Annotated in this window: 48 protein-coding genes (1 of these 48 cut by a window edge); 24 read left to right on the top strand and 24 right to left on the bottom strand. The window is 68.4% G+C overall.

All coding sequences use genetic code 11. The features are described 5' to 3' along the window. The first annotated feature begins 233 nt into the window (after positions 1-233). From SSKA14_RS01510 to SSKA14_RS01550, 9 genes are read left to right on the top strand one after another with little or no spacing between them, the layout of a single operon-like run. Positions 234-1865 (top strand): TldD/PmbA family protein, encoded by a 1632-nt coding sequence (locus tag SSKA14_RS01510; protein WP_008268759.1) that lies wholly within the window; start codon positions 234-236, stop codon positions 1863-1865. A gap of 30 nt (positions 1866-1895) precedes the next feature. Beyond that, a complete protein-coding gene (locus SSKA14_RS01515) occupies positions 1896-3530 on the top strand; it encodes a TldD/PmbA family protein (protein ID WP_008268687.1) in 1635 nt (544 codons plus the stop codon). Positions 3531-3551: 21 nt separating this feature from the next. Further along, a complete protein-coding gene (locus SSKA14_RS01520; protein ID WP_008268415.1) occupies positions 3552-4886 on the top strand; it encodes a TldD/PmbA family protein in 1335 nt (444 codons plus the stop codon). After that, on the top strand, positions 4886-5593 hold the full coding sequence (locus SSKA14_RS01525; protein ID WP_005421001.1) for a DUF4159 domain-containing protein: 708 nt from the start codon (positions 4886-4888) through the stop codon (positions 5591-5593). Before SSKA14_RS01520 ends, SSKA14_RS01525 begins: the two co-directional genes overlap by 1 nt. A 16-nt stretch (positions 5594-5609) precedes the next feature. Continuing rightward, positions 5610-6593 (top strand): MoxR family ATPase, encoded by a 984-nt coding sequence (locus SSKA14_RS01530; protein WP_008264657.1) that lies wholly within the window; start codon positions 5610-5612, stop codon positions 6591-6593. A 7-nt stretch (positions 6594-6600) separates the two neighbouring features. Beyond that, complete coding sequence (locus tag SSKA14_RS01535; protein ID WP_008268168.1) at positions 6601-7497, top strand: DUF58 domain-containing protein; 897 nt, start codon at positions 6601-6603, stop codon at positions 7495-7497. Continuing rightward, entirely contained in the window at positions 7494-8615 is a 1122-nt protein-coding gene (locus SSKA14_RS01540; RefSeq protein WP_040006744.1) for a BatA domain-containing protein, read from the top strand. The genes SSKA14_RS01535 and SSKA14_RS01540 overlap by 4 nt, the downstream gene beginning before the upstream one ends. Next, complete coding sequence (locus tag SSKA14_RS01545) at positions 8612-10786, top strand: hypothetical protein (protein ID WP_008268589.1); 2175 nt, start codon at positions 8612-8614, stop codon at positions 10784-10786. The genes SSKA14_RS01540 and SSKA14_RS01545 overlap by 4 nt, the downstream gene beginning before the upstream one ends. Then, entirely contained in the window at positions 10783-12591 is a 1809-nt protein-coding gene (locus tag SSKA14_RS01550) for a hypothetical protein (protein WP_008265208.1), read from the top strand. Before SSKA14_RS01545 ends, SSKA14_RS01550 begins: the two co-directional genes overlap by 4 nt. 70 nt (positions 12592-12661) lie before the next feature. Here SSKA14_RS01550 and SSKA14_RS01555 read toward each other — a convergent pair whose 3' ends face one another. Further along, on the bottom strand, positions 12662-13336 hold the full coding sequence (locus SSKA14_RS01555) for a hypothetical protein (protein WP_008267518.1): 675 nt from the start codon (positions 13334-13336) through the stop codon (positions 12662-12664). A 40-nt stretch (positions 13337-13376) separates the two neighbouring features. Next, positions 13377-13895: a hypothetical protein gene (locus SSKA14_RS01560; RefSeq protein WP_008267486.1), complete on the bottom strand. Its 519-nt coding sequence runs from the start codon at positions 13893-13895 to the stop codon at positions 13377-13379. Positions 13896-14134: 239 nt separating this feature from the next. On the opposite strand from SSKA14_RS01560, the gene SSKA14_RS01565 reads away from it, so the two are divergent. The 4 genes from SSKA14_RS01565 (at position 14135) to SSKA14_RS01580 (ending at position 19230) form a co-directional block, all read left to right on the top strand. Continuing rightward, positions 14135-15238 (top strand): hypothetical protein, encoded by a 1104-nt coding sequence (locus SSKA14_RS01565; protein WP_008265829.1) that lies wholly within the window; start codon positions 14135-14137, stop codon positions 15236-15238. Between the two features lie 93 nt (positions 15239-15331). Then, complete coding sequence (locus tag SSKA14_RS01570; RefSeq protein ID WP_008268026.1) at positions 15332-17821, top strand: DEAD/DEAH box helicase; 2490 nt, start codon at positions 15332-15334, stop codon at positions 17819-17821. Then, positions 17818-18840, top strand: coding sequence for a ribonuclease H-like domain-containing protein (locus tag SSKA14_RS01575; protein ID WP_008268224.1), 1023 nt, complete (start codon positions 17818-17820; stop codon positions 18838-18840). The genes SSKA14_RS01570 and SSKA14_RS01575 overlap by 4 nt, the downstream gene beginning before the upstream one ends. Positions 18841-18915: 75 nt before the next feature. Then, positions 18916-19230 (top strand): I78 family peptidase inhibitor, encoded by a 315-nt coding sequence (locus SSKA14_RS01580; protein WP_008267994.1) that lies wholly within the window; start codon positions 18916-18918, stop codon positions 19228-19230. 44 nt (positions 19231-19274) lie between these two features. Here the strand turns inward: SSKA14_RS01580 and SSKA14_RS01585 are convergent, their stop codons facing one another. Beyond that, on the bottom strand, positions 19275-21275 hold the full coding sequence (locus SSKA14_RS01585; RefSeq protein ID WP_008265160.1) for a M56 family metallopeptidase: 2001 nt from the start codon (positions 21273-21275) through the stop codon (positions 19275-19277). Between the two features lie 3 nt (positions 21276-21278). Beyond that, entirely contained in the window at positions 21279-21665 is a 387-nt protein-coding gene (locus SSKA14_RS01590) for a BlaI/MecI/CopY family transcriptional regulator (protein WP_008268120.1), read from the bottom strand. Between the two features lie 206 nt (positions 21666-21871). Here SSKA14_RS01590 and SSKA14_RS01595 point away from each other — a divergent pair, with 206 nt between their 5' ends. After that, positions 21872-22939 (top strand): serine hydrolase domain-containing protein, encoded by a 1068-nt coding sequence (locus tag SSKA14_RS01595; protein WP_040009241.1) that lies wholly within the window; start codon positions 21872-21874, stop codon positions 22937-22939. Positions 22940-22972: 33 nt separating this feature from the next. On the opposite strand, the gene SSKA14_RS01600 is transcribed toward SSKA14_RS01595, so the two are convergent. Next, a complete protein-coding gene (locus SSKA14_RS01600; RefSeq protein ID WP_008265619.1) occupies positions 22973-24079 on the bottom strand; it encodes an SDR family oxidoreductase in 1107 nt (368 codons plus the stop codon). 195 nt (positions 24080-24274) lie between these two features. Here SSKA14_RS01600 and SSKA14_RS01605 point away from each other — a divergent pair, with 195 nt between their 5' ends. Beyond that, positions 24275-24583 carry a hypothetical protein gene (locus SSKA14_RS01605; protein WP_008264675.1) on the top strand — a complete coding sequence of 103 codons (309 nt, stop codon included), beginning with the start codon at positions 24275-24277 and terminating at the stop codon, positions 24581-24583. Positions 24584-24616: 33 nt separating this feature from the next. On the opposite strand, the gene SSKA14_RS01610 is transcribed toward SSKA14_RS01605, so the two are convergent. Continuing rightward, complete coding sequence (locus tag SSKA14_RS01610; RefSeq protein WP_008265259.1) at positions 24617-25669, bottom strand: DNA topoisomerase IB; 1053 nt, start codon at positions 25667-25669, stop codon at positions 24617-24619. Between the two features lie 111 nt (positions 25670-25780). Between SSKA14_RS01610 and SSKA14_RS01615 the strand changes: the two genes are divergently transcribed. The 3 genes from SSKA14_RS01615 to SSKA14_RS01625 all read left to right on the top strand — a co-directional run bounded on the left by SSKA14_RS01615 (position 25781) and on the right by SSKA14_RS01625 (position 32338). After that, complete coding sequence (locus tag SSKA14_RS01615) at positions 25781-26170, top strand: I78 family peptidase inhibitor (RefSeq protein WP_040009243.1); 390 nt, start codon at positions 25781-25783, stop codon at positions 26168-26170. Between the two features lie 175 nt (positions 26171-26345). Beyond that, entirely contained in the window at positions 26346-30800 is a 4455-nt protein-coding gene (gltB, locus tag SSKA14_RS01620) for a glutamate synthase large subunit (protein ID WP_008265282.1), read from the top strand. Positions 30801-30892: 92 nt separating this feature from the next. Next, the gene (locus SSKA14_RS01625; RefSeq protein WP_040006747.1) at positions 30893-32338 is read left to right on the top strand and encodes an FAD-dependent oxidoreductase; all 1446 of its coding nucleotides are present in this window, start codon (positions 30893-30895) and stop codon (positions 32336-32338) included. On the opposite strand, the gene SSKA14_RS01630 is transcribed toward SSKA14_RS01625, so the two are convergent. Then, positions 32324-34735, bottom strand: a complete 2412-nt coding sequence (locus SSKA14_RS01630) for an ATP-binding protein (protein WP_008267301.1) — start codon at positions 34733-34735, stop codon at positions 32324-32326. The two genes, SSKA14_RS01625 and SSKA14_RS01630, sit on opposite strands and share 15 nt — an antisense overlap. Positions 34736-34892: 157 nt before the next feature. On the opposite strand from SSKA14_RS01630, the gene SSKA14_RS01635 reads away from it, so the two are divergent. After that, a complete protein-coding gene (locus SSKA14_RS01635; RefSeq protein WP_008264700.1) occupies positions 34893-35759 on the top strand; it encodes a methylglyoxal synthase in 867 nt (288 codons plus the stop codon). Positions 35760-35859: 100 nt separating this feature from the next. Here the strand turns inward: SSKA14_RS01635 and SSKA14_RS01640 are convergent, their stop codons facing one another. The 4 genes from SSKA14_RS01640 to ttcA form a co-directional block, all read right to left on the bottom strand. Next, positions 35860-36156, bottom strand: a complete 297-nt coding sequence (locus SSKA14_RS01640; protein WP_040006749.1) for a hypothetical protein — start codon at positions 36154-36156, stop codon at positions 35860-35862. 135 nt (positions 36157-36291) lie between these two features. Beyond that, positions 36292-37071 carry a SprT family zinc-dependent metalloprotease gene (locus SSKA14_RS01645; protein WP_040006751.1) on the bottom strand — a complete coding sequence of 260 codons (780 nt, stop codon included), beginning with the start codon at positions 37069-37071 and terminating at the stop codon, positions 36292-36294. Between the two features lie 59 nt (positions 37072-37130). Next, positions 37131-38036 carry a recombination-associated protein RdgC gene (locus tag SSKA14_RS01650; RefSeq protein WP_005411825.1) on the bottom strand — a complete coding sequence of 302 codons (906 nt, stop codon included), beginning with the start codon at positions 38034-38036 and terminating at the stop codon, positions 37131-37133. A gap of 36 nt (positions 38037-38072) precedes the next feature. After that, positions 38073-38993: a tRNA 2-thiocytidine(32) synthetase TtcA gene (gene ttcA, locus SSKA14_RS01655; protein ID WP_040006755.1), complete on the bottom strand. Its 921-nt coding sequence runs from the start codon at positions 38991-38993 to the stop codon at positions 38073-38075. Positions 38994-39084: 91 nt separating this feature from the next. On the opposite strand from ttcA, the gene SSKA14_RS01660 reads away from it, so the two are divergent. Continuing rightward, complete coding sequence (locus SSKA14_RS01660; protein WP_004153435.1) at positions 39085-39288, top strand: YdcH family protein; 204 nt, start codon at positions 39085-39087, stop codon at positions 39286-39288. A 118-nt stretch (positions 39289-39406) separates the two neighbouring features. On the opposite strand, the gene plsB is transcribed toward SSKA14_RS01660, so the two are convergent. The 5 genes from plsB to SSKA14_RS01685 all read right to left on the bottom strand — a co-directional run bounded on the left by plsB (position 39407) and on the right by SSKA14_RS01685 (position 45959). Next, positions 39407-42043: a glycerol-3-phosphate 1-O-acyltransferase PlsB gene (plsB, locus tag SSKA14_RS01665; RefSeq protein WP_008266566.1), complete on the bottom strand. Its 2637-nt coding sequence runs from the start codon at positions 42041-42043 to the stop codon at positions 39407-39409. After that, complete coding sequence (locus SSKA14_RS01670; RefSeq protein ID WP_040006758.1) at positions 42043-42996, bottom strand: hypothetical protein; 954 nt, start codon at positions 42994-42996, stop codon at positions 42043-42045. The genes plsB and SSKA14_RS01670 overlap by 1 nt, the downstream gene beginning before the upstream one ends. A gap of 280 nt (positions 42997-43276) precedes the next feature. Beyond that, complete coding sequence (locus SSKA14_RS01675; protein ID WP_008268514.1) at positions 43277-44098, bottom strand: serine protease; 822 nt, start codon at positions 44096-44098, stop codon at positions 43277-43279. Positions 44099-44316: 218 nt separating this feature from the next. Beyond that, entirely contained in the window at positions 44317-45042 is a 726-nt protein-coding gene (gene pyrF / locus SSKA14_RS01680) for an orotidine-5'-phosphate decarboxylase (RefSeq protein WP_004153432.1), read from the bottom strand. After that, positions 45039-45959, bottom strand: coding sequence for a 5'-nucleotidase, lipoprotein e(P4) family (locus tag SSKA14_RS01685; RefSeq protein WP_008266943.1), 921 nt, complete (start codon positions 45957-45959; stop codon positions 45039-45041). The genes pyrF and SSKA14_RS01685 overlap by 4 nt, the downstream gene beginning before the upstream one ends. A 101-nt stretch (positions 45960-46060) precedes the next feature. Between SSKA14_RS01685 and SSKA14_RS01690 the strand changes: the two genes are divergently transcribed. Next, on the top strand, positions 46061-46711 hold the full coding sequence (locus SSKA14_RS01690; protein WP_008265089.1) for a DUF480 domain-containing protein: 651 nt from the start codon (positions 46061-46063) through the stop codon (positions 46709-46711). A gap of 125 nt (positions 46712-46836) precedes the next feature. Here the strand turns inward: SSKA14_RS01690 and SSKA14_RS01695 are convergent, their stop codons facing one another. Next, on the bottom strand, positions 46837-47361 hold the full coding sequence (locus SSKA14_RS01695; RefSeq protein ID WP_008265927.1) for a GNAT family N-acetyltransferase: 525 nt from the start codon (positions 47359-47361) through the stop codon (positions 46837-46839). A 286-nt stretch (positions 47362-47647) separates the two neighbouring features. After that, positions 47648-49624 (bottom strand): UvrD-helicase domain-containing protein, encoded by a 1977-nt coding sequence (locus SSKA14_RS01700; protein WP_008266845.1) that lies wholly within the window; start codon positions 49622-49624, stop codon positions 47648-47650. A 101-nt stretch (positions 49625-49725) separates the two neighbouring features. Here SSKA14_RS01700 and SSKA14_RS01705 point away from each other — a divergent pair, with 101 nt between their 5' ends. Further along, positions 49726-50346 carry a thymidine kinase gene (locus SSKA14_RS01705; protein WP_008264720.1) on the top strand — a complete coding sequence of 207 codons (621 nt, stop codon included), beginning with the start codon at positions 49726-49728 and terminating at the stop codon, positions 50344-50346. A gap of 101 nt (positions 50347-50447) precedes the next feature. Continuing rightward, positions 50448-51152 carry a sel1 repeat family protein gene (locus SSKA14_RS01710; RefSeq protein WP_008265679.1) on the top strand — a complete coding sequence of 235 codons (705 nt, stop codon included), beginning with the start codon at positions 50448-50450 and terminating at the stop codon, positions 51150-51152. A 36-nt stretch (positions 51153-51188) separates the two neighbouring features. Here SSKA14_RS01710 and SSKA14_RS01715 read toward each other — a convergent pair whose 3' ends face one another. From SSKA14_RS01715 to SSKA14_RS01735, 5 genes are all read right to left on the bottom strand, one after another. Beyond that, positions 51189-52793, bottom strand: coding sequence for a glucan biosynthesis protein D (locus tag SSKA14_RS01715; protein ID WP_008265736.1), 1605 nt, complete (start codon positions 52791-52793; stop codon positions 51189-51191). A gap of 105 nt (positions 52794-52898) precedes the next feature. Further along, positions 52899-53711 carry a bifunctional DNA-formamidopyrimidine glycosylase/DNA-(apurinic or apyrimidinic site) lyase gene (gene mutM, locus SSKA14_RS01720; RefSeq protein WP_008266279.1) on the bottom strand — a complete coding sequence of 271 codons (813 nt, stop codon included), beginning with the start codon at positions 53709-53711 and terminating at the stop codon, positions 52899-52901. Positions 53712-53764: 53 nt separating this feature from the next. Next, positions 53765-54403: a hypothetical protein gene (locus SSKA14_RS01725; protein WP_008267330.1), complete on the bottom strand. Its 639-nt coding sequence runs from the start codon at positions 54401-54403 to the stop codon at positions 53765-53767. Between the two features lie 14 nt (positions 54404-54417). Then, a complete protein-coding gene (locus SSKA14_RS01730) occupies positions 54418-54750 on the bottom strand; it encodes an EF-hand domain-containing protein (protein ID WP_008265898.1) in 333 nt (110 codons plus the stop codon). Next, a complete protein-coding gene (locus SSKA14_RS01735; RefSeq protein WP_008268188.1) occupies positions 54747-55949 on the bottom strand; it encodes a fatty acid desaturase in 1203 nt (400 codons plus the stop codon). Before SSKA14_RS01735 ends, SSKA14_RS01730 begins: the two co-directional genes overlap by 4 nt. Before the next feature lie 151 nt (positions 55950-56100). Here SSKA14_RS01735 and SSKA14_RS01740 point away from each other — a divergent pair, with 151 nt between their 5' ends. Further along, positions 56101-56922, top strand: coding sequence for an ATP-binding cassette domain-containing protein (locus tag SSKA14_RS01740; RefSeq protein WP_050413408.1), 822 nt, complete (start codon positions 56101-56103; stop codon positions 56920-56922). A gap of 143 nt (positions 56923-57065) precedes the next feature. On the opposite strand, the gene SSKA14_RS01745 is transcribed toward SSKA14_RS01740, so the two are convergent. Continuing rightward, positions 57066-57671, bottom strand: partial view of a DUF4785 domain-containing protein gene (locus tag SSKA14_RS01745; protein ID WP_008268209.1) — the 3' portion only. 603 nt of this gene lie beyond the right edge of the window; 606 of the gene's 1209 nt are visible here — the last part of the coding sequence; the start codon falls outside the window, past its right edge — the gene reads right to left on this strand; the stop codon is at positions 57066-57068.

Raw genomic sequence — 57671 nt, forward strand, 5'->3', positions numbered from 1 at the left:
AGGGACGTACTTGCGGCGTCCCCGCACTCCGACACCGCCCCGCCACCCCTCGGAACGCCCGCTTTTGACGTTGACGTTGATTCGGCGGGTGCAGGGCTGCAAGCCCTGCCGAAACCCTCCCCAACCATGACTGCAGTCACTTGCCCGCAGCCGCTGCGCTGGCGAAAGTCGAGGGGTTGACGTGATCGGCTTGGCCCATTGCCAACCGCACGCAAGCGAGAGAGAGAAACGCTGTGCAACGACGTGAGTTCCTGGCTGTTTCCGGTCTGGGCCTGGCCGGCCTGCTGCTGCCGCATTCCCGAGCCATCGCTGCCGAGCAGCTGCTGGCCCCGGTCGATACCGCCCAGCGCCGGCGCCTGGCCGAGGTCGCCCTGGCCACCGCGCGCAGCGCCAAGGCCAGCTACTGCGACGTCCGCATCGGGCGCTACCTCAACCAGTCGGTCATCACCCGCGAGCACCAGGTCGGCAATGTGACCAACCGCGAGTCGTCCGGCGTGGGCGTGCGGGTGATCGTCAACGGTGCCTGGGGCTTTGCCGCCACCCATCAGCAGACCGAGGCGGCGGTACGCGCCGCGGTCGAGCAGGCCGCTGCAATCGCCCGCGCCAACGCCAGCATCCAGACCCGTCCGGTGCAGCTGGCACCGACGCCGTCGGTGGGTGAGGTGCGCTGGCAGACGCCGGTACGCCGCAATGCGATGGCGGTGCCGATCCAGGACAAGGTCGAGCTGCTGCTGGCGCTCAACGCCGCCGCGCTGAATGCGGGCGCCGACTACATCAATTCCACGTTGTTCCTGGTCAACGAACAGAAGTACTTCGCCTCCAGCGATGGCTCGTTCATCGACCAGGACATCCATCGCATCTGGCTGCCGTTCACCGCCACCGCCATCGACAAGGCCAGCGGCAAGTTCCGCACCCGCGCCGGCCTGTCTTCGCCGATGGGCATGGGCTACGAGTTCCTCGATGGTGATGCGCGCGGCAAGGTGCAGCTGCCCGGTGGCATCACCGCCTACCGCGATTCCTACGACCCGGTCGAGGACGCCATCGCCGCCGCCCGCCATGCGCGCGAAAAGCTGAAGGCGCCGTCGGTGAAGCCGGGCAAGTACGACCTGGTGCTGGACCCGTCCAACCTGTTCCTGACCATCCACGAGAACGTCGGCCATCCGCTGGAGCTGGACCGCGTTCTCGGCTACGAAGCCAACTACGCCGGCACCAGCTTCGCCACGCTGGACAAGCGCGATGCCGGCTTCCGCTGGGGCAGCGACATCGTCACCTTCTTCGCCGACAAGACCCAGCCGGGCAGCCTCGGTGCGGTCGGCTACGACGACGAAGGGGTGAAGACCCAGCGCTGGGATCTGGTGCGCGATGGCATCCTGGTCGACTACCAGGCCACCCGCGATGAAGCCCACATCCTCGGCCGCGATGCGTCGCATGGCTGCAGCTATGCCGATTCCTGGGCCAGCGTGCAGTTCCAGCGCATGGCCAATGTCTCGCTGGCGCCGGGCAAGCAGCCGCTCAGCGTCGAGGACATGATCAAGGACGTGGAGAACGGCATCTGGATCCACGGCCGCGGTTCGTACTCGATCGACCAGCAGCGCTACAACGCGCAGTTCGGCGGCCAACTGTACTACCAGATCAAGGATGGAAAGATCGCCGGCATGGTCGAGGATGCGGCCTACCAGATCCGCACGCCGGAGTTCTGGAATGCCTGCACCGCCATCTGCGATGAGCGCGACTTCCGCCTGGGCGGTTCGTTCTTCGACGGCAAGGGCCAGCCCGGGCAGGTCTCGGCGGTTTCGCACGGTTCGTCCACCACCCGCTTCAACGGCATCAACATCATCAACACCGCGCGCAGTCTCGGCGCTTGAGCCACCCATCCTTCGACATGGAGAGCAGCCTTGCAAAGACGTGACTTCCTGGCCCTGACCGGGCTTACCGCGGGCGGGCTGATCGTGCCCTCCTTCTTCGGCAAGGTGATCGCCGCCGAACAACTGCAGAGCACGCTGGACCTGGGGCTGAAAAAGCGCTTGGCCGACGCCGCCCTGCAGGCCGCGCGCAGTGCCGGTGCCACCTACTGCGACGTGCGCATCGGCCGCTACCTGCGGCAGTTCGTGATCACCCGCGAGGACAAGGTGCAGAACGTGGTGAACACCGAGTCCACCGGCGTGGGCATCCGCGTGATCGTCAACGGTGCCTGGGGCTTCGCCGCCACCAATGCGCTGGGCACCGCCGACGTGGCCAGGGCCGCGCAGCAGGCCGCGGCAATCGCCAAGGCCAATGCCGGCGTGCAGACCGCACCGGTGCAGTTGGCCAAGGCGCCGGGCGTCGGTGAGGTGAGCTGGCGTACGCCGATCCGCAAGAACGCCATGGAGGTGCCGATCAAGGACAAGGTTGACCTGCTGCTGGATGTCAACGCTGCGGCGATGGGCGCCGGTGCCAGCTTCGTCAATTCGATGCTGTTCCTGGTCAACGAGCAGAAGTACTTCGCCTCCACCGACGGCTCCTACATCGACCAGGACGTGCACCGCATCTGGGCACCGATGACGATCACCGCCATCGACAAGGCCAGCGGCAAGTTCCGTACCCGCGAGGGCCTGTCCTCGCCGATGGGCCTGGGCTACGAGTACCTCGATGGCGCTGCCGCCGGCAAGGTGGTCAGCCCGAACGGCGTGGTCAACTACAGCACCTCCTACGACATGAAGGAGGACGCCATCGCCGCCGCCAGGCAGGCGCAGGAGAAGCTGAAGGCACCGTCGGTGAAGCCGGGCAAGTACGACCTGGTGCTCGACCCGTCGCACACCTGGCTGACCATCCACGAGTCGATCGGCCACCCGCTGGAACTGGACCGCGTGCTCGGCTACGAAGCCAACTATGCCGGCACCAGCTTCGCCACCCTGGACAAGCGCGAACAGCACTTCCAGTACGGCAGCGAGCACGTCAACATCTTCGCCGACAAGACCCAGCCGGGCAGCCTCGGCGCGGTGGCGTACGACGACGAAGGCGTGAAGTGCAAGCGCTGGGACCTGATCAGCAACGGCAAGCTGGTGGACTACCAGACCATCCGCGACCAGGCCCACATCCTCGGCAAGACCGAGTCCGACGGCTGCTGCTATGCCGACTCGTGGTCCAGCGTGCAGTTCCAGCGCATGGCCAACGTGTCGATGGCGCCGGGCAAGCAGCCACTGAGCGTGCCGGACCTGATCAAGGACGTGGAGAACGGCATCTACATCATCGGTGACGGCTCGTTCTCGATCGACCAGCAGCGCTACAACGCGCAGTTCGGCGGCCAGCTGTTCTACGAGATCAAGAACGGCCAGATCACCCGCATGCTGGAGGACGTGGCCTACCAGATCCGCACGCCGGAGTTCTGGAATGCCTGCACCGCCGTGGCCGACGAGCGCGACTACCGCCTGGGCGGTTCGTTCTTCGACGGCAAGGGCCAGCCGGGCCAGGTCTCGGCGGTCTCGCACGGTTCGTCGACCGCGCGCTTCAACGGCATCAACGTCATCAACACCGCACGCAGCCTCGGCTGACCGGTCAGGAGCCCTTACACCATGAGTATCTTCACCGAAGCCCAGGCCAAGGCCATCCTCGACAAGGTCATCGCCCTGTCCAAGGCCGATGAGTGCACTGCCGTGCTGGCCGGCGCGATCAGCGGCAACATCCGTTTCGCGCTGAACAATGTCTCCACCAGCGGCATCGTCGACAACACCGAGCTGGCGGTCACCGTTGCCTTCGGCAAGCGCGTCGGCACCGCCTCGATCAACGAGTTCGACGACGCCGCGCTGGAACGCGTGGTGCGCCGTGCCGAAGACCTGGCGCGCCTGGCCCCGGAGAACCCGGAGTTCATGCCGGCCATCGGCAAGCAGAGCTACCGCGCCAGCCCGACCTTCAGCGAATCCACTGCCGCGATCGATCCGGCGTTCCGTGCCAAGGTTGCCGCCGATTCGATCGCGCCGTGCCGCGGGCATGGCCTGATTGCCGCCGGCTTCCTCGAGGACGGCCAGGGCTTCCAGGCCACCGCCAACAGCAACGGCAACTTCGCCTACCAGCGCACCACCAACTTCGACTACACCTGCACGGTGCGCACCGAAGACGGCCGCGGTTCGGGCTGGGTCGGCCGCAACCTGAAGGACGCGGCGGACTTCAAGGCCGACCAGGACATCCGCATCGCCATGCGCAAGGCCACCGAATCGGCCGAAGCCAAGGCACTGGAGCCGGGCAAGTACACAGTGATCCTGGAACCGGCGGCGGCCGCGGGCCTTATCAGCTTCATGATGAACTTCTTCAGTGCACGCTCGGCCGATGAAGGCCGCAGTTTCCTGTCGAAGAAGGGCGGTGGCAACAAGCTGGGCGAGCAGGTCTACGACCCGCGCGTGACCATGATCGCCGACCCGTGGCATCCGGACGCACCGGTGCTGCCGTGGGACAACGAAGGCATGCCGCGCGAGCGCATGGCGATCATCGAGAACGGCAAGGTCGCCAACCTGGACTACTCGCGCTTCTGGGCCCAGAAGCAGGGCAAGACCGCCAAGGCGTCGCCGGGCAACCTGCTGATGAGTGGTGGCGACAAGAGCACCGCCGAGCTGGTGCGTGGTACCCAGAAGGGCATCCTGGTCACCCGTACCTGGTACATCCGCATGGTCGATCCGCAGACCGTGCTGCTGACCGGCCTGACCCGCGACGGCACCTTCTACATCGAGAACGGCCAGATCAAGCACCCGGTGAAGAACTTCCGCTTCAACGAGTCGCCGGTGATCATGCTCAACAACATCGAAGAGCTGGGCAAGCCGGTGCGCGTGGCCGGTGATGAATCCAGCTACGTGATGATGATCCCGCCGATGAAGCTGCGCGATTTCACCTTCACTTCGCTGTCCGACGCTGTCTGATGGATCGCCGGGCCTGCCTGCGCTGGTTGGCCGCTGCCGCTTCGGCGGCGGCGCTGCCAGCCTGGGCGCAGGCAGGCCCGCGCAGTTCGCGCTACGACTTCTGGTTCACCCGCCTGCAGTACGACTCCGGTGACTGGGACGTGGATGCGCGCATGCCATCCAACCTGATCACCTCGCTGATCGACTACACCTCGCTGCGCGTGGACCCGCAGGAACACGTGGTGGCACTGGCCGACCCGCGCATGCTGGAAGCGCCGTTCTGCTACCTGGCCGGGCACACGCTGGTCGAGTTCAACGCGGCCGAGCGACAGAACTTCGTGCGTTACGTGCGCAATGGCGGCTTCGTGTTCGTCGACGACTGCAATCACGACATCGACGGCCTGTTCGCCACCTCGTTCGAAGCGCAGATGGGCCGACTGTTCGGCCCGAAGGCGTTGCAGAAGCTGCCCAACAGCCACGCGCTGTACCGCAGCTTCTTCCGTTTCCCGGACGGCCCGCCCGCCACCAGCTTCGAACTCAACGGCTGGGGCGACGACCTGGTGCACGACTACCTGAAAGGCATCGAGGTCGATGGCCGCCTGGGCCTGCTCTACAGCAACAAGGACTACGGCTGCGAGTGGGACTACGACTGGCGCAACAAGCGTTTCCTGGCCGAAGACAACACCCGCTTCGGCGTCAACATCGTGATGTACGCGCTGAACAATTGATAGGACCTGCACGCCCATGACCACCCCCGACCTCGATTCCCTGTTGCCGCGCCTGGATGAGCTGCGCAGCGCCCTGGCCCGTGCCGTGGTCGGCCAGCATACGGTGGTCGAGCAGCTGCTGATCGGCCTGCTGGCCGGTGGCCATTGCCTGCTGGAAGGTGCGCCCGGGCTCGGCAAGACCCTGCTGGTGCGCTCGCTCGGGCAGGCACTGGAGCTGCAGTTCCGGCGCGTGCAGTTCACCCCCGACCTGATGCCCAGCGACATCCTCGGCACCGAACTGCTGGAAGAAGACCACGGCACCGGCCATCGCCATTTCCGCTTCCAGCAGGGCCCGATCTTCACCCACCTGCTGCTGGCCGACGAACTCAACCGCACCCCGCCCAAGACCCAGGCCGCGCTGCTGGAGGCGATGCAGGAACGCACGGTCAGCTACGCAGGCACCACCTACGCATTGCCTGCGCCGTTCTTCGTGCTGGCCACGCAGAACCCGATCGAACAGGCCGGCACCTACCCGCTGCCGGAAGCGCAGCTGGACCGCTTCCTGCTGCACGTGCTGGTCGATTACCCCAGCGAGGACGAGGAACGGCAGATCCTGGAACAGACCACCGGCGGCGCCACCGACGCAGTACCGAAGGTGATGGACGCCGAGGCGGTGATCGCTTTGCAGGCCGCTGTGCGCCAGGTGCATGTCAGCCCCGACGTGCTGGCCTGGATCACCCGCCTGGTGCGCGCCAGCCGGCCCGGCGATGGCGCGCCGGCCACGATCAACCAGTGGGTGAAGTGGGGCGCCGGCCCGCGCGCCGGGCAGTCGCTGGTGCTGGCGGCGAAAGCACGCGCACTGCTGCAGGGCCGCTTCGCTGCCACCCGCGAGGATGTGCAGGCGCTGGCCGCGCCGGTGATGCGCCACCGCCTGCTGCTGTCGTTCGCCGCCGAGGCCGAGCAGAAGCGTGCCGACGACGTGGTCGCCGCCCTGCTGCAGGCCGTGCCGTTCCCGGCTTGATCCAGGCGTGAATGCAGGCATGCCGCTGACGTTGCCACCAGAACTGCGTGCGCGCCTGCGCATGCTGCGGTTGCGGCCGCGCCTGGCCAGTGGTGCCAGCGGTATCGGCCAGCATGCCAGCCGCAGCCGCGGTGCCGGCCTGGAATTCGCCCAGTACCGTGCCTACGAGCCGGGTGACGAACTGCGTCAGATCGATTGGAAGCTGTACGCGCGTTCGGATCGATTCTTCGTTCGTGAATCGGAACGCGAGAGCCCGATCACGCTGTGGGTGCTGCTCGATGCCACCGCCTCGGCCGGCCAGGCCGATCGCGCAGCAGCGCAGCGCACGCGCCTGGACCATATGCGCGGCGTGGCCGCCTGCCTGGTCGAACTGGCCCTGCAGCAGGGCGACCGATTTGGCCTGCTGGCGATCAATGGCGACGGCCTGCAACTGGTGCCCGCCGCCAGCGGTGCACGCCAGCGCGACCGGGTGCATCTGCAACTGCATGCGCTGCAGGCGCGCGGCAGCTGGCCCGCCGCCGAGCGACTGCGCCCCCTGTGGGAGCGCGTGCGGCCGGGCGACCTGCTGCTGGCGATCGGCGATGGTTTCGATGAGGCGGGCATCGTCCTGCTGGAACAACTGGCCAGCGCCCGCCGCGAGGTGGGGCTGCTGCAGATCCTGACGGCTGACGAGCGCGACTTCCCGTTCGACAGCGGGCATCGTTTCCGCGATCCCGAGACCGGCGAAGAACTGCTGGGCGATGGCGCGGCGATCCGCGCCGACTACCTGCAGCGCTTTGCCGCTGCACGCTCTGCCTTGCAGTTGCGACTGCAGGCCAGCGGCATCGCGCATGCGACCGGTTGGCTTGACCGACCGCTGGATCAACCGCTGCAGGCGCTGTTCGGCCGTGGGGGCGGTGCATGACCTTACTGTTTCCGTTGGGCCTGGCCGCGCTGGCCACGTGGCTGCTGCCGCTGCTGATCCACCTGGCCCGGCGCCATCCGTATACCCCTCTGGATTTCGCTGCGCTGCGCTGGTTGCGCGCGCAGATCCGGCCGCGCCAGCGCATCCGTTTCGATGACTGGCCACTGCTGCTGGTGCGCCTGCTGTTGCTGGCCGCGCTGGCCCTGTTGCTGGCGCGGCCGGCGTTGATCGGCCCTGCGCCGCTCCCCAAGGCGTGGACGGTAGTGGCACCGGGGTTGGACGCGACCGCACTGCGCGGCACCGCCGAAGAGGGCAACTGGCACTGGCTGGCACCCGGCTTCCCCGCCATCGATCACGCGCCACCGGTATCCAGCGCATCGCTGCCCAGCCTGTTGCGTGAACTGGACGCACAGCTGCCCGCGGGCACCGCGTTGACCGTGCACGTTCCCGATCCCTTGCCTGGCCTGGATGGTGCCCGCCTGAAGCTGTCGCGCGACGTGCAATGGCACACGCAGCCGATGCCGGTCACATCACCGCAGACGGCAGTGGCCCTGCCTCGACTACGCGTGCACGGCGAGGCATCCGCCACTGCCCAGCACTGGTTGAACGCACTGCAGCGCGCGTGGGGCGTGCAGGCACTGCCCTCGCCCTTGGCGGAGGATGCTGTGCCCGAACGCGGCGAGATGGGCGTGTGGAGCCGCAACGATGCACTGCCGGCGAACTGGCAGGCGTGGCTGCGCGACGGCGGTCTTGTCATGCGTGCCGGCAAGCCTGCTGCCAGCGCCCGAATCCTGTTGCGCGACGCCGAGGGCGTACCGCTGCTATGGCAGCAACGCATCGGCCAGGGCCAACTGCTGACGTTGCCCGGCGACTGGAATGCCGCCAGCAACGCTGCGCTGCGCGATCCGCAGTTGCCACGTGCCCTGCTGCTGGCGCTGCAGCCGCCCACGGCTCCGCGGCTGGGCGATGGACGTGACCAGGCGCCGCACCGGGCCGCATTGCCTGCTGTAACACCACCGCCGCGTGAGCCGACGCCTTGGCTGTTGCTGGCCATCGTGCTGCTGTTCGCGCTGGAACGCTGGATGGCCAGCAGCGCCCGGCGCAGGGTGGCGGCATGAACATGTTGCAGCGTGCCTGGCAGCGTGCGCGTCGCCGAAGCGCCCTGATCAGCCTGCTGCTGGGTCTGCCGTGGGCGCTGGCCGCAACGGTACTGGCGCTGCGCCTGGCCGGCTTCGATGTCGCCTGCGTGGTTGGCACGGTCAGTCTGCTCGCCTGCGCGGCCTTCGCCACCGCACGTGCCCGCCAGCTGGACCGGCAATGGCTGCAGCGCCAGCTCGATGGCAGCGGTGCCAGCGAAGACAGCGCGGACCTGCTGTTCGCCGAGGCCGCCACGCTCAATCCACTGCAGCAGCGCCAGCGTGCGCATGTGCTGGCCACGCTGCAACGCGCGATGCCGGAGCTACGTCCACGCCCGCCGCGAGGGACATTGGCGCTGTGCTGGATCGCAGGCCTGGCCATCGTTGCACTGGCAGTCGGCTGGCCACGTTCCAGCCCCGGCTCCGCGCCTGCCCGTACGGCGGCACCTGGCAGCACGGCTGCCGCGGGCCCACTGCACCTACAGTCCACCCGCCTGCGCATCGACGCGCCGGCCTATACCGGCCAGGCCACGCTTACCCAGAATGCCTTGGACGCCAAGGTGGCCGCCGACAGCCGGCTGTCGTGGTCGCTGCGCTTCGACCGCGCGCCGGACAAGGCCTGGCTGCAGTTCCACGATGGCCGCCGGTTGCCGCTGAGCGAACACGATGGCCAGTGGCAGGCGCAGGATGTGGCACGCACGCCGGTGCTGTACCGCGTGGTGAGCGAACCGGCGATGGCAGAGACCCGCCTGCATCGGCTGGATGTGGTGGCCGACCGTGCACCCAGCGTGCGCGTACTGGAGCCCGCGGCCAGTCTGGTGTTGGGCACGCCCGGGCAACGCCAGTGGGCGCTGCGCTTCGAGGCCAGCGACGACTACGGTGTCGCGGCGCAGGCAGCGCTGTCGATCACCACCACCCAGGGCAGCGGCGAGAACATCACCTTCGTGAAGCGCAGCGTCACGCTTGCAGGCAGCGGCGAAGCCACCGCACGCCGTTTCGCGCACACCCTTGATCTTGCTGCGCTTGGCGCACAGCCCGGTAACGATGTGATCGCCCAGCTGGAAGTGCGCGACAACCATGCGCCCACCCCGCAGACCGGCCACAGCAGCAGCGTGATCCTGCGCCTGCCCAGCGCCGAGGTGGCACTCGGTGCCGAACTGGAAGGCCGCATCAAGAAGACCCTGCCGGCCTACTTCCGCAGCCAGCGGCAGATCATCATCGATGCCGAAGCGTTGATCCGGCAGCGCCGTGGCCTGGCCGCGGATGACTTCGTGAAACGCAGTGATGCGATCGGTGTCGACCAGCGCATCCTGCGCCTGCGCTATGGCCAGTTCCTGGGCGAGGAAAGCGAAGGCGCACCGAAGCCGCCGCCGACCAGCGACCTGCCCACCAGCGATACGCCGGCCGCAGACCACCACGATCACGACGACGATCACGATCACGACCATGGCGCCGAGGCCGGAGCGCACGATGAGCATGGCCACGATCACGGCGGCAAGGCGTCCAATGCCGATACGCCACCGGTGTTCGGCAGCGCCACCGATGTGCTCTCCGAATACGGCCACACCCATGACCATGCCGAGGCCGCGACCCTGCTCGACCCACAGACCCGCGCCACGCTGAAGGCCGCACTGGACCAGATGTGGTCGAGCGAAGGCGAGCTGCGCCAAGGGCGTCCGGAGCAGGCGCTGCCGTTCGCCTACAAGGCGCTCGGCTTCATCAAGCAGGTGCAGCAGGCCGAACGCATCTATCTGGCCCGGGTTGGACCGGAGCTGCCACCGATCGACGAAGGCCGCCGGCTGGGTGGTGATCGCGCCGGACTGGCCAGTCGGGAACTGCCGTTGGCCGCACGCGCGGCGCCGGACCCGGCGATCGTCGAAGCCTGGCAACGTCTCGGCGACGCCACCGGCACGCCCGATCTCGATGCGCTGGCCGGCTGGCAGCAGCGCAACGCGGCCTACCTGCCCGATGCATTGGATCTGGCTGCGGCCATCGAGCAGCTGCGCATCGAGCCCGACTGCGGCGACTGTCGCCAGCGCCTGCGCGCGCAGCTGTGGCGGGCGCTGCAACGTCCGCTGCCGCAGGCGATGCGGCGCAGTACCGCCGATGCGATGGGGCAGCGTTACCTTGATGCGCTGGAGGCGCAGCCATGAATGCCTCCGCTGTGAACCTGTGGATTGCACTGGCACTCGCCCTGATCGTGGTCATCGCCAGCGTGCGCCAGCTGCGTGGAAATACCGCGCACCCTGGCCGCACGTGGAAAGTGGTCGCGCTGCAGGTCATCGCCGCCACGCTGCTGTATTTCTGCTTGATGCCTCCCATCCGCCAGCAACCCGCCGCCGGCCTGGTCGTGCTCGGAATCGATGCCGACAAAGCTGGCGTACTGCCGGCCAGCGCAGGCCCACTGCTGCTGTTGCCCGAAGCCTCTGATGTGCCCGGTGCGCAGCGCGTGCCGGACCTGGCGACCGCGCTGCGCCAGCATCCGGCCGCCACGCTCAGCCTGGTCGGTACCGGCCTGGTCGCACGTGACCGCGACGCGCTGTTGCCGCCGGAGGTGCGTTGGCAGCAGGTCCCCGCGCCGCGTGGCTGGGTCGCACTGCAGCCACCGGCCGACGTCGCGCCGGGCGCGCGTTTCGAGGTACGCGCCCTGGCGAACGGCGTGGCGCACGCAAGGGCGGAACTACTCGACCCGGCCGACAGCGTGGTCGATCGCACCGATGTTGCCGACAACGGACGCGTGCAGCTCAGCGGTGTCGCGCGTGCCGAAGGCCGCAGCGTGTTCCAGCTACGCCTGCTCGACGCTGAAGGCCATGTGGTGGACAGCGTGCCGGTACCACAGCAGACCGTGCCGGCGTCGCCCGTGCGGCTGCTGATTCGTGCCAGCGCGCCCGGACCGGAACTGAAGTACCTGCGCCGCTGGGCCACGGACGCGGGTCTGCGCGTGCAGGTACAGGCCGATACCGGGGCAGGCCTCAGCGTGGGTGATGGCGTGGTTCCGCTTGATGCCGCATCGCTGGCGCGCAGCGACCTGCTGCTGCTGGACGAACGCAGCCTGGCAGCGTTGAGTGCAGGCCAGCTGGCCGCCGTGCGCCAGGCGCTGCGCGATGGACTGGGCGTGCTGGTACGCAGTGCGGGCGCACCTTCGCCCAGCGCGCGCCAGCGCCTGCGCGATCTGGGCCTGCCAGTGCAGGGCGATGGCAGCAGCCGCCTCCTTGAACTTCCCGGCGATGGCGAAAGCGCGATCCTCGCCGCACGACGCGGCCCGCTCGCCGCCGGCACGTTGCCGACCGGCTACGGTGAGGAGGCCGACCGCCGTTCGCACAGTGCCACCCTACCCTCGCTGGAAGCCCTGGCGCTGCAGGTGCCGGGCAGCAGCGCGCTGCTGCAGGATCGCGACGGCAATGCCGTCGGCGACTGGCGCGCTGCCGGCAAGGGCCGCATCGGCCAGCTGCCACTGACCGACAGCTGGCGCTGGGTGCTGGCCGGCCGCGACGACCGCCATGGTGAACTCTGGAGCGGTGTGGTCGCCACGCTGGCGCGCGCGCAGGGCGCTGGTGATGCGCTGTGGTCGCCGCAGCCGATCAGCTGGGCAGGCGAGCGGCAGGCATTGTGCGGCGTGCAGGCGCCGCTGCAGGTCTTCAACGAAGGTGGCGACGGAGTACCGCTGGTCGTCGATGGCGCGACCTCGACCCTGCGCTGCGCCGGCTGGTGGCCACGTGACGCAGGCTGGCAGCGCCTGCAGCATGGTGACAGCATCGTCTGGCGCTACGTGTTCGATCCGAAGGAGGCACCTGCACTGCATCGGCAGGCGATGATCGATGCGACCTCGCAGGCGCTGGCATCCAGCACGCCGATGAGCGCCCCGGTGATGCAGTCCGTTCCGGGCTCGCGCTGGCCCTGGTGGCTGGCCTTCGTGCTGTGCGCCTCACTGCTGTGGTGGCTGGAACGACGGCGCTGAACCCAGCGATGGGATCGCAGACAGCATCCACGCATGGCGTGGATCTACTGGTCCCCCCTTCATCTCTCTTTCAGAGCTTGCCGGCGCGCCGGTACACGCCATTGAAACGCACGTTCATGCCACCGCACTCGCTGTTGTCGGACACGATCAGCACGTCCCCCAGTGAATGCACGCGCACCCTGCAGGCGTCCTCGGCAAATTCCACATCCGCACCGCGTGGGATCGCGCGCGCTTCCACCTGGCCCAGGTTCGGCCCATACGGGCGCTGTTCCAGCGTGGGGTTGGCCGAGGGCCAGTAGGCATCGCCTTCCACCTGCAGCTGCCCACCCTGCACCGAAATGCGCAGGCCATTGTCGCCATCCTTCCAGTGACCCACCCAATCCTGCAGCGAGGGGGTCGCCACCGGCAGCGGCTGCAGCGTGCTGCGCTCCACCCAGCCCGCACTGCCGCCCACCTTGTTCGGGAAGAACGCGCAGCGGTAGCGGCCGAGGTCGCGCCCGGTCACCACGACATCGCCGTTCACTACGTAGCTGCGCTGCCGGCACGCCGGCTCGCCCTTGGCCGGGCAGCCGTCCATGTCACCGAGCAGGTACAGGCGTTGCGTGCCCACCACCCGCGCCAGTGCGAACCGGCTCTGTTCGGAGGGGAATGCGCCGTTGCGGCAGGCACCGTCGCCGGCGATGCCGGCAGCGAAGGCAGGGATCGGCAGCACGGCCGCCAGCAGGACGAACGAACGCAGCAACATGGCAACGCCCCCATGGAGAAGGCCGAAGGATATACCGTCGCTACTTCGCCGGAGGCGCGTCGCCGGCATCCTGCTGCTGCGAGAACCGCAGCGCGCGCTGCTGCTGCTCGGCGCTGAGCTCCGGCGGTGGCCGCGCCACCGCTGCCTGGATCTGCGAAGGCCCGCCGGTCAGCTTGTTGACCCCCTTGGCCGCCGCCATCACGCCCTTCACCACGCCCATCATGATGTAGCCGCCGCTCATGCTGACCTGTTCGGGCGACGGCGGCTCGCTCCAGTCGCGGCTGAAGCGGTTGTCACCGAACTTCACCGGGTTCTTGAAGCGATACAGGTCCAGCGGCTCGTCTTCGGGCTTGAGCGCCCGCACTTCGCCGAGGGTGGTGACGTTGTCCTGCGGCGGGGTGGTGGATACCGGCGCGGTGGTTGCCGCCGCAGCATCTGCAGGGGCAACGGGCACAGGATCGGGCACCGGCACGGCCTGCTGCGCTTGCGCGCGCGCAAGCCCAACCAGCAACAGGCCAGCCAGCAGTGCGCCCTGCGATCCACGTCCTGCCACCGCCATCCACCCTGTTGGTTGCGTCCTGTGAACAAGGATACGGATGCGGGCTTCAGATTTCGTTGGCATCCGCCGGGGCATTCAGGGTGTGTCACGCCTCGCCGATGCGCGGCCAGGGCCGCCGAAGTTTGCAACGAATTTCATTCCCCCCCGGGGGCGGGGCCTACATCCTGTGCCGTTCCCGCTACGGCAACCCCCATGTCAGCTCCCTCCACCGCCCCACCGCTGCAGCCGTTCGCCTGCTGATGTCGCGCGCGGCGGTACTGGTCGGCTTGGCAATCCTGCTGACGATGGTCGCGGCGGCCGTTGCCGAATGGACGGCACGCGCCCGCGCGGGTATGGCCGCGCTGCGCCGGAGCAGCACGTTGCGGACGTTGGGCGCCGACGAGCATGCGGCACTGGCACCGGTGCGCGCGCTGACCGGCCGTGGCCATGAAGACCAGGTAAAGCGACTGCGCGGGGCATTCACTGCCGGTGCATGCTGGAACACCTTTCCGGTCGGCGACGGCCTGCTGGGTGGCATTCCCGTGCTGGTGCCAAGACAGGCATGGCCCTACCTCTCGGAAGACAATGAAGCCGAGGTGGTGCTGGGCGAACGCGAGGCCGTCGTGGTGCGTCTCAATGGCTTCACCCTCGCTGCTGCGCGACCGGATGCCGCCACCAGCCGCGTCTGTGGCGAGCGCAGGGAGACGCCGGAAGAAGTCGCGCTGCGACGTGGTCCTGGCCTGCGCCCTTCCCCCCTGGTGATTGCCGCGCTGGCGCTATGGGCCGCCACCGGCGTTCCCGGCCTGCTCGCCATGCCGCTGCTCGTCATCGCCGGTCTTACCGTCTGGCTGGGCCTGCCTCGCCGCAACAGCCCTGCGACGGCACAGCGCGTGCTGCAGGTCCGCGAGCGCCTGCGCGCTTACCAGCGTACTGCCCAAACACCCCGGGTGTGGCTGCTGGGCAATGACCGGCGCGTGCAGCTTCCGGAGGAGTGGGAACACGTCGCAGGATTCTCCAGTGGGCGCTCGATGTTGCTGGAGGTGCGCGCCTGTGATGGCGGGGTGCTGGGTGCGGGTACGGCGTGGTGCCTGGCCAGCGACCGGCGGCGCTATCCGCCCACGGGCGGATTCTGGCATCTGGCCTGGCTGGGCCTGCTGCTGTGCGTGCTGGTGTTGGGCGCCACCGGAACGCCGCTGCCGCAGCGGCTGGACCCGGGCTGGGCGGTTGCCCATGGCTGGCAGTTGCTGGCAGTGCTGGCGTTGGTCTGGCACGCGGTACGCCTTGTGCTCTGCGTCGTGCAGTTCCTCCGCCGCCGTCATGCGCTTGACGCGGACATCGCGCACCGCCCCGAGCCGTGGCACTGAACGGTTCACACCCTTCGCGCGCGATGTCTCACATCCTGAGACGTGAATGTGGTGCCATGTGACCCCTCGAAAAACGTCCCGGCTCCACTTTCCATGGCCTACGAACTCGCCAAGCGCACCGCCGACGCCGAGCAGAAGCTTGCTACCCGCGACGGCCTGCCCGCCCGCGACGGTGCCCTGCTCAGTGAACGCCTGCAGCGCCGCTACCAGGACCGCATCACCGGCAGCTTCGCCATTCCCGGCCGCGAAGGCCGCTACGCGCCCATTCCCGATGCGGTACCGCCGGCGCTGGCCGCGGCGCTGAAGGCACGCGGCATCGAACAGCTCTACAGCCACCAGGCCGAGGCCTGGGAGGCCAGCCAGCGTGGCGAGCACGTGGCCATCGTCACCCCCACCGCCAGCGGCAAGTCGCTGTGCTACACCCTGCCGGTGGTCAGCGCGGCGATGCAGGACAAGGCCAAGGCGCTGTACCTGTTCCCGACCAAGGCGCTGGCCCAGGACCAGGTGGCCGAGCTGCTGGAGCTCAACCGCGCCGGCGATCTGGGGGTGAAGGCCTTCACCTTCGACGGCGACACCCCCGGCGACGCGCGCCAGGCGATCCGCCTGCACGGCGACATCGTGGTCTCCAACCCGGACATGCTGCACCAGGCGATCCTGCCGCATCACACCAAGTGGGCGCAGTTCTTCGAGAACCTGCGTTACATCGTCATCGACGAAGTGCATACCTACCGCGGCGTGTTCGGCAGCCACGTCACCAACGTGCTGCGCCGGCTCAAGCGCATCTGCGCGTTCTACGGCGTGCAACCGCAGTTCATCCTGTGCTCGGCCACCATCGGCAATCCACAGGCGCATGCCGAGGCACTCATCGAGGCGCCGGTCACCGCCATTACCGAGTCCGGCGCGCCCAGTGGGCCCAAGCAGGTATTGCTGTGGAACCCACCCGTGATCAATCCGGACCTGGGCCTGCGTGCCTCGGCGCGATCGCAGAGCAACCGCATCGCGCGCATCGCGATCAAGTCCGGGTTGAAGACCCTGGTGTTCGCGCAGACGCGGCTGATGGTCGAGGTGCTGACCAAGTACCTGAAGGACATCTTCGACCACGACCCGCGCAAGCCGCCGCGCATCCGCGCCTACCGCGGTGGCTACCTGCCCACCGAACGCCGCGAGACCGAGCGTGCGATGCGCGCCGGCAACATCGACGGCATCGTCAGTACCTCGGCGCTGGAGCTGGGCGTGGATATCGGCAGCCTGGACGTGGTGATCCTCAACGGCTACCCCGGCAGCGTGGCGGCCACCTGGCAGCGCTTCGGCCGCGCCGGCCGTCGCCAGCAGCCCGCACTGGGCGTGATGGTGGCCAGCTCGCAGCCGCTGGACCAGTACGTGGTGCGCCATCCGGATTTCTTCGCCGAGGCCTCGCCCGAACACGCGCGCATCGCCCCGGACCAGCCGCTGATCCTGTTCGACCACATCCGCTGCGCGGCCTTCGAGCTGCCGTTCCGGGTCGGCGATGGCTTCGGCCCGATCGATCCGGAAGTGTTCCTGGAAGCGCTGGCCGAGACCGAGGTGATCCACCGCGAAGGCGAGCGCTGGGAATGGATCGCCGACAGCTATCCGGCCAACGCGGTCAGCCTGCGTGCGGTGGCCGACGGCAACTTCGTGGTGGTCGACCGCAGCGATGGCCGCCAGCAGATCATCGCCGAGGTCGACTATTCGGCCGCCGCGCTCACCCTGTACGAAGGCGCCATCCACATGGTGCAGTCCACCCCGTACCAGGTGGAGACGCTCGACTGGGAGGGGCGCAAGGCCTACGTCACCCGCACCCACGTGGACTACTACACCGACAGCATCGACTTCACCAGGCTCAAGGTGCTGGACCGTTTCGACGGCGGCGTGGCCGGCCGTGGCGATTCGCATCACGGCGAAGTGCACGTGGTACGGCGCGTCGCCGGCTACAAGAAGATCCGCTACTACACGCACGAGAACATCGGCTACGGCCCGGTCAACCTGCCCGACCAGGAACTGCACACCACCGCGGTGTGGTGGCAGCTGCCGCAGGCATTGCTGCTGCGCGCGTTCGCCAGCAAGCAGGATGCGCTGGACGGCTTCCTCGGCGCGGCCTACGCGCTGCATATTGTTGCCACGGTGGCGGTGATGGCCGATGCGCGCGACCTGCAGAAGTCGGTCGGCAACGGCGATGGTGCCTGGTTCGCGATCGCCGACCAGAGCGGCCGTGGCCAGCTGCGCGGCAGCAATGGCGACCCGGGTTCGGTCGAACTGCTGCAGGAGTTCGTGCCGACCGTCTATCTGTACGACAACTTCCCCGGCGGCGTTGGCCTCAGCGAGCCGCTGTGGCAGCGCCAGGCCGAACTGGTGCAGCGCGCGCGCGAACTGGTGCAGCGCTGCGATTGCAGGGCCGGCTGCCCGGCCTGTGTCGGCCCGGTGCTGGCCGCGCAGGAAGAGGATGAGACCTCGCCGCGTGCGCTGGCGTTGCGCGTGCTGGATCTGTTCGATGCCGAAGCCTGCCAGCACGTGCCCGACGTGGTGGTGACCACCCGCGACCCGATGGCGCTGCTGGCCCCGTGAGCCTGAGCCTGGACAAGCTGCGCCTGCTGCGGAAGCAGGCCGGTGACCCGAAGACGGGCACGCCGGCCGTGCCCGGGCCGCCGCCTGCAGCACCAGCCCCGGTAGCCGCCAACGATGCGCGGCAGCCAGTGGCCGAGCGCTCGGTGTTCGCCTGGGTTGAGCAGGAGATCCGCCACAAGCCGACCGGCGCTGCGGCACCGGTTGCGCCACCCGCACCACTGCGTCGGCCCGAGGTGGGCAGCCTGCATCGCCTGCTCGGCCTGCGCACACGCGGCGGTCCCGCACCGACGCGTGCCAGTGCGCAGGATCGCCAGCTCCCCGGTGAGGAAATCGCGCCGGGCCTGTTCCTGATCGAGTCGCTGCAAGCGCAGCCGATTCCGGCACAGCCGCTGTCGCTGGATTTCGCCCGCCGCGAAGGCGAACACGTATCCCCGCGTGACCTGCTGTTCTTCGATACCGAAACCACCGGCCTGGCCGGCGGCACCGGCACCCGCGCCTTCATGATCGGGGCCGCCGACTGGCATGTGTGCCCGCAACGCGGCGAAGGCCTGCGCATCCGCCAGCTGCTGATGGCGACGATGGCCGCCGAGGACGCGATGCTGGCCACCTTCGCCAGCTGGCTGCAGCCGTCCACCGTGTTCTGCAGCTACAACGGCCGCAGCTACGACGCGCCGTTGCTGAAGGCGCGCTACCGGTTGGCACGCCAGCGTTGCCCGATCAGCGCGCTGGACCATGTCGACCTGCTCCATCCCACGCGTCGCCGCTATCGCGGCACGTGGGAGAACTGCAAGCTGTCCACCATCGAACGCCAGCTGCTGCGCGTGGTGCGCGAAGACGACCTGCCCGGCTCGGAAGCCCCGGGCGCATGGCTGCGTTTCCTGCGCGGTGGCGATGCAGTCAACCTGCGCCGGGTGGCCGACCACAACCACCAGGACGTGGTGACCCTGGCCCTGCTGCTGCAGCAGCTGGTGCGCGAAGAACAGCGCGAGCGCGAGACGCTGGCATTGGTCGGGCAGTAGCGTGAAACACCGTTGACATGCCCTGACGGGTAAGGCGGTGACACTGGCGCCACCATCCACGCGTGGAGCCCGACGATGCGCCTTAGTCCCCTTGCCCTGCTTGCCATCCTGCCTTTGGCTGCCTGCAGCCACGCCGGCAGCAGCACCACCCACGATGCCGCGCCAGCGCCAGTGGCCGACGCCGCGCACGAATGCAGGCCGGAAGCGCTGGAAGCCTTCACTGGCAAGACCGCCGACGAGGCCACCATCAAGAGGCTGGTGGCCGACAGCGGCGCGCGCAACGCACGGGTGGTCAAGCCGGGCATGGCGGTGACCATGGACTTCCGCCAGGACCGCGTGACCGTGCAGGTGGACGCGCAGAACCGGATCGAGCGCGCCAGCTGCGGTTGATCGGCCTCGGGGAGGGTGCCGGCCAGCGGCCGGCACTACCCGTTTTACAGGCGCTCGGCCTTGCCGCTGGCCAGTGCACGCGCGATCACCTGCTGCGCCTGCCGCGACGCCTGCTCATGCACGCGTGCCTGGCGTTCACCCAACGCGGCCTGCTGGCTGCCCAGCGCCGCCTGGCGGCTGGCCAGCTCAGACTGCTGGCTGGCCAGGCGCTGCATGTCACGGGTGTGAGTGGCCCGCGCGGTTTCGTTGTCCACTTCCTGCATCGCACGACGTGCCTCTGCAGCGGCCTCACGTGCGGCCTCACGTGCAACGGCCGCATCGTTGGTCGCGCCCCGGGCCGCCTTCGCCGCTTCCGCCGCCGCCTCGCGGTTGATGTCATGGGCGGCCATCGCGCTGCGCGCAGCCTCGGCGGCGGCCAGTGCCATGCGGCGCGCCTCCTCGCCCTGCAGGCGGCCCACTTCGCCCATCTGCCTGCCGAGTTCGCCCTGCTGGCGACCCAGCGCACTCTGCTGGCGGCCCAGTTCGCTCTGCTGGCGGCCCAGATCCGCCGCGCCGCTGTAGGCACGCTGCAGCGACTCGATCAGCATCGGGTCACGCACCACATAGCGCTTGTCGCCCTGCCGGAACCACAGCGCCGGGCCCTTGCCGAGCTGCCTGCGGGCGACCGTCACGTCGTCCATGCCGCCGTTGGCGAAGGTCGAATCGCCATCGACCAGCACGAAGGCCTGCGGCGGCGATTTGCCCAGGTCCAGGCGGCCGTAGGTGGTGATGGAGGTCGTGCGGGAGGTCGTATGTTGACTGTGCATGCCGGTATCGACATCGACATCCGCATCCACGTCGACCGCCACATCTGCATCATCCGGACCTGACAACGCCTCAACCCCAGCCGGCTCGGCAGGCGGCGCGGGCGCCACCGGCACGGCCGGAACGTGCGCGGACGAAGGCGGTGTGGGCGGTGCTTTCGGAGCCTTCGGCGGCGGCGGCACCACGGCCTTCGGTGCCGCAGGCGGCGCGGGAGGTGCCGGCGGCACCGGCGCAGCGACCAGTCTCATCGGCGCCACACCCACCACCAGCACCACAGCGGTCAACGCCATCGCCAAGATGCGCGGGCAGGCCCGGCGCGGTTGCAGCGACATCAGGCGGCGCTTGAGACTGGTGGTGCTCGGCGCGGCGCTGGCCACGCCCAGGTGCGGCTGCGGTGCCACGCCCAACTGCAGCAGCAGGCGACCATAGGCCTGGCGGCTGGCACCGTGCTGGCCGACCACCGCCGCATCCACCGCTTCCTCGCGGGCCTGGGCGTACTCGCGCACCGACAGCCGCAGCAGCGGATGGAAGAAGAACAGATGCTGCGCCAGCGCGGGCAACAGGCCCCACTGCAGGTCACGCCGCTGCAGATGCTGCAGTTCGTGGGTCAGCGCCAGGTCCAGCGCATCGCCCTGCAGGGCGTTTTCGCCGGCCGGCAGCAGCAGTACCGGACGGAACGGCCCGACCAGCTGCGGCGAGTCCACCTGCGTGCTCATCCACAGGCGCGGCGCAGGGCGCACGCCGTGCGCTTCGGAGGCCAACTGCAGGGCCTGTACCAGCGCCTCGTCCTGGCAGGGATAGGCCGCCGCCAGCAGCGCGCGGCACTGGCGCCACTCACCGAAGGTGCGCCATGCCATCAGCAGCACGCCGGACAACCACAGCGCAGCCAGCGCGACGGCCCACCACGCCACCGCCGGCATGTCGGCGGCAGGCATCGGCATCGCGGCCAGCAGCTGTGCGGAGGCTTCCGGGGCCAGCGGGTAAATCATGTCGGCAGCCACGTCGGTGGCGGTCATCGCCACCGCCTGCGGCGCCGGCAACCAGGCCAGCTGCAGCGGTTGGCTCCAGAACAGGCCGAGCACGGTCTGCAGCGACACCAGCCACCACAGGCGGCAGCGGGTCGCCGCCGACAGCGACGGCAATGCGCGGCACGCCCCATACACCAAGGCCACCAGCAGCACGGTCTGCAGGCTGGTCCAGCCCAGCCGTTCCAACAACGGGATCAGCATCGTGGTGTCCATGGCTCAGCCCTCGTGGCGACGCGATTGGAGTTGGGCGACCAGCGCTTCCAGCTCGGCCAGTTCGTTGTCACTGACCTGCTGGCGCTGCGACAGGTAGGCCACGAACGGCGACACCGAACCCTGCAGGGTGTTGTCGACGAACTGGGCCACGGCGCCCTGCAGCACGCTCTCCGGGCCACGGGTGGCCTGGTAGCGGTATACGCCTTCCTGCTGCCGGCGCTGAAGATACCCTTTCGCACGCAGCCGCTCCATCATCGTCAGCACGGTCGAGCGGGCCAGGCAACGGGCCTCGCCGTAACCACTGGCGACCTCGCCGACGCTGGCCGGCGCATGTTCATCGATGTACTGCAGCAGGGCCAGTTCCTGGTCCCCGATCGTCTTGCCACGCATGGCACAACTCCCTTGACTACACGTGTCGTCACTTTCAGCGTGACGACAACTGTAGTCAACCCCCCGGAAGTCATGGGCCGACGAACGGTAGGCAACTCGGCGCGCTTAAACCTTTCCCGCGCTCCGCGCATCCGATCCTCGACGCCCCGCCGGAAGCCCGCATGTTCCGCCCAACGCTTCGAGCCCTGCTCATGCTCATCTGCGCCCTGCCTCTCGCCGCCCTGCCCTTGCCTGCGATGTCTGCCAGCCAGGACCAGGCCAACGACCAGACCCGTCGCCTGATCCGTCAGATCATGCTCGAGCAGCGCATTCCCGGATTGCAGGTTGCCGTGGTCAGGCAGGGGCAGATCGTGCTCTCCGAAGCCTATGGCCTTGCCAACGTGGAAAACGGCGTGCGCGTCTCGCGTGACACCCGCTTCCCGCTCAATTCGGCCACCAAGGCGTTCACCGGCGTCGCCATCGCACAGCTGGCAGAGCAAGGGCGACTGGATCTGGATGCCCCCGCCTCGCGCTACCTGGATGATCTTCCAGCCACCTGGAAGGACGTACGCGTGCGCCAGCTGCTGGCACACACCTCGGGCCTGCCGGACATCCTCGATGCGAATGGCCTGCTGGGCGGTGGTTCCGAAGCGCAGGCATGGACGGCGGTCACCGCGCGACCGGTCGAAGCGGCTCCCGGGCAGCGCTTTGCTTACAACCAGACCAACTATGTGCTGCTGGCGCGGATCATCGCGCAGCAATCGGGCATGCCCTACGACCGCTACCTTGCCACCGGCCAGTTCAGCGGCGCTCGCATGGCGCGCACCACCTTCGGCGACAGCTATGACCTGATTCCGGATGTGGCGACGATGTACAGCCTGGCGCCACGCGCCACCGATGCGGCCGACATGCCGCCGCGCCTGTCGCACTGGTTCTACGACATGCCGCCCAGCCTGTGGGCCGGTGGCGGCATCCTCACCACCGCCGACGACACCGCACGCTGGCTGGTCGCGCTCAGCGGCGGGCAGCTGCTGCAGCAGGCGGCGCGGCAACGCATGTGGACCGCCGAGCGCCTGGCCGACGGCCGCGCCGGGCCGTGGGCCGGTGGCTGGCCGGTGCTGCAGGCCTCACCTGACCTTCAGGTGGCCGGCATCGGTGGCGCGCGTTCGGCGTTCGTCGTGTATCCCGACCGCGGCGTGGCGGTGGTGGTACTGACCAACCTGGTCGGCGCCAACCCGCAGCAGTTCATTCCGCGCATTGCTGATCTCCATGCGCCTGCGGTGACCGTGCCCTGAGGCTGCCGGCCAGCGGCCGGCACTACCGTCGGCTCAGCCCCGCGGCCCGCCCATCACCGGCAGGATCACCCCGCTGATGTAGCTGGCACAGGCCGGCGAGGCCAGGAACACATAGGCCGGCGACAGTTCTTCGGGCTGTGCGGGCCGGCCCATGTCACTGTCCTTTCCGAACGCCGCCACGTCTTCCGCCGTCTTGTCAGCCGGGTTCAGCGGGGTCCACACCGGGCCGGGTGCCACGCAGTTGACCCGGATTCCGCGCGGCAGCAGCTGGCTGGCCAATGCCTTGGTGAAGGCATGGATCGCGCCCTTGGTGGCCGAGTAGTCGATCAGCGCCTTGCTGCCGAACAGGCCGGTTTCCGAACCCGTGTTGATGATGCTGGCACCCTCGCCCAGATGCGGCAGCACCGCGCGCGCCATCTGGATGTAGCCACCGATGTTGGTCTGCAGGGTTTCCTGCAGGTGCGCGTCTTCCAGATCCTCCAGGCGCTCGCAGTGCAGCTGGAACGCGGCATTGTTGACCAGGATGTCGATGCCGCCTAACGCCTTGGCCACCTGCTTCACCGCCTTGTTGCAGAAGCGCGGATCGCGCACGTCGCCGGCGATCACCACGCAGCGTCCGCCCTCGCGTTCCACGTGCTGGCGGGTGATCTCGGCATCTTCGGCTTCATCCAGATGCAGCACTGCAACGTCCGCGCCCTCACGTGCGAACAGCACCGCCACCGCACGGCCGATACCGGAATCGCCACCGGTGATGATCGCGCGCAGGCCCTGCAGCTTGCCGCTTCCAGCGTAGTCCGGCGCAAGGAAGCGTGGCGCCAGCTCAAGTTGGTGTTCATGCCCGGGCTTGGCCAGCTGCTGTGCGGGCATGACCTCGGGTTGCCTGCGTGCACCGGCCTGGGTGGCGGTCTTCTTCGTGGCCTTCTTCGCTGCGCGCGCGTCCTTGGCCTTCTCCTGGTCCTGCAGGCGCCGCTGCCGCGAGGCCACCCGCGCCGCACGCGGGTCGCTGGCGGCCGCCTTGCGGGTTGCGGTCTTCACCACGCGCGGGCGATCGGGGTCGGCAGCGGTCTTCGTCGCGGTGCTGCCCTTGCGCACCTTCGGCGAGGCTTTGCGGCGAACGGGGGTTTTCTTGGTGGTGGCCATGCAGGTCTCCTCGGGAGGGAAAGGGGCTGCCGGCCAGCGGCCGGCACTACCGGGGGCGGCACACGCCGCTCCTGCAGTGTCTCCACCTATGCTGTTGGCGGCAGTGAGCGCACCGTGTCCACGATGTGCACGGTATTCATTCCGCCACCACGTGCGGCGTCGCACGCTGCACGCAACCACACAAGGAACGCCTCCATGAAACATGCCATCACCACCGCCGCCGTCTGCTTTGCCCTCGCCGCCTGCAGCAGCTCGCCGGTGGCGCAGGTACAGCCGATCGACGGCGTGATTTCCGGCCAGTGCCACAGCGACATGGTGCGCGGTGCGCTGGGGCTGGCGGCCTCGGACGCCACCGTTGCCCGTGCCCGCGTGGACAGCGACAGCCTGCACGTGCGGGTGCTGCGTCATGACGGTCCGCGGGTGCCGCCGGCCAGCGAAGGCGGTGACCGCCTGACCATCGAGAAGGGCCGCACCAACAACATCACCGCGATCTACTGCGGGTAACAGCCGTCGAGCAAGCTCGACGCTACGGAGGGTTCAGGCGCGGCGCTTGGCCAACCGCCGCGCCCTGCGCAGCACCTTCAGCGTTGCCTGCTCCCATTGGCGCGGGCCGCGCAGGCCGGCCAGCGCAGCCAGTTCGCCGCGCTCCCAGCCGACGAACACACAGGGGTCGATATAGGCCTTGCGGCACACCGCCGGCGTGTTGCCCAGCCGCGCGGCTACCTGGCACACCACCTCGCGCTGCGCCTTGGCCAGCGCGCGCTGGGTGGCCGGTTCCGGCAGCTCGGTGGCGGCGAAGGTCTGCACCGCCGCCAGGGTGCCGCCCCAGGTGCGGAAATCCTTGGCGGTGAAGTCTTCCCCCATCACCTCGCGCAGGTAGTCATTCACCGCGCCCGAATCGACCGGCTGGATGATGCCCTCATCGTCGCGGTACTGGAACAGCGCCTGGCCCGGCAACTGCTGCACACCGCGTACCAGCGTGCCCAGCCGGCGGTCACCGACGGTCACTTCATGCAGCTGGCCGGATTTGCCACGGAAGCGCATGCGCACCCGGCCGCCCCGCAGCAGGTCCAGGTGGCGGTTGCGCAGCGTGGTCAGGCCGTAGGACCTGTTCTCCTTGGCGTAGGTTTCATTGCCCACCCGCACCAGGGTGTCGGCCAGCAGCGCGACCACCACCGCCAGCACTTTCCCGCGCGGGAAGCCCCGCTGCTTGAGGTCGCGGCTGAGCCGCCTGCGCAGGCCCGGCAGCGCTTCGCCGAAGGCGATGGTGCGGTCGAACTTGCCCGAATCGCGCACCGCCGCCCAGTCGGCGTGGTAGCGGTACTGCTTGCGCCCACGCGCATCGCGACCGGTGGCCTGCAGGTGGCCGTTGGCATGTGCGCAGATCCATACCGCGGTATAGGCCGGCGGGATCGCCAGCGCACGGATGCGGTGCAGGGTGGCGGCATCACGCAGCGCGTGGCCGTCGGCATCGCGGTAGCTGAAGCCCTTGCCGGCGCGGCGGCGGCTGATGCCGGGCTGGGTGTCATCGACATAGCGCAGGCCGGCGGCACGCGCGGCCTGTTGTTCAGGAGTGGAGGGCGTTGGCATGCGCTGAGTGTCGCGGGTGCGGCGCGGTGATCCTGTCGATAACGCAAGACAAACACGTGAGGGTCGGTTCGCCGCTATGCTCGGGTCTTCACAACCCCTTCCGGAGTCATGATGTCGTTCCCGATTCGCGCCCGTTCGCTCTCCGCCCTGTTGCTGCCGGCCGTGCTGGCCCTGACCGCCTGCCAGGCACCGGCGCTGGATGAACAGGATTCGGCCACCGCTCATGCCCAGCAGGCCGCCGAAGCCGCCAAGGCGCCGGCCGACGACGCAGGCAAGGCGACCGAGGCGCCGCCGGTCGGCACCTGCGACGCCAGCCAGGTGCAGAGCCTGGTCGGCCAGGCCTACACCGACGCGCTGGGCAAGCAGGCGCAGGAAGACGCCGGCGCCAGCCAGGTGCGCGTGCTCAAGCCCAACGACGTGGCCACGATGGAGTTCCTCGGCGACCGCCTCAACATCGAAGTGGACGACAAGGGCGCAGTCAGCGGCACGCGCTGCGGCTGAGTTCGGCCCCGCGCCGGCACAGGCGTGCCGGCGCTTTCTGTTGCACCTGCAACCGTGTATTGCGGCGCTGCAGCAACCTGTGATCTAGTCGAGGCATCCGGTGGCCTCACGATGCGCTCCAGGGATTGGGCGGGCTTGAGTGTCCCCGTTCAATTCTTCCCGCATCGAGGTAGAGATGGCCCCCCGCAACCGCCAAGGGCTTTACGACCCGCGCTCCGAGCGCGATGCCTGTGGATTCGGCATGGTCGCCCAGCTCGACGATCAACCTTCGCGCCTGTTGGTTGATACCGCCATCGCCGCGCTCTCGCGCATGACCCACCGTGGCGGCGTCGCCGCCGACGGCCTGACCGGCGATGGCTGCGGCCTGCTGCTGCGCCGCCCCGATGCTTTCCTGAAACTGCTGGCCAGCGAAGCCGGCATCACCACCGCCGCGCGCTTCGCTGCCGGCCTGGTGTTCCTGCCGCACGACGCCGAGGCCGCCGACGCCTGCCGCACCCAGCTGCAGGCGCAGGTGGAAGCGGTGGGCTGCAGAGTGGCCGGCTGGCGCGAAGTACCCACCGATGACAGCGTCTGCGGCCAGCTGGCGCGCGACACGCTGCCACGTATCGAACAGGTGTTCGTCGACGCCGGGGTCGGCCAGGATGACGCCGGCTTCGCGCTGGCCCTGTTCCTGGCCCGGCGCCGCAGCGAACAGCAGCTGCGCGCGCACGCCGACTTCTACGTCACCACGCTCACCCCGGATGCGATCAGCTACAAGGGCATGGTGCTGCCGGACAAGCTCAGCCGCTTCTACCCGGACCTGCAACGCCGCGAACTGGCCTCCAGCGCCATCGTGTTCCACCAGCGCTTCTCCACCAACACGCTGCCACGCTGGCCGCTGGCCCACCCGTTTCGGATGCTCGCCCACAACGGCGAGATCAACACCATCGAAGGCAACCGGCGCTGGGCGCAGGCACGCAGCAAGGTGTGGAAGACGCCGCGCTTCGATATCGCCGAGTTCGATCCAGTGATCTCCATGCATGGTTCGGACTCGCAGAGCCTGGACAACATGCTCGAGCTGATGGTCGCCGGCGGCATGGAGCTGATCCAGGCACTGCGCATCCTGGTCCCGCCGGCCACCCAGTCGCTGGAGTTCAAGGACCCGGACCTGGCCGCGTTCTACGAGTTCCACGGCCTCAACAGCGAACCTTGGGATGGCCCGGCCGGCATCGTCGCCTGCGACAGCCGCTACGCCGTCTGTACCCTCGACCGCAATGGCCTGCGCCCGGCGCGCTGGATGCTGACCGCCGACCGCCACTTCCTGGTCGCCTCCGAAGCCGGCGTGTGGGAAGTGCCCACCGAGCGCGTGGTGCGCAAGGGCAAGCTCGGCCCCGGTGAAATGGTGGCCATCGACCTCAAGCGCGGCGACCTGCTCGACTCCGACGCGGTGGACCGCATCAACCGCGGCCGCGCGCCGTACAAGCAGTGGCTGCAGCAGGGCGTCACCTACCTGCAGACCGAACTGATCGACCCGTCACTGGTGGAAGAGCCCTTCGACGAAGGCACGCTGCGCAGCTACCACAAGCTCTACCAGCTCAGCAGCGAGGAAGTGGAGCAGGTGCTGCGGCCGCTGGCCGAGACCGAACAGGAAGCCACCGGCTCGATGGGCGATGACACGCCGATGGCGGTGCTGAGCCAGCGCAGCCGCCCGCTCTACGACTACTTCCGCCAGGCCTTCGCGCAGGTCACCAACCCGCCGATCGACCCGCTGCGCGAAGACTGCGCGATGTCCCTGTCCACCCAGCTCGGCAAGGAGACCAACATCTTCCATGCCGGTCCGGAGACGGTGAACCACGTCATCCTCAATTCGCCGGTGCTGAGCCAGCGCAAGCTGCGCCAGCTGCTGAAGATGGACCAGTACGTGCAGGCCAACCGCCTGCTCGACCTGTCCTACAGCGAGGACGAAGGCCTGCGCGCCGGCATCGAGCGCATCTGCGCCGAAGCCGAACAGGCCGCGCGCGACGGCATGGTGATGCTGCTGCTGTCCGACCGCTACCCGGTAGCCGGGCGGCCGATGGTGCACGCCCTGCTCGCCACCAGCGCCATCCACCACCACCTCTCGCGGCTGGGCCTGCGCTGCGACGTCAACCTGATCGTCGAGACCGGCACCGCACGCGACCCGCACCACATGGCCTGCCTGCTCGGCTTTGGTGCCACCGCGGTGTACCCGTACCTGGCCTACCAGACCCTGTTCGACCTGGGCCGTCGCGGCATCCTCAAGCTCAGCAAGGGCGGCGAGCAGTCGCAGATCGGCCGCCGCTACCGCAAGGGCGTCTACAAGGGCCTGTCCAAGATCATCTCGAAGATGGGCATCTGCACCGTGGCCAGCTACCGCGGCGCGCAGCTGTTCGAGATCATCGGCCTGGAACCGGAGGTGGTCGACCTGTGCTTCCCGGATACCGCCTCGCGCATCGGTGGCGCCGGCTTCGCGCGCCTGGATGCCGACGCGCGCGAGCTGTGCGCGCAGGCCTGGGATGCGCAGCAGGACGTGGATGTCGGCGGCCTGCTGAAGTACGTGCACGGCGGCGAGTACCACATGTACAACCCGGACGTGGTGACCACCCTGCAGCGCGCGGCGCGCAGTGGTGACCCGCGTGCCTGGCAGCAGTACTGCGATGCCGTGCATGCACGGCCACCATCGGCGCTGCGCGACCTGTTGGAACTGGTGCCGGCCGCTTCGCCCACGCCGCTCGATGAAGTGGCACCGGCCAGTGTGCTGTTCCCGCGCTTCGATACCGCAGCGATCAGCCTGGGGGCACTGTCACCGGAAGCGCACGAGGCGCTGGCGATTGCCATGAACCGCCTCGGCGGCCGCAGCAACTCCGGCGAAGGCGGCGAAGACCCGGCCCGCTACGGCACGCCACGGCGCAGCAAGATCAAGCAGGTCGCCTCGGGGCGCTTCGGCGTCACCGCCGAATACCTGGTCAACGCCGAGGTGCTGCAGATCAAGGTCGCGCAGGGAGCCAAGCCCGGCGAAGGCGGCCAGCTGCCTGGCCACAAGGTCAACGAACTGATCGCGCGCCTGCGCTATGCGCGCCCGGGCATCGGCCTGATCTCGCCGCCGCCGCACCACGACATCTATTCCATCGAAGACCTGGCCCAGCTGATCTACGACCTCAAGCAGGTCAACCCGACCGCGCTGGTGTCGGTGAAGCTGGTCAGCCATGCCGGCGTCGGCACGATTGCGGCGGGCGTGGTCAAGGCCGGTGCGGACCTGATCACCATTTCCGGCCACGACGGCGGCACCGGCGCTTCGCCGGTCAGCTCGATCCGCTATGCCGGCGTGCCGTGGGAACTGGGCGTGGCCGAAGCGCACCAGGCGCTGCTGGCCAACGATCTGCGCGGGCGCACCCTGCTGCAGACCGATGGGGGCCTGAAAACCGGCCTGGACGTAGTCAAGGCCGCGCTGCTGGGTGCGGACAGCTTCGGCTTCGGCACCGCGCCGATGATCGTGCTGGGCTGCAAGTACCTGCGCATCTGCCACCTCAACAACTGCGCCACCGGTGTGGCGACCCAGGACGAGCGCCTGCGCGAGAACCACTTCACCGGCCAGCCCGAGCGCGTGGAGAACTTCTTCCGCCTGTTGGCCGAGGAAGTGCGGGGCTGGTTGTCCTACCTGGGCGCACGTTCGCTGGACGAGATCGTCGGCCGTACCGATCTGCTGCGGCAGATCGACGCCGCACCGCGCGAGGGTGTGCGCGTGGACCTGTCGCGCCTGCTGGCCGATGCCCGATACGAAGGCAGCCACTGCGCCGCGCAGCGCCTGTACGAATCGCCGGACAGCCTGGCCACGCAGATGGATGGCCTGCTGGCCCCGGCCATCGAGCACAAGCGCGGTGGCGAGCACCGCTTCCTGATCCACAACACCGACCGCAGCATCGGCACCCGCCTGGCCGGCGCGGTGGCACGCGCGCATGGCAACCAGGGCATGGCCGAGGCACCGCTGGAGCTGCGCTTCCGTGGCAGCGCCGGGCAGAGCTTCGGCGCCTTCAATGTCGGCGGCCTGCACCTGGAAGTGGAAGGCGAGGCCAACGACTACGTCGGCAAGGGCATGGCCGGGGGCCGCCTGGTGGTGCGGCCGCCGCGTGGCGCGCGCTTCGAGGCACGCAGCACCGCCATCATCGGTAACACCTGCCTGTACGGCGCCACCGGTGGCGAACTGTTTGCCGCCGGCCGCGCCGGTGAGCGCTTCGCGGTGCGCAATTCCGGCGCGCTGGCGGTGGTGGAAGGTGCCGGCGACCACTGCTGCGAATACATGACCGACGGCGTGGTGCTGGTACTGGGCAAGGTCGGCCTGAACTTCGGCGCCGGTTTCACCGGTGGCCTGGCCTATGTGCTGGACGTGGACCGCGATTTCGTCGATCGCTACAACCACGAACTGATCGACATCCATCGCGTGTCCGCCGAGGGCTTCGAAAACTATCGCCAGCACCTGCACCGCCTGATCGGCCGCCACCGCGAGCTGACCGGCAGCATCTGGGCGCAGCAGATCCTCGACGAATTCCGCGATTACATCGGCAAGTTCTGGCTGGTCAAACCCAAGGCCGCCAGCATCGAGTCGCTGACTGAAACCCTGCGACGCGCCGCCTGATTTCGCCCGGTAGTGCCGGCCGCTGGCCGGCAACCCAGAATCACGTAGTGCCGGCCGCTGGCCGGCAACCGGAAAACATCAAAGAGCCAGCCATGAGCCGCAAGCACGCTTTCCAGTTCCTCGACCTGCCCCGCACCATGCCGCAGCGCATCCCGGTGGAACTGCGCACCTCCGGCGACTGGGGCGAGCTGTACGGCAAGTTCGGCAAGGAAGACGCCCAGTACCAGGCCGGCCGCTGCCTGGACTGCGGCAACCCGTACTGCAGCTGGAAGTGCCCGGTGCACAACGCCATTCCGCAGTGGCTGCAGCTGGTGCAGGAAAACCGCATCCACGAAGCCGCCACGCTGTGCCACAGCACCAACCCGCTACCGGAGGTGTGCGGCCGCGTCTGCCCGCAGGACCGCCTGTGCGAAGGCAGCTGCACGCTGGAGGAATTCGGCGCGGTCACCATCGGCGCGGTCGAGAAGTACATCGTCGATACCGCGCTGGCCAGTGGCTGGCGCCCGGACCTGGGCGCGGTGCAGCCGACCGGCCACAGCGTGGCGGTGATCGGTGCCGGCCCGGCCGGCCTGGCCTGCGCCGACCGCCTGGCCCGCGCCGGCATCACCGCCGTGGTCTACGACCGCTATGAGCAGATCGGTGGCCTGCTGCAGTTCGGCATTCCCAGCTTCAAGCTGGACAAGGACGTGATCCACCGCCGCCGCGAAGTACTGGAAGGCATGGGCGTGCAGTTCCGCCTGGGCGTGGAGATCGGCCGCGATGTCAGCGTGCAGCAGCTGCTGGACACCCACGATGCCGTGTTCGTCGGCACCGGCGCCTACCGCTACACCGACGGTGGCCTCGACGGCCAGGACCTGAAGGGCGTGCTGCCGGCGCTGCCGTTCCTGGTGCAGAACAGCCGCATTGTCGGCGGTGATGATCCGAAGGGCCGGCCGATCGCCGGCTGGGAAGACACCATCGCCCTGCCCGACCTCAACGGCAAGCGCGTGGTGGTGCTCGGTGGTGGCGATACCGGCATGGACTGCGTGCGCAGCGCAGTACGGCTGGGCGCGGCCAAGGTCACCTGCGCCTACCGCCGCGACGAGGCCAACATGCCCGGCAGTGCCCGCGAAGTGGCCAACGCGCGCGAGGAAGGTGTGCGCTTCCTGTTCAACCGACAACCGCTGTCGATCGAAGCGGGCGCCGATGATGAAGTGATCGGCGTGACCGTGGTCGAGACCCGGCTGGGCGAGCCCGATGCCAACGGCCGCCAGAACGCGGTCCCGATCGACGGCAGCGAATCGCTGCTGGAAGCGGATGTGGTGATCATCGCCTTCGGCTTCTCGCCGACCGTGCCGGCATGGCTGGCCGAGCACGGCGTGGAAGGGCAGTCCAACGGCCGCATCGTGGCCGGTGGCAAGGACCGCCTGCCGTTCCAGACCGCGCACCCGCGCCTGTTCGCCGGTGGCGATGCGGTACGCGGCGCCGACCTGGTGGTGACCGCTGTGGCCGAGGGCCGTGATGCCGCCGCCAGCATCGTGCGCCTACTGGCGCGTTGAGTCCGGCGCCAGCAGCCTGGCCAACAGCGCATTCAACGCGTGCGTTTCCACCGGTTTGGCCAGGAAATGATCGATACCAGCGTCGCGGCAGGCCTTGCGTGTCCGGTCCAGCACGCTGGCGGTGAGCGCGATGATAGGAACCTGCGCGCGGGCAGGACACATGTCGGCGCGGATCGCCCGCGCCAGTGCGAACCCATCCACGTCCGGCATGTGGCAGTCGGTGATCACCAGATCAAACGCTCCCGCATGCCACGCTTCAAGGGCCTTGCGACCGTCGGTGCAGGCCTGCACGTGCAGCCCCAGGCCACGCAGGCGCTGCTCCAGCAGGTGCAGGTTGGTGGGATGGTCTTCGGCCACCAGCACCCGGGCGTGCGGCAGTGGCTGCATCGCTGCGGCCGGCAAGGGTGACACTCCTACGGGCAGCTCGCAGCTGGCCAGCTCCAGCTCCATCCACACCGTGGTGCCTTCGCCAGGCCTGCTGTGCAGCTGCAGCTCCGCGCCAATCGACGACGCCAGCTCACGGCAGATCGCCAGGCCCAGGCCGCTTCCGCCGAAGCGGCGCGCGGTCGACGTCTCGGCCTGGGTGTAGGCAGCGAACACCGCCTGCTGCCGCTCCGGACTGATGCCCACACCGCTGTCGCTCACCTGCAGGCGCAGCCGCTGGCCACCCTGCAACCGCTGCAGGACCTGCACCTGCAGTTCCACCCCGCCATGCTCGGTGAACTTCAACGCGTTGCCAGCGAGATTGAACAGGATCTGGCGCAAACGCAGGCCGTCAGCGAGCAGTCCGGCCTGCAGTGCCGGATCGAGTTCAACCGTGAGGTGCAGTCCGCGGCTGGCCGCGACAGGCATCAACAGCTGCTGCACCGCGCGCAGCAAGGCGGCGAGGTCAGTTGGACGCAGCTGCAGGGGCGCAGGTTGCAGGCGCTGGCTGTGCAGCACATCGTCAAGGATCTGCCGCAGCATCCTCGCCGCATCTCCAACCGTGGCAAGCACCTGCCGCTGGTGCACCTCCAGCTCGCTGTCGGCCAAGCGTTCGAGCATGCCCATCAGGGTGCTCATCGGTGTACGGATCTCGTGGCTCATCGTCGCAAGGAAGTGGGTCTTGGCCAGCGCCACCTGCTCGGCCTCGCGCCGGGCCTGTGCCAGCGCGCGGGTGCGCGACTGCACCTCGCTGACATCCATCCAGTAGCCGCTCCACTCGACAATGCCCTCGGCGCGCGGCAACGGCCGTCCATGCGAGTGCACCCAGCGCCAGCCCAGCGGCGACTGCGTGCGGAAGAGGACGTCGATCGGCTCGCGCGCCAGCGCAGCGGCATCGACCGCTTCGGTCAGTCGCACGCGATCATCGGGGTGGACCGCCGCCAGCAAGCGCTGAGGATCGATCAGCGCGGTCTCGACGCTGATCCCGAACAGCGCCTGCACGTCCCCAGCGATCTGCGGAATGCTGTAATGGCCTGCTGCCGAACGGCGCGCCTGGAACACCACGGCCGGCAGATTCGACGTCACCTCCCGCAGCCGCTGCGCGGCCACGCGACGTCGCTCGCTTTCACGGTGCACGCGCCAATAGCCGAACGCATACACCAGCGCGAGCGCCAGCAGGATCAGCGAGGCCGGCACCAGCCAGTGCAGTGCCGAGGGCGACGACTGGCTTCGCGGCGTGGCCGGCAGCCAGGCCGCACGGATCGCCTCGCGTTGGGCGCCACTCAAACCCGACACGGCCTGCTCGAACTCATCAATGACCCCAGCACAGGCAGGCACGGTGGCCAGCACCAGCGCATCATCGAAGCCCGCCGGTGCAGCGACCACCAGTGGGTCTCCGTGGTAACGCCGCAGAGCGGCCTCGACCTCGCCCAGATTGGCGATCACCGCATCGACCAGGCCAGTGCCCAGAAGCGAGAGGGCGTCATCGAGCGGTGCAGGGGGAAGCAGCTGTGCGCCCGGCGCCTGTTCGGCCAGCATCGCGGCCAGCGGCCCGGGATCGGGACTGGCCACGGTGCGCCCCTGCAGCGCGCCTATGCCCATCACCGGCGGCGCATCCCGGCGCTGTACGATCACCTGCGGCAGCTGCAGGTAGGGAGCGCTGGCCACCCAGCCCGGGGGCAGTTGCGAACGGGGCCAGCCCAGCAGCGCCTGGATGCCGTCGGGCACCCTGCCCTCGGCCACCGCAGCGGCCGGCAGCGGTTCTGGCTGCAAGGGTCGCTGGGCACCCAGCAGCGCCAGGTAGTCCGCATCGGGTCCGTTCGCCTGCCCCTGCACACTGGTGGACAACGGCATGCGGTCGGATGGCCAGGCGATACGCAGCGGCGAGCCACAACGCGCGGAGGTGGTGGTTGGCAGCAGCAGGCATGCCATCACGGCAGCGGCAGGAAACCCAACGACGTTCACGGCAGGCATCCTCATTCGCCGGCGGGAGAAACGGCCGCGCAGCGGTACCGCTGCCTGCCACGCTAGCGACGTGTCAGCAGGCAGCAATGAAGAAAGTTGTAAAAACATCCAGAAGGGGGAATGCCGACATACACTGCCGCTTTCACCCGTATCTGCGGAGCTCTCGATGCGCATCGGCCTGGCTGCCAACCGTCTCCACCATCACGACGCGCGTGCGGCCCTGTTCCGCTGGTTGCGTGCCAGCGAGCCCGGACTGCGCGAACTGGGAGTGTCGCTGCACGCGGTCGGCCGCACCCATGACGCGATCGAGCGACAGGGATTCCTGGCCGGGTACAACGGCCTGCACCGTTACCCCTATGGGCGCGAAGGCGGTCTGATGAAGCTGGTGGCCGAGGTGGTCGGCATGGGCCCGGAACGGACGCTGGATGGTGCGATCTATCTGATCGATCCGGTCGACCCGTCATCGGTGTTTCCGGAAGCCACGGCGCTGAAACGACAGTGCGTGATCCACGGCAAGCCGTTCATTTCGACCGTGGCCACCGCGCGCGACTGGGTGGAGGTGGAGCGTATCCATGCGGGTCTGGATGCAGACGCCGGCGCCGATGACCTGCACGGCTTCGAAGGGCAGACGTTGGCGCTGATCGCGCACGATGCAATGAAGCCGGCGATGCTGGCCTTCGCCGACGAGCACTTCGCGGTACTGGCGCGATTCGGCGAACGCGTGGCGACGGGCACCACCGGGCAGCGCTTGAATGAACTGGCCTGGGGCCGCGGCTGGCCCAGTGACACGCCCTGGGTGACGCGCTACCAGAGCGGCCCGATGGGCGGCGATGCGCAGATTGCCGACCGCGTGCTGGAAGGGCGCTGCCAACGCGCGATCTTCTTCGAGGACCCGCATGTGGCACGCCAGCATGAGGCGGATATCCAGCTGCTGGAGCGGGCCGTGACCACGGTGACCGACCAGGCGGTGTGCATTACCGCGCCGCGGGTGGCGGCACGCTGGGCAACGGCGGCGGCGCTGCGGGCGGGGTGAGGGAGGTTTCGGCCAACGGCTGAGCCCCTCGTGGCTGACAGTGGGTGGCGTCGACTGTTGGTCCACTGCCGTTGTGGCATGGCCGGGTGCGTGCCACCGATCAGCGCGCGAGCCTGTTGATGTGGAAGTCACACCCTTGCCCCTGCCCCCAGAATGTAATGGCGACAACCCCCGCCATCACTATTGCCCCCCCATAGGTGGTAGACAACATCAATATCGAGAGGCGTTTGTTCTCAAATCTGAAAACCCGTCGATACAACTCGAACACGCCCTCGAACGTATTCATGTTGATCCCGTTCTTTTTGCAGTATGCGTTTGCAGAAAGTACGGCCGTCAGCCCCGCAACCGCACAAAGTGCAAAGCCGGCGATCCTGATGATTTGAAGCAACTCGCACATGACCTTTCCTGGAACAGCGGTACTGCGCACGCCCGAACGCGGGCCGCTGTCTATTGTGAAGCCCCTTCGGTTGAAGGAGCGCGCCGAAGGCGGGGCTAGAGGGAGAATGCGTGGGCAACTGCTGCAGCGCGGGCGCTACAGCAGTTGCCGAAGCATGGCCTTCAGTCTGCGCCCTTCCAGTTGGAAGTAATCGCGCTGTTCACGCCACGCAGGGAAGCGTTGTTCCACTTCATGCCAGAACGCGGGCGAGTGGTTCGGCTGGATCAGGTGGCAGAGTTCGTGCACCAGCACGTACTCGAACGCGTCGGATCGACCCAGCACCAGCGCAAGGTCCAGCGCCATGCTGCCATCCGGTGCCAGCGAGCCCCACTGCGAGGACATCACCTTCAACCGCAGGCGGCTGGGCGCGCGCGGCAAGGTGGGCAGGTACTTCGGCAACCAGCGGCCAACGTCGGCACGGGTCTGGGCTTCGTAGAACTCGCGCAGCAGGCGGCGCAGGGTGGCATCGCCGCCACGGCTCGGCCATTGCACGCAGGCGCCGTGCCCGTCGATCTCCAGGCGCGCATAGCGGCCTTCCTGCCAACGCAGTGGCAACAGTTCGCCGCGCAACGGCAGCACGCCGGCTTCGCCCGGCTGCAGCGGCGCCGGCAGGCCGTGGCCCTGGTACTGGCGCAGCTGCAGCGCCAACCAGTCGCGGTGCTGTTCCAGGAACCGCTCGCCCATCACCAGGCTGGCGCGCGGCGGCAGGGTCAACCGTGCGCCACGCTCATCCACGCTCAGCTTGATCCGGCGTGCGCGCGGATCGCGCACGCGCAGCACCTCGATCTCGGCATCCTCCAGGCGCAGGCGGACGGTGTCACGCTGCACGGTGGCGGGCGGAGCGGGTGAGATCAGGCGGCGCAACAGGCGGCTCATGGCGCCAGCATAGCGCCGCTTCGGGCCGCTGGATGACCGGCGGCCCACGCAGTGCCTGTTCAGTCAGCCTTGCTGAGCTTGAAGGCTTCTTCCAGCAACAGGAACAGGCGGCGGATCTCGGCACTCTGCAGGGCGAAGCGGGCGTCGAATTCGGCGCGGCGGCCGTCTTCGTCGGCATGCTCCAGCTGGTCCAGGGCGCCATCGAGGAACTTCAGCTTGCGCACGATCAGGTCGTCGCCGATCACGAAGGACAGGTTGTCTTCGAAGATCAGCGCCAGCTTGGTCACCTGCTTGCCGGCGTCCAGGTGCTTGTCGATCTCATCGCAGCGCAGTTCCTGGTGCTGGCACTTGACCACCGCACCGCCTTCCACCGGGTCCTTCATCTCGCACTCTTCGCCCAGGCTCAGCCCGGTCGGCAGCGGCTCGCCGGCAATCCAGCCGGTCAGGATCGAGCGCGGCGCGACTTCGGCATTCAGCGGCATCGCCGGGAAGCTGCCCAGCAGGCCGCGGATGTCGGACATGAAGTATTCGCCGGTCTTGCGGCTGGAGGTATCCACCGCGACATAACCATGCTGCAGGTCGATGAAGGCGTCATTGCGCGAAGACTTCACGAAGGCGCGCGGCAGCAGCTCATGCAGCAGATCGTCCTTCATGCGCTTGCGCTCGCGGCCGCCCGGGCGACGGCCTTCCTTCTCCTCGATCTCCTCCAGCTTGCGCTCGAGCAGATCGTTGACCACCGCCGCCGGCAGGATCTTGTCCTCGCCACCCACGGTCAGCCACAGGTGTTCGGCGATACGGTGGGAGAGCAGTTCCTTCTCCTCGCGGCCGAACGGCGAGATGAAGCCGCGCGAATTCATTTCCAGCGCGCCGACCGGCTTCAGCAGGGCGTGCGGCAGCAGGGTGTCGACTTCGGAAAAATCGGTGGTGGTCGGGAAACGGAAGAACGTCAGGTTGCGAAAGAACATGGAATTCCGGATGGCAAAGAGGAAGGGCGACCGACCTTAAACGGCGGGCGTCTCGGGATCTGCGTCGGCGTCGGCCGGGGAGCCGGCCAGCCAGGCATGGGCGTCGGGCAGCGGTGCGTCGTCGCGACGGCCCAGCGCCATGAAGTCGAACAGGGTGGTATCGGCCAGCTGCGAGGGCCGCACTTCGCCCATGGCACGCGCGATCTGCTCGATGCGGCCCGGGTGGTCCTTCTCCCACTGCCTGAGCATCAGGCCGACCTGGCGACGCTGCAGGTTCTCCTGGCTGCCGCACAGGTTGCAGGGAATGATCGGGAACTGGCGCGCCTGCGCGTACTCGACGATGTCGCTCTCGCGCACGTACGCCAGCGGCCGGATCACCACGTGCCTGCCGTCGTCGCTGCGCAGCTTCGGCGGCATGCCCGACAGCTTGGCGTGGTGGAACAGGTTCATGAAGAACGTGGCCACCATGTCGTCGCGGTGATGGCCCAGCGCGATCTTGGTGAAGCCGTGGGTCTCGGCGTAGTTGTACAGCGCGCCGCGACGCAGGCGCGAGCACAGCGAACACATGGTCTTGCCTTCCGGAATGACCCGGCTGACCACCGAATAGGTGTCCTGCTCGATGATGTGGTACGGCACGCCCAGCCCGGCCAGGTACTCCGGCAGCACGTGCTCGGGGAAGTCCGGCTGCTTCTGGTCCAGGTTCACCGCCACCAGCTCGAACGGCACCGGCGCCTTCTTCTGCAGCTGCAGCAGTACGTCCAGCAGGGTGTAGCTGTCCTTGCCGCCGGACAGGCAGACCATGACCTTGTCGCCGGCCTCGATCATGCCGAAGTCGGCAATCGCCTCGCCCACCTGGCGGCGCAGGCGCTTGGCCAGCTTGTGCTGCTCGCGCTCGGCCACGCGCGGATCGCGGGCGGCGCGGGGCGGGGGATCGGGAAGGGAGATCACGGCACTCATGGGCTCCATTCTAACGGCTCGGAGCCGCCGCGGCCGGGCCGAGGGGCTCCCCTCTCCCGGCAGTCATCATCGCTGTGTATGCTCGGAGGCTGTGGACACCTACAGCCCCGCCGAGATCGTCGAGCACCTCGCCGCCCTGCGCGCCGAGCACCGCCTGCTGGATGAACAGATCACCCGCATGGCCGCCAACGGCGAGGACGAGCTGGAGTCCAAACGCCTGAAGCGTCGCAAGCTGCAGCTGAAGGACTGCATCGCCAGGCTGGAAAGCCTGCAGATTCCCGACGAACCAGCCTGACGCCGGGTTCGGGTGGGGGCCAACCCTGGTTGGCCTGCTGCTCTGGTGGGTGCCAACCTTGGTTGGCACGACTGGAATGTGTGTGGACCAAGGTCCACACCCACCACAAGGATTCAGTTCAATCCTGCAGCGCAGCCTCGTCCGGGCGCGCCGCTTCCGGGCTGACCCGCTCGATGGTGTGGCGCAGCTCACGGCCGAGGATGAACTTGGCATCCTTGGCCCAGGCATCCAGGCGTTCGTCGAACAGCAGCTTGCTGTTCTCGTCCGGCCATACCAGGCGCAGTTCGCGCAGCTTCTGGATGAAGCCGCGGAACAGGGACTTGTCGAAGAACTCCGGTGCCGCCGGTGCATACAGCAGGCTCAGCCGCTGCGCCGCCTGCTGGCACAGGCTTTCCAGCTCGGCCGCGCCGAGCACACCCGGGCCGTTCTTCACCAGCACCGAGATGGCGATGTAGTAGCGCTCGAACGCCTGCTGCAGTGAATGGCCGATCGCACGCAGGCGGAACACTTCGTCGGTCTGACCGGTGTTGCGCGCCAGGATGCCGCCGTCGTCATCGTTGACGTTCTGCAGCAGGCCTTCGCGCACGAACACATCGATGGTCCGGTCGATACGCTGGGCGAACTCGTCCTCGCTCCACGGCAGGAACAGCTCGGCCTGCAGGAACGGGTACACCGTGCGCCCCAGCTGGACCAGGCCGGTACGGCTCATGCGGCGGTTGTTCTGGAAGCAGCAGGCCACCCACGACGAGGCGGTGAACAGGTGCACCACGTTGTTGCGGAAGTAGCTCAGCAGCACCGCGGTATCGCCGCTGACGCTGAGCACGTCGCCCAGCGGGTGCTTGATGCGGGTGAGGACGTTGATTTCCTCGGCGTGGGCGATGATCCGCTCCGGCGAGTGCGGAGTCACCGTCACCCGGTCCGAATACGGCATCTCGACCAGCAGCGTCTTGCACAGCTCGATCTGCGCGATCAGGTCGGCCTCGCCCATCGCATGCTTCGGCGTGGACAGCAGGGCCAGCGCCAGCAGGTTGATCGGGTTGACGTCGGCGGCACCGTTGATGCGCACCTGGATGCGCTCGGCCAGCGTGTCCACCGTGGTCGACAGCCAGGCCGGCTTCTCGTCCTCGGAGACCGCCTCGCCCTTCCACTCCGGCGCCTTCTCGGCCAGCACGTCGTTCAGCGCGATCGGCTCGCCGAAGTTCACCACCACCTGGCCATAGTTCTGCTTGAGCACCTTGGGGATGCCCCACAGCAGCGACCAGATCGATTCCTTTTCCTTCGGCCGGCCGGACAGCTCGTCCAGGTAGCTGCCGCCTTCCATCAGCTTCTCGTAGCCGATGTAGATGGGCTGGAACAGCACCGGCTTGCGCGGCTGGCGCAGGAACGCGCGCAGCGTCATCGAGATCATGCCGCCCTTGGGCTGCAGCAGGCGGCCGGTACGCGAGCGGCCACCTTCGACGAAGTACTCCAGCGAGTAGCCGCCGGCCACCAGCTGCGCGACGTACTCACTGAGTACCGCCGAGTACAGCGCGTTGCCGCGGATCGAGCGGCGGATGAAGAACGCACCGCCCTTGCGCAGCAGGGTGCCGACGACGGGCAGGTTCAGATTGATGCCGGCCACGATGTGCGGCGGCACGATGCCACGGTCGTACAGCAGGTACGACAGCAGCAGGTAGTCCATGTGGCTGCGGTGGCTGGGCACGTAGACCACTTCGTGGCCCGGCGCGGCGGCCTTGAACTTGTCCAGGTGGTGCACCAGCACGCCCGCATAGATGCGGTTCCACACGTGGCTGAGCATGAAGCTGGCCGAACGCACCACCGGGCTGGAATAGTCCGCGGCGATTTCCCAGGCGTAGGCATGTGCCTTCTTCCAGGCATCGGCCGGCTTCGAATTATCGCGCTTGGCCTGTGCGGCGATCGCTTCACGCACCGGTTCGGCCGCCAGCACCTGGTCGACCAGCAGGCGCCGCGTCGACAGGTCGGGGCCGATCACCGATTCACGGATGCGGCGGAAATGGGTACGCAGCACGCGCTGCAGCTTGCGCACCGTGCGCTCCGGCTCCAGGCCTTCGTCCACGGTGCTTCGCAGCGAGATCGGCGGGGCAAAGCGGACGATGGTGCTGCGGCCGTTGAGCAGCACCGCCAGCAGGCGGCGGAAGCGGCCGACCAGCGCCCAGTTTTCCGAGAACAGCACGGCGAACCAGCCGCTCTGCTTGTCCGGCGCGCGGCCGACGAAGATCGACACCGGCACCAGGTGCACGTCCAGGTCATCGCGCACGCGATGTGCCTGCAGCACCTTGGCCAGCGAATCGGAGTGGGTCTTGGCGCCACGCTGCTCGGGGATCAGCGAATTGCTGGAGCTGCGTCGCGACAGCGCCAGGTAGGCGCGCTTGCGGCCGGTCGGGTCACCGGCCAGCGGCACCAGCGGCGACGGCAGCCCGGCCTGGCGGCAGGCCTTGTCCAGGATCAATGCGTTGGACAGGCCATAGTCTTCCAGCACGTACATGACCGGGCGGCCATCGTTGTACTGGCCGGGGTCTTCCGGTTCGATCTTCAGCGACAGCCACGGCTCCACCAGGCGACCCAGCAGGCGCGCCCACAGCGGGCGGCGGCCGGCCGAACGCGCGTGCGCGGGCGGCGGTACCGGGTTCGGGCCGGTACCGGTCGAGGGGGACGCCGGCACCGTATCGGCGGGCGTCGACGGGGATTCTTCGCCGGGGAACGGCAGCGGGTTCTGTTTCGACATCGGCGCCATTATGGCTTAGGCGGTGGCGTTGCCGCTTCCCCGCCCTCGGCGGGGGCTTCGGCCGGGGCCGGCGCCGCGTCGGCACGGGCCGCGTCGGCCTTGCGCAACAGCGCGTCGGTGTCGGCCAGGGTGCGGGTCAGGTACCAGTGGCCGTCGCGCCGGCTCAGCGGCAGCTGCAGGCTCATCTCGCGGCCTGCCAGGTCGTAGTGCAGGCGCACCAGCGCGTTGTCACCTTCCACCGACAGCAGTTCGCCACGCACGCTGCGCAGTGCTTCGTCCACGCCCAGCCCATAGCTGCCCAGCACCGCCTTGAGGGTGTGGATGAACGGCGCCAGCTGCTGCAGGCTGCCTTCCATGCCTGCGGCCTGCAGGCCGGCCTCGTCATCGAAGCCAACCTTGCCGGCCGCACCGACCAGCGCGGCGATGGTGCTGCGCGCACGGGCGCGGTCGCTGATCGGTGCGCCCTGCGCCCAGACCGCCAGGGTCTCGACCAGGGCGATGTAGTGCGCCTGCTGACCGGGGGTGTAGCCCTTCTGGTGGCGCAGGTACTGCACGCCGAAGTTGCCCATCGACTGTGCGGCCTGGCGCACCGCACCGGCCTGGCCGGCCAGCTGGCGGTCGAAGCTGCGCTGCAGTTCGGTGCTGGCATTGGGCTTGCGCAGTGCGGCCAGCATCGGCAGCAGCTGGTCGCCCAGTGGCAGCTCGGTCAGCGGCCACTGGCTGTGGCCCTCGGCCCAGGCCTGCTGCAGGCGCTGGTACTGGCTGGGCGGTACCGACAGCCTGGCGTAACCGACCAGATCGTCTTCGGCCAGGCGCAACGCCATCGCCTGCACCGCAGCCACCGGCTCGGCCGCTGGCTTGGCAGGGTCGTTGCCAGACTCGCGGCACGCCGCCACGGCCAGCAGCAGCATGGCCGCCAGCCCCCATCCACGCGCAGACCTTCCTCGCACCGCCACGCTCATGCATTCGGACTCCCCGGACCGGTCCGCATCTTGCGGCCTGCGACGTGACAGCGGCAAGCCGGGCCGTCACGGTTTCCACAGTCGAGGATGCAAATCGCTGAAAAGCATAAAAAAAGAGCCGGGATCACGAGGATCACAGGCTCTTCAAGCCGGCACGGGGCCGGAGGACAGTGTTGTGGCACATGTCCGGTCCAGGGACCGGATGGCGGCGATCCTACGCTGCCCTGCAAGTTAAGGCAACACTTCACGTAATGCTATATATGTATTTGATTTTGTTGAATCAATCACGCTGCCAGACGGCCTCAATGAAATCTACGGCGTGTTTTTCGGCGATTCGGGCATAAACGCCGGGATAGCCGGCCAGCGCGCAGCCCTCGCCCCAGCTGACCACGCCGAACTGGGTCCAGCCCTCGCGCAGTCGCAGCAGCAGCGGCCCGCCGGAATCGCCCTGGCAGCTGTCGATGCCCTCGCGGCCTGCGCAGATCACCTTGCCGCGTGCCAGTTCACCACCATAGGCCTGCTGGCATTCGTTGAACGGCACGAACGGCACCTGCACCGTCTGCAGCTGGGTCGGATAAACCCGGCCATCACCGATGTCGGTGTCGCCCCAGCCGATCACGGTGAACTCGCGTCCCGGCTTGAGATAGCTCGCATCGGGCCGCAGCCGCAGGGCGACCGGCTGCGCGCCCTCCAGCGGTGCACTGAGCCGGATCAGGGCCACGTCGTGTTCCAGCGAATTGCCGCTGTTGAATGCCGGGTGGACGTGGATCGCCTTGACGTTGGAGGCGCGCGACGCGGCCTGGGTGGAGAGCGTGGCCTGGCCAGCCAGCACCGCCAGGCCGGTCGGATTCTCGCCCTGCAGGCAATGCGCAGCGGTCAGTACCCACGACGGTGAAATGAGCGTGCCGCCGCAGAAATGGCGGTCGTGGTCCGAGTCGCCGTCGAAGACGCCCTGGATGCTGACCATGAACGGGTATTCGCCCGGTTGGGCGGCTTCGCCGCCGATGATGCGCGGTGCCTCGCGCACCTGCGGTGCGGCGATGACGGGTGCTGCAGACGCGGCCAACAGCAGGCCGATGAACAAAGAGGTGCTGCGATACATATCCCTGTACTCCTCTATCGATGGTTGGAACCGGCGCGGCCGCGGTCCGTGCCGGTGCATCGATTGGTAAGCAGTGATGGTGCCCACAGGGCGAACGCGCGCACAGTTTCCACGCCATGTGCTGCCTGCGTCAGTGGCGGCCGCACAAATGCGAACGCCATCGCGCACGGGTCGCGATGGCGTTCGTAGAGCCGGCGTGACCGGCGTTCGCCGCAGGCTCAGCGCGCAGCCAGAGCCGACGCGATCTCCTGCTGGATTGCCCGTGCCGCGGCCTGCGGATCGGTGGCCAGGCGGATCGGGCGGCCGACCACGATCGCATCGGCGCCATCGGCAAAGGCCTGGGCCACGCCCACGGTACGCTTCTGGTCATCACCGACCGGGCCGCCGGGGCGGATGCCCGGGCAGACGATCGAGAAGCCAGCACCGGTGGCGGCACGGATCGGGGCAGCTTCCTGGCCCGAGGCGATCACGCCATCGATGCCCGCCGCCTGGGCGGCCAGCGCGCGCTCGACCACCACGTCCACCGGCTCGCGGTCGATGCCCATCTGCGCCAGGTCCGGGCGGCCCATCGAAGTCAGCACGGTCACCGCCAGCAGGCGCATGTCGCTGCTGTTGGCGGCCGCGCAGGCCTCCATCATTGCCGGATGCCAGCCATGGATGGTCGCGTAGCTGACCGGCCACTGCGACAACCGCTTGATCACCGCCGCAGCGGTGGCCGGGATGTCGAAGAACTTCAGGTCGACGAACACCCGCTTGTCGCGTCGTGCCAGCTCGTCGAGCACCTGGAAGTACTCGCCGGAGGCCAGCAGCTCCATGCCGATCTTGTAGAACGCCACGCTGTCGCCGAGGCGATCCACCCACTCCAGTGCCTGCACGCGGTCGGGCACATCCAGCGCGAAGATCAGGCGCTCGTCATCGCGCAGCGGCAGCGGCGCGCGGCTCACGGTGCGTAGTCCAGGGCGGCGCGCTTGGCGTCGTGGCGGGCCTGGCGCGACTGGCTGTAGTCATTGTTGAACTGCGCCGGCTCGAAGCCGCCGTAGGTCGGGTTCGGCAGCATCCACCAACGCTCGCCGAACCAGTCGTGGTACTGCTGCAGCAGCGCGTCACGGCCGTCGTTGGTGTTGGCGGTCACTTCCACGAAGTCACCCAGCTGGTCGCCGAACTGCATCAGTACGCGGTACTGCTGGCCGGCCAGGCGGCGGCGGCAGTTCTTCTCGCTGCCGTTCTGCTCGCAGCCCGGCACCACGGTGCCCAGGCCGAGGAACACGCTGTCGTCGGCCACCGGCAGGCCCTGCTCGCGCAGGTTGGCCAGGGTCGCATCCTTCAGGTGCACGGCGCGGTTTGAGATGTACAGCAGGGTCACGCCCTTGGCGTTGGCGGCCTTGGCGAAATCAACCACGCCGGGAATGGCCTTGGCCTTCTTCTCAGCCACCCACTGGTCCCAGGTCAGCTCGTCGTACTCCTTGCCGTCGCGCACCAGGCGCGCCTGGTAGGGCGAGTTGTCCAGCACGGTCTCATCCACGTCCAGTACCACGGCCGGCTTCAGGCCCTTGGCCTCGTTGCCGCGCTCCTCCGGCACCAGTGCGTCCCAGTGGGCTTCCTTCAGGGCCGCGTCGAGGTGGTCGGCGGCGGCACGGTAGGTCTGCTCGGTGATCGCCTTGTACTCCTGCGCGCGCTGCATCCACAGCACGGCATTGAGATTGTCATTGGCGGTGGCATCAAGCGCGCCATCGGCCTTGGCGGCGGCCGGGGCCTCCGGGGCAGCGGCTTCGGCGGCAGGCGCGTCCACGCGCTTGCAGGCAGACAGGCCCAGCGCCGCAGTGGCGAGCAGGGTCAGGGACAGGGAAACGGGACGACGCATGGGTTCACCGGCAATCAGATATACCGGCGCATTTTACCGGCAAAGCCGCCGCCGGGACGGCTATGCTTGGCGGTTGACCCGTTGCCCTGCCAGAGGCCGCCATGACCGATTCCGCCCAGACCCCCGACGTTCCCCTGCTCGACGCCGTGCAGGCCCGCCTGCTGGGCTGCCTGGTGGAGAAGGAGGCGACCACTCCGGACACCTACCCGCTGACGGTCAATGCCGCGCAGTCGGCGGCCAACCAGAAGACCGCCCGCGAGCCGGTGATGAACGTCGACGCCGGCAGCGTGCAGCACGCCCTGCGCCAACTGGAGACGATGGGCCTGGCCCGCCAGCACTTCTCCTCACGGGCCGACCGCTACGAGCACCGCCTGCAGGCCGCGCTGGACCTGACCCGGCAGCAGACCGTGCTGCTGGCGCTGCTGCTGCTGCGCGGGCCGCAGACCCTGGGCGAGCTGGTCTCGCGCAGCGAGCGCCTGCACCGTTTCGCCGACACCGACGAAGCCCGACACGGCATCGAGCGCCTGCAGCAGCGCGCGCTGCTGGTAGTGCTGCCGCGTGCCAGCGGCCAGCGCGAAGACCGCTACATGCACCTGCTGTGTGGCGAAGTGGACGGCGCGGCGCTGGCGGCAAAGTTCGCCAACAGCGGCGGTGGCAGCGAAGCGGCCGATCCGGGCCTGGCCGAGCGCGTGGCACAGCTGGAAGCGGCCGTGGCCGAACTGCAGGCGCAGCTGGCCGAACTGCGCGGCTGAACGTCCACATGCGGTAGTGCCGGCCGCTGGCCGGCAACCCAGGTTCACCGTGATGCCGGCCAGCGGCCGGCACGACCGGATGTCCTGCCGATACGGTGCCGGCCAACGGTCGGCACCCACCACGATCAAACCTCGGCCGCGCCCGGCGTGGCATACAGCCGGCTCGGGCTGTCCACACCCGGCAACTGGATCACCCCGCGTTCCTGCATGCCCAGGCCCAGCAGGATCTTCCCGGACGCCACGTTGTCCAGATCGGTGATGCCGTACAGATCGTGCAGGCCCAGTTCGCCACGCGCGTAGGCGAACACCGCCCGCGCCGCCTCCCCGGCATAGCCCTGCCCCGCGAACGCCGACAGCACGGCATAGCCGATATCCGGCCCCGGCAGGCCATCACGCCGCACCAGCCCGGCATTGCCCAGCCAGGCACCGTCGGCCAGGCGCTCGATGGCGTACATGCCGTAGCCATGCAGCGCATAGGCCGGCAACACCCGCATCGCCGCGTAATCGCGCGCCTCCTGCTGCGTACGCACGCCACGATCACCGATGAAGCGCACGAAGCCCGGATCGTTCAACAGCGCCAGCATCTGCCCGGCATCGCGCTCCGGATCGATCCGGCGCAGCCGCAGGCGTTCGCTTTCAATCGGATGCACGCACGGACCTCCAACAGAAACCCCGATTCTGCCTCAACGCCCGGCTGTTGCCGTGGCCTTTGATCTTCTTTTTTCTTTTCCGTGGCTGGCGCGCACGGAACCTGTCCAGGGCCGGGTAGATGGGCTGCGCAGGGGACGCTGCAAGTACGTCTCTGTAAGCTCGGTCGCCGCATCCATGCGGCTCACGCCCCTGCGCAACCCATCTACCCGGCCAACCACAGATGTAATGCGAACCACAGATGTAATGCGAACGGCGCCAACCACGGGGGGCTGCGCCGTTCGCCGATCAATCGAACAGCGCCTCGATCGCCGCCAACCCCGCACTCGCCCGCTCCTTCTTGCGCGCCGCATCGGCCACCGGATCAGCACCATCGCGCTGGATCTCCTCGGCCGGGATCTCCTCGAAGAACCGGCTCGGCTTCAACCGCACGTGCTCGCCGAACTTGCGGGTCAGCTTGCTGTAGCTCATCCACAGCTGGATCTTGGCGCGGGTGATGCCCACGTACAGCAGGCGTCGTTCTTCCTGCAGGTTGCCCTCGTCCAGGCTGACCTGGTGCGGTAGCACGCCATCCTCGCAGCCGACGATGAAGACATAGGGGAATTCCAGGCCCTTGGAGGCATGCATGGTCATCATCCGCACCTGGTTGCCGCCCTCGTCCTTGTCGCTGCGCGACAGCAGCGCCAGCTGTCCGGCCAGGTCGGCGGCGGTGGCACCGCGCGGGCCGCCCTCGAACCACTGCGCCAGTTCCTCGATGTTGTTGGCGCGCCGCTGGTAGCTGGCCTCCTCCTTGGCCTGCTGGCGCAGCTCGCTGAGCAGGCCGGATTCCTTGGCGACCTTGCGGATCATGTCGCCGGAGGTGACCTGCCGGGTCTGCGCACGCAGGTCGCGCAGGATGTCGGTGAAGCGGGCCAGGCTGTTGGCGGCACGCGGCGGCAGCTGCTGCAGGGCACCGATCGCCTCGGCGGCCTGCGCCATCGGCATGTCCTTTTCCTGTGCCAGTTCGGCCAGCTTGGCCAGCGTGCCGGCGCCGACGTCGCGCTTGGGCGACTGCACCGCGCGCATGAACGCGGTGTCGTCGTCCGGGTTCACCAGCAGGCGCAGCCAGGCCAGCGTGTCCTTCACTTCCTGGCGTTCCAGGAACATGGTGCCGCCGGTCAGGTGGTACGGAATGCGCAGCAGCTGCATCGCCTTTTCCAGCGGCCGCGACTGGAAGTTGCCGCGGAACAGGATGCAGAAATCGCTCCACGGCACATTGCGCGACTGCGCCACGAAGGCGATCTCGGCCGCGACCTTTTCGGCTTCGTGCTCGCTGTTGCGGCATTCCCACACGCGGATGCGCTCACCGTCGGCCTGGTCGCTCCACAGCTTCTTCAGGTGCTCGTGCGGGTTGTTGGCGATCAGCGCGTTGGCTGCGCGCAGCACGCGGTTGGAGCAGCGGTAGTTCTGCTCCAGCTTGATGATCTCCAGCGCGGGGTAATCGCGCCCCATCTGCTGCAGGTTCTCCGGGTTGGCTCCGCGCCAGGCGTAGATCGACTGGTCATCGTCACCCACGCAGGTGAAGTTGCCCTTGTCGCCGGCCAGTTGCTTGAGCAGCCGGTACTGCGCGTCGTTGGTATCCTGGCATTCGTCCACCAGCAGGTAGCCGATGCGCTCGCGCCAGGCCATCGCGATCTCCGGGTTCTCTTCCAGGATCTGCACCGGCAGGCGGATCAGGTCGTCGAAGTCGACTGCATTGAACGCGGTCAGGCGCAGCTGGTAGCGCTCGTAGACGCTGGCTGCTTCCTTCTCGCGGTTGCTGCGTGCGGCGGCCATCGCCTGCTCGGGCGACAGGCCGGCATTCTTCGCGCGCGACACCAGGTTCTTCATGTCCTCGATGTCGTCGGGCTTGGCGCCGTACATCAGATCCTTGATCTGTGCCGCCGCATCGTCGGCATCGAAGATCGAGAAGCCGCGCTTCAGGCCCACCGCAGCGTGCTCGATCTGCAGGAACTTCAGGCCCAGCGCATGGAAGGTACAGATCGTCACCTCGTCGGCGTCCTGCTCGCGCAGGCGCTTGGCCACGCGCTCGCGCATTTCCTTGGCCGACTTGTTGGTGAAGGTGATCGCCGCGATGCGCCGGGCCGGGTAGCGGCCACAACCGATCAGGTGGGCGATCTTTTCCACGATCACGCGCGTCTTGCCGCTGCCCGCGCCGGCGAGCACCAGCAACGGACCTTCGATGTGCAGGACGGCGGCGGCTTGGGGGGGATTGAGACCGTGCATGGGGACAGGATTGTAGCGGGGCCGGGTGACGACCACAGCCGGCCGCCGGTGGGGTTGCTGAACGGCTTCGGCGGAGCCGGGCTGCGGCGTACAATCCGTCGATGGCCAAGCTCTACTTCTACTATTCGGCGATGAACGCCGGCAAGACCACCACCCTGCTGCAGAGCGCGCACAACTATCGCGAGCGCGGCATGCGTGTGGCGATCCTGACCCCGCGCCTGGACGATCGTGCCGGCGCCGGCGTGGTCGCTTCGCGCATCGGCCTGCGCGCCGACGGCATGGCCTTCGACCGCGATACCGACCTGCAGCGCTGGGTCGAGCAGGATCTGGCGGCGAACGGGCCGATGGGCTGCGTGCTGGTGGACGAGGCGCAGTTCCTGACCCGCGCCCAGGTCTGGCAGCTCAGCGAAGTGGTCGACCAGCTGCGCATTCCGGTGCTGTGCTATGGCCTGCGCACCGATTTCCGCGGCGAGCTGTTCGAAGGCAGCCAGTACCTGCTGGCCTGGGCCGACGAGATGCAGGAGATCAAGACCATCTGCCACAGCGGCAAGAAGGCCACGATGACCGTGCGCGTGGACGAGCATGGCCACGCGGTACAGGATGGCCCGCAGGTGGAGATCGGCGGCAATGACCGCTACGTGTCGGTCAGCCGCGCCGAGTTCAAGAAGATCACCCGCGGTGAAGGACGGATCGATCCGGCGCAGGCGCCGCTGCCGTTGTAACGCCAGCCGGAACATCCCGGCACATGACCACCGGCGGTTTACAGCGCGCCGTCGCCGGGCCTAGGCTGCGGCATCCTCTGCTGCCGAACTGGAAGTCCGTCATGCGCCCCGCCCTGCTGTTGCTTCCGCTGCTCTGCCTGCCCGTGCTCGCCCTTGCCGCCGAGCGACCTTCGCCCGAAGAAGATTCATCGGTGATCGGGGCGGGCTTCATGGACAGCCATCCGGACATGATGTATCGCCAATGGGGTGTCAACGCACTCCGGCGCAATGACGTCAACGGCGCAATGGACAACTTCCGCCTTGCCGCCAGGTACGCCGACAAGCCGGCGCAAGGCTATCTGGGTGAGATGTACTGGTACGGGGTGGAACAACCACGTGATCCGATCATGGCATTTGCGTGGATGGATGTGGCGGCCGAGCGCGGCTACCCCTTGTTTGTCGAGCTTCGCAACGAGTACTGGGCCACGCTTCCGCTCGAGCAGCATGAGCAGGCTCAGGCACAGGCGCGCGTCCTGCGCGCCGAGTACGGTGACGAGGTCGCGCGTCCGCGCATGGCGGAAATCCTCAGGAAGGGACGCCGCGAAATGACCGGCAGCCGCGTGGGTTCGATGTCCAACAACGTGGACATCATGTACATGGACGGCGGTATCGCCCGAACCATCAAGGCCGACCGCCTGTACGACCCGAAGTACTGGGACCCCAAGCAGTACGAACGCTGGCAGGACGAAACCTGGATGAAGATCCGCCGCGGCACGGTACAGGTGGGCGTGCCCACCCAGACCACCGCCACCGAGGCCAAGCCCTGAACGGGACGGGCCGGCGGCTGGCCGGCCCGCGCATGCTCAGTACAGCGTGCGCTCCGGTGCACCGGCCGGCGGCGGGGTGTACTGGTACAGCCAGGTCTCGGTGAGGGTCTTGCCCCCACTGCGCAGGAACAGGCGGATGTCGATCTGCTCGGTGCTGCCTTCCGGCGGCACCAGGTCGAACATCGCGCGGTAGCCGTTGATCTCGCGCAGCGGCCGTGCCGACACGATCTCGACCCGGCCGCGGCTGGCTTCCACCACCGCCTCAACCTCGGCCTTGTCGATCAGCGAGGCCAGCTCGCCACCTTCGAAGTCCACCGCGAAGCGCCAGCTGAAGTACTCGCGCTTCTTGCCGACCACGCCGCCCAGGCCGGTACGGCTGGCGACACAGTGCGCCAGCGGCGGCCGTGCCGGCGGTTCGGCGCCCCAGTACAGGCGGTAGCCGACCAGCAGTTCCTGGCCCGGCTGCGGCTTTTCCTTCGGGTTCCAGAACGCCACGATGTTGTCGAAGGTCTCGTCCACGGTGGGAATCTCCACCAGCTGCACCGAGCCCTCGCCCCACTCGCCCTTCGGCTCCACCCACAGGCACGGGCGCTTCTCGTAGAACACGCCATCGTCCTGGTAGTGGTCGAAGTTGCGGTCGCGCTGCAGCAGGCCGAAACCGCGCGGATTACGGTCCACGAACATGTTGAAGCGCAGGTTGCGCGGGTTCAGCAGCGGCCGCCAGATCCACTCACCGGCACCGGTCCACAGCGACAGGCCGTCGGTATCATGGATTTCCGGGCGCCAGTCCCAGCCCATGCGGCGGTCGTTCTCGCCCACCTGGTACATGCTGGTGCACGGTGCGATGCCCAGCCGCTCGATCGTCTTGCGCGGGTAGAGCGCGCTGTCGATGTCCATCAGCAGCACGTCGCCATTGGTGATGGCGAAGCGGTAGGCACCGGCCACGCTGGGCGAATCCAGCAGGCCGTAGACCACGATCGTCTCCGAATCGGCCGACGGCTGTTCCAGGTAGTAGGCGATGAAATCGGGGAATTCCTCCGGCTTGCCCATGCCGGTGTCGATCGCCAGGCCACGCGCGGACTGGCCGTACTGACCCTCCTTGCCGACCGCGCGGAAGTAGCTGGCGCCGAGGAACGCGGCGAAGTCACGGTCGGTGTCCTTGCGCGTGTTCAAGCGGAATCCGGCGAAGCCGAGATCGGCCGGCAGCTCGCCATCCTTGATGCCGCTCTTGCCGTAGTTGAACGCCGCGCCGTCGTAGGCCAGCTCCTGCGCCTTGCCGTCGACCACGTCGAACATGCGCACCGGCGAATGGAAGTACAGGCCCAGGTGGAAGAACTTGGCCTGGAACTTGCCCGGCTGATCCGCCCACAGGGCATGGTCCTGGCGGTAGCCGATCGACTGGTACTGGTCCCAGTCCAGTCCCTCCAGGCGGCCCGGCAGCACGCGCTTGTGGCTCTTGTAGGGCGCCTGTGCCAGCGCGCGCGCCTGCCCCTTCAGGGTGGCGAAGTCGAACGGCTGCGGCTGGCCGAGGCGGCGCAGGCCCATCTGGCCGCTCTTGCTGGCCGCGCACGCGGGCAGGGACGGCAGGCCGAATGCAGCCAGGGCGAGGGAGGCATTGCGGATGAAGTCGCGTCGTTGCATGCAGGCGCGTCAGGCACAGGAGGAAGGTCGGCCATCATAGGCAGACAAACGTTAACGGGCAGCGGAGACGTGCCCTGCCCGTTCAGCTGCCGCTGGCCGCCCGTTTCAGCGCTGGCAGTGGCTGCACCAGACGCTGGCGCGCTGGCCGATGGTGGCGTGCTTCAGCGCGCGGCCACAGTTCGGGCAGGGCAACCCATCGCGGCCGTACACCAGCAGCTCCTGCTCGAAGTAGCCCGGTGCGCCGTCGGGGCTGATGAAATCGCGCAGGGTGGTCCCGCCACGCGTGATCGCGTAGCCCAGGATCTCCTTCACCGCATCAGCCAGGCGCTGGTAGCGCTCGCGCGAGATCTTTCCGGCCTCGCGCAGCGGGCTGATGCCGGCCTTGAACAGGCTCTCGGCGGCGTAGATGTTGCCCACGCCCACCACCACCGCCTGGTCCATCAGGAAGGTCTTCACCGGCGCGCTGCGGCCACGGCTGCGGGCGAACAGGTAATCGCCATCGAAGGCATCGTCCAGCGGCTCCGGGCCCAGACCCTGCAACAGCGGGTGGGTCTCGCCGGCCGGCTGCCAGAGCAGGCTGCCGAAGCGGCGCGGGTCGTTGAAGCGCAGCAGGCGGCCGTTGTCGAGGCTGATATCCACGTGGTCGTGGGCACGCAGCGGGGTATCGCCAGGCAAAACGCGCAGGCTGCCGGACATGCCCAGGTGCAGCACCGCGCTGCCGATGGCGGTGTCCAGCAGCAGGTACTTGGCGCGCCGACGGATGTCCTCGATGCGCTGCCCCGGCAGCAGCTCGGCCACTTCCGGGGGAATCGGCCAGCGCAGGTCGGCGCGGCGCAGGATCACGCCGTGCACGCGGCGGCCTTGCAGGTGCGGCGCCAGGCCGCGGCGGGTAGTTTCGACTTCGGGCAGTTCAGGCATGGGTTGATTCTACGCGGGGCCATGCGAAACCGGCGGGCAGGGTCCGGCGCCGACTACGATTCCGGCCCGGTCGCCTCCACCAGGAAGGCGCCCTCGACCAGTGCGCCACGTCCGCCCAGGCGCCAGAACGCCAGATAGGGCGCGAAGTCGATCGCCGCCGGCGACAGCGGCTGGGTGATGTACCAGCCCAGATAGAGATCGGAAGCGATGTGGTACAGCGCCTCGTCCAGCGCTGACATCTGCGGGGTATCCAGCGTGCGCGCCTCGCGCACCACATCACAGACGACATCATGCAGGTAGGCGGCGGGGCCGGAGGCGCGCAACGCCGCCTGCACGCGTGCCGCCGGGGCGGCTTCGATCGGCACCTCGCGCAGGGTGGCCTGCAGTCCGGGTTCGCCGGCAGCACCCGCCACCCTCGCCAGCTCATCCAGCCAGGCACGCGCGGCGGCGGACCGTGCCTGTGCATCACCGGCGATGGCCGGCTGCAGGTACAGGTGGTCGCCCCAGCGGCCGGCAGCGAGCACGTCCAGCGCACGTGCCTGCAGCGCATCAGCGCGCGGGAAGCTGGCGAACACCTGGCCCAGTGTGTCCGGGTCGGTCACGCCCTGCAGCAGGCCGGAGAAGTACCAGTCTTCCTGCTCGCTGCGCCCGGCGCAGAATTCGAGCCATTCGTCGAAGAGTTCGTCGTCCATTCGATCATCCATGGTCAGCGCGGTGGCGCCGACAGCTCGCGTGCATCCAGATAGCCATCACCGTTGGCATCCTGCTTATGGAAGCGCTGCACGATCACCTGCCGCTGCTGCTCGCGGCTGATCGCCCTGCCCTTGCCACCGGGCAGCTCATCGGCGCTCAGCACGCCATCGCCATTGCGGTCCATGCGGTCGAAGGCGTACAGCATCCACTGCACGTACTCGGCCTCACTGACCTTGCCGTCGCCATCGCTGTCCATCCGCTGCAGGTAGCTGGCGGTATCGGTGACCTGCGCCAGTGCAGCACCCGGCAGCAGGGCAGCCAGCAGCAGCCCGACCCCTGCCCTCACGCGCCCACCAGGCTGTAGCCCTTCAGCCGCGCGGCGTAGGCCTGCAACGCCGCGATACCGCTTTCCTCGGCCTCGCGGCACCAGGCCTGCAGCTGGTGCAGGCGCTCGGCGGCATCGTGGCCGCGGGCTTCCAGCAGCGCGGCCAATCGCCCGCGGTACTCGACCAGGGTGCGGATGCGCGGCCGCTGTGCCACCCATTCGCTGAGCTGGGCACGGCTGTCCGGCTTCAGCCAGCGGCCGTCGTTGACCAGGCCACGGCGCAGCCGGCGTGGCAGCAGGCGGCGCAGCTTGGCCCCGGCGTGGGCGGCCTCCTCGCGCAGGGCCGGCATGAACACGTTGCGCTGGTAGTCGGTCATCGCCTGGAAGCGGTGTGACAGCAGCGCCTTCAGGGTTTCGGCATCGGGCACGGCGATGTTCGGGCGCACGTCCATGGCCGGCGCCACCCGCAGCACCTTGGCCAGGCGCAGTGCCTGCAGCAGGCGGATCGCACTCCAGCCGATGTCGAATTCCCAGCGCCGCATCGCAAAGCGCGCCGAGCTGGGGAAGGCATGGTGGTTGTTGTGCAGCTCCTCGCCCCCGATCCAGAACCCCCACGGCGTCAGGTTGGTGGAGGTATCGGCCGATTCGTAGTTGCGATAGCCCCACCAGTGGCCGAGGCCATTGACCACGCCGGCCGCCCAGAACGGAATCCACGCCATCTGGATCGCCCACAGGGCCACGCCAGGCAGGCCGAACAGCACGCTGTTGATGGCCAGCAGCAGCACCGGGCCGAGCGTGGCATGCGGGGTGTACAGGTGGCGCTCGATCACGTCGTCCGGGGTGCCGCGCCCGTACTGTTCGATGTCCGCGCGCATGCCGCGCGCTTCGCGGTACAGCTCCACGCCGTGCCAGAACACCTTGCCGATGCCGCGGGTGACCGGGCTGTGCGGGTCCTCCTCGGTCTCCACCTTGGCGTGGTGCTTGCGATGGATGGCCACCCACTCGCGGGTGATCATCGAGGTCGTCAGCCACAGCCAGAAGCGGAACACATGGGCCAGCGCCGGGTGGAAATCGACCCCGCGATGGGCCTGGCTGCGGTGCAGGTAGAGGGTCACCGAGAAGATGGTGATCTGGGTGAAGACCAGCAGCACGGCCAGCATGGCCCACCACCCCAGGCCGAGCACACCGCCGGTCAACAGGGACATCAGGGCATCGGGCATGGCGGCTCTCCGGTTCGGTGCGGGGATGGCAGACATCATGGGCGCTTGCGTTGCAAACTGCATCCCTGCGGCGGTGTTCTTCACCGCCATCCGTGGCACCGTTCACAGTTGGGGACCCGAGTTGTCGAACCTTGATCCACGCGCCAGCACCATGACTGCCACCGCGCCCGCTGCGGCACTGCCCCCGTTGATCGAACTGGACCGCGCCACCGTGGTGCGCGGCCAGGTGAAGGTGCTGCACGGGCTCAGCCTGCGCATCGCGCAGGGCCAGCACACCGCCCTGCTCGGCCCGAACGGCTGCGGCAAGTCGACCTTCATCAAGCTGATCACCCGCGAGCTGTACCCGCTGGCACAGGGCGATGGCTCGGTCGCCGTCAAGGTGCTGGGCCAGAACCGCTGGCAGGTGGACCGGCTGCGCTCGCAGCTGGGCATCGTCACCGGTGACCTCAGCAGCAACCTGGCCGACATGCCCGGGCTGACCGTGGAACAGGCGGTGCTGTCCGGCTTCTTCGCCAGCTACGTGGTGCCCGCCTTCCGCGAAGTGACCGCCGAGATGCGTACACGCGTCGGCGAGACGCTGGCGATGACCGGCGCGTTGTCGCTGCGCGAACGCGCCTACGCCGAACTGTCGGCCGGCGAGACCCGCCGCGTGCTGATCGCCCGGGCACTGGTCAATCGGCCACAGGCCCTGCTGCTGGACGAGCCGTCCACCGGCCTGGACCTGGTCGCCCGCGAGCAGCTGGTGGCAACCATGCGGGTGCTGGCGCAGCAGGGCATCACCCTGGTGCTGGTGACCCACCACATCGAAGAGATCATTCCCGAGATCGAGCGCGTGGTGCTGCTGCGCGACGGTCGCGTACTGGCCGATGGCAGCCGTGCCGAGCTGCTGCGCAGCGAACCACTGTCGGCGGTGTTCGGCGGCGCCATTACCGTGTGCGAGCAGGAAGGCCGGCTGACCGCGTACGCGGGGTAGAAAGACGCATCGCTTTCCGTAGCCGCCTGTAGCGTCGAGCCATGCTCGACCGCCGTTCGCCGCGAGCAGAAGCCGCCGAGCATGGCTCGGCTCTACAGAAGGCAGAGCGGCGGGCCGAATGCTCCGGCCCGCCACCCCATTGCTCAGAACCGCAACGCCAGCGCGCGCGACTCGATCGGTGCCATCCGGCTTTGATCCTGCAGCTGCAGGTCACGCAGCTCGTATGGCGCACCGAAGCCAGCGGGCAACGCGGCCTGGTCGAACGGCAGCACCAGCTGGCCGGCACCCGGGCCATCGAACCAGGCCGCCGCATGCGCCTGCGCCACCGGCTTCAGCTGGCCATCGCGACCGCTCGCATACAGCGTGCCGCGTGCCTCGTAGCGGCCAGCGGCGGCCACCTGCAGCGGCAGCGCCACCTGGCGGCTGGCCGGGTCCGGCGTCGCCTGGCCACTGAAGCGCGCGGTCGGCCGCGCCACCGCGAAGGCCACCTTGCCATCGCGCAGCACACCGTCGGCCTGGGCGAACACCTGCAGTTCCCACAGCCCCTGCGCAGTACCGACATCGGCCGGGATCCGCACCTGCGCGCGTAGGCTGCCATCGGTGGTGCGCAGCAACCGCTGCGGCCAGCTGCGGCCATCCGGTGCGACCAGCAGGGCTTCACCGCCGAGGCCGCCACGACGCGATGCCAACGTTGCGGTGGTGGCACCGTCTTCCAGCAGGCGTGCCTGCAGCTGCACGCTACTGCCGGC

Origin of the sequence: Stenotrophomonas sp. SKA14 (genome assembly GCF_000158575.1) — a bacterium.
Classification (GTDB): domain Bacteria; phylum Pseudomonadota; class Gammaproteobacteria; order Xanthomonadales; family Xanthomonadaceae; genus Stenotrophomonas; species Stenotrophomonas forensis.

What these genes read in the sequence shown, in the direction of transcription:
- SSKA14_RS01690 (WP_008265089.1), top strand. Translation starts at nt 46,061, where the DNA reads ATGACCGATTCCGCCCAGACCCCCGACGTTCCCCTGCTCGACGCCGTG.
- SSKA14_RS01705 (WP_008264720.1), top strand. Translation starts at nt 49,726, where the DNA reads ATGGCCAAGCTCTACTTCTACTATTCGGCGATGAACGCCGGCAAGACC.
- SSKA14_RS01605 (WP_008264675.1), top strand. Translation starts at nt 24,275, where the DNA reads ATGAAACATGCCATCACCACCGCCGCCGTCTGCTTTGCCCTCGCCGCC.
- SSKA14_RS01650 (WP_005411825.1), bottom strand. Translation starts at nt 38,036, where the DNA reads ATGTTCTTTCGCAACCTGACGTTCTTCCGTTTCCCGACCACCACCGAT.
- gltB (WP_008265282.1), top strand. Translation starts at nt 26,346, where the DNA reads ATGGCCCCCCGCAACCGCCAAGGGCTTTACGACCCGCGCTCCGAGCGC.
- SSKA14_RS01600 (WP_008265619.1), bottom strand. Translation starts at nt 24,079, where the DNA reads ATGGCCACCACCAAGAAAACCCCCGTTCGCCGCAAAGCCTCGCCGAAG.
- SSKA14_RS01735 (WP_008268188.1), bottom strand. Translation starts at nt 55,949, where the DNA reads ATGCCCGATGCCCTGATGTCCCTGTTGACCGGCGGTGTGCTCGGCCTG.
- SSKA14_RS01710 (WP_008265679.1), top strand. Translation starts at nt 50,448, where the DNA reads ATGCGCCCCGCCCTGCTGTTGCTTCCGCTGCTCTGCCTGCCCGTGCTC.
- SSKA14_RS01670 (WP_040006758.1), bottom strand. Translation starts at nt 42,996, where the DNA reads ATGAGCGTGGCGGTGCGAGGAAGGTCTGCGCGTGGATGGGGGCTGGCG.
- SSKA14_RS01570 (WP_008268026.1), top strand. Translation starts at nt 15,332, where the DNA reads ATGGCCTACGAACTCGCCAAGCGCACCGCCGACGCCGAGCAGAAGCTT.
- SSKA14_RS01640 (WP_040006749.1), bottom strand. Translation starts at nt 36,156, where the DNA reads ATGTGCGAGTTGCTTCAAATCATCAGGATCGCCGGCTTTGCACTTTGT.
- SSKA14_RS01630 (WP_008267301.1), bottom strand. Translation starts at nt 34,735, where the DNA reads ATGCCTGCCGTGAACGTCGTTGGGTTTCCTGCCGCTGCCGTGATGGCA.
- SSKA14_RS01685 (WP_008266943.1), bottom strand. Translation starts at nt 45,959, where the DNA reads ATGCGTCGTCCCGTTTCCCTGTCCCTGACCCTGCTCGCCACTGCGGCG.
- SSKA14_RS01525 (WP_005421001.1), top strand. Translation starts at nt 4,886, where the DNA reads ATGGATCGCCGGGCCTGCCTGCGCTGGTTGGCCGCTGCCGCTTCGGCG.
- SSKA14_RS01615 (WP_040009243.1), top strand. Translation starts at nt 25,781, where the DNA reads ATGTCGTTCCCGATTCGCGCCCGTTCGCTCTCCGCCCTGTTGCTGCCG.
- SSKA14_RS01580 (WP_008267994.1), top strand. Translation starts at nt 18,916, where the DNA reads ATGCGCCTTAGTCCCCTTGCCCTGCTTGCCATCCTGCCTTTGGCTGCC.
- SSKA14_RS01635 (WP_008264700.1), top strand. Translation starts at nt 34,893, where the DNA reads ATGCGCATCGGCCTGGCTGCCAACCGTCTCCACCATCACGACGCGCGT.
- SSKA14_RS01715 (WP_008265736.1), bottom strand. Translation starts at nt 52,793, where the DNA reads ATGCAACGACGCGACTTCATCCGCAATGCCTCCCTCGCCCTGGCTGCA.
- SSKA14_RS01540 (WP_040006744.1), top strand. Translation starts at nt 7,494, where the DNA reads ATGACCTTACTGTTTCCGTTGGGCCTGGCCGCGCTGGCCACGTGGCTG.
- SSKA14_RS01520 (WP_008268415.1), top strand. Translation starts at nt 3,552, where the DNA reads ATGAGTATCTTCACCGAAGCCCAGGCCAAGGCCATCCTCGACAAGGTC.
- SSKA14_RS01590 (WP_008268120.1), bottom strand. Translation starts at nt 21,665, where the DNA reads ATGCGTGGCAAGACGATCGGGGACCAGGAACTGGCCCTGCTGCAGTAC.
- SSKA14_RS01565 (WP_008265829.1), top strand. Translation starts at nt 14,135, where the DNA reads ATGTCGCGCGCGGCGGTACTGGTCGGCTTGGCAATCCTGCTGACGATG.
- plsB (WP_008266566.1), bottom strand. Translation starts at nt 42,043, where the DNA reads ATGGCGCCGATGTCGAAACAGAACCCGCTGCCGTTCCCCGGCGAAGAA.
- SSKA14_RS01560 (WP_008267486.1), bottom strand. Translation starts at nt 13,895, where the DNA reads ATGGCGGTGGCAGGACGTGGATCGCAGGGCGCACTGCTGGCTGGCCTG.
- SSKA14_RS01645 (WP_040006751.1), bottom strand. Translation starts at nt 37,071, where the DNA reads ATGAGCCGCCTGTTGCGCCGCCTGATCTCACCCGCTCCGCCCGCCACC.
- SSKA14_RS01555 (WP_008267518.1), bottom strand. Translation starts at nt 13,336, where the DNA reads ATGTTGCTGCGTTCGTTCGTCCTGCTGGCGGCCGTGCTGCCGATCCCT.
- SSKA14_RS01675 (WP_008268514.1), bottom strand. Translation starts at nt 44,098, where the DNA reads ATGTATCGCAGCACCTCTTTGTTCATCGGCCTGCTGTTGGCCGCGTCT.
- SSKA14_RS01530 (WP_008264657.1), top strand. Translation starts at nt 5,610, where the DNA reads ATGACCACCCCCGACCTCGATTCCCTGTTGCCGCGCCTGGATGAGCTG.
- SSKA14_RS01700 (WP_008266845.1), bottom strand. Translation starts at nt 49,624, where the DNA reads ATGCACGGTCTCAATCCCCCCCAAGCCGCCGCCGTCCTGCACATCGAA.
- SSKA14_RS01550 (WP_008265208.1), top strand. Translation starts at nt 10,783, where the DNA reads ATGAATGCCTCCGCTGTGAACCTGTGGATTGCACTGGCACTCGCCCTG.
- SSKA14_RS01610 (WP_008265259.1), bottom strand. Translation starts at nt 25,669, where the DNA reads ATGCCAACGCCCTCCACTCCTGAACAACAGGCCGCGCGTGCCGCCGGC.
- ttcA (WP_040006755.1), bottom strand. Translation starts at nt 38,993, where the DNA reads ATGAGTGCCGTGATCTCCCTTCCCGATCCCCCGCCCCGCGCCGCCCGC.
- SSKA14_RS01625 (WP_040006747.1), top strand. Translation starts at nt 30,893, where the DNA reads ATGAGCCGCAAGCACGCTTTCCAGTTCCTCGACCTGCCCCGCACCATG.
- SSKA14_RS01545 (WP_008268589.1), top strand. Translation starts at nt 8,612, where the DNA reads ATGAACATGTTGCAGCGTGCCTGGCAGCGTGCGCGTCGCCGAAGCGCC.
- mutM (WP_008266279.1), bottom strand. Translation starts at nt 53,711, where the DNA reads ATGCCTGAACTGCCCGAAGTCGAAACTACCCGCCGCGGCCTGGCGCCG.
- SSKA14_RS01740 (WP_050413408.1), top strand. Translation starts at nt 56,101, where the DNA reads ATGACTGCCACCGCGCCCGCTGCGGCACTGCCCCCGTTGATCGAACTG.
- SSKA14_RS01725 (WP_008267330.1), bottom strand. Translation starts at nt 54,403, where the DNA reads ATGGACGACGAACTCTTCGACGAATGGCTCGAATTCTGCGCCGGGCGC.
- SSKA14_RS01585 (WP_008265160.1), bottom strand. Translation starts at nt 21,275, where the DNA reads ATGGACACCACGATGCTGATCCCGTTGTTGGAACGGCTGGGCTGGACC.